The organism is Acinetobacter nosocomialis NIPH 2119 (assembly GCF_000368085.1).
Lineage (GTDB): Bacteria > Pseudomonadota > Gammaproteobacteria > Pseudomonadales > Moraxellaceae > Acinetobacter > Acinetobacter nosocomialis.
The window spans coordinates 3772832-3830502 of the sequence record NZ_KB849239.1 but is presented as its reverse complement, the minus strand read 5'-3'; the positions used below and the strand labels follow the sequence as shown (position 1 = coordinate 3830502).

The following is a 57671-nucleotide window of genomic DNA, read 5'->3' as shown; positions in this document are numbered from 1 at the left end:
ATTTTGATGGCTGAAGTGCTTGAGGAAACATCTTATGTTGCCCATCATCCACAAAAAATAGCGCTAATTTTTAGTGCAATGCGGCACTTTGCAAAAGAATTAAAAGCACAGGGCTGGAAAATCCGTTATCACACATTTAAGCGCGAAAGTCATATAAAAAAGTTAGTCGACTTTATTGCTTTGCAGCAGCAACACTTCTTCGCGAATGCTCTCGTCATTACCCAATGTGGTGAATATCGTTTGCAGCATGAAATCGAAAGTTCATGGGCTAACTCACTAAAACTATCTGTTATTTGTTTAGAAGATGATCGCTTCTTTTGTACCGTAGAACAATTCAAGCAATGGGCAAAGAAATATGAAACGCTAAGAATGGAATACTTTTACCGAGAAATGCGCAAGCAAACTCAATATTTAATACATGACCAACAACCCATAGGCGGGCAATGGAACTTTGATCAAGCCAATCGAAAAGCATGGTCAGGCGATCCACCTTTGCCACCAAAATTAGCCTTTGAGCATGATCAAATTGATATAGATGTTATTCGACTGGTCAAGAAAGAATTTTCTCAACATATCGGCAATATCGATTCCTTTCAATGGGCAACTACCCGTCAAAATGCCTTGCTTGCTTTAGATGATTTTATTTCTAACAACCTACCCCACTTTGGCGATTATCAAGATGCCATGGTTTATGGTTCAGATTTTATGTTTCATAGTCTGCTCTCGCCTTATTTAAATTGTGGATTGTTATTGCCACAAGAAGTGTGTGACGCTGCTCAAACAGCTTATTACAACGGACAGGCTCCCTTAAATGCAGTAGAAGGATTTATTCGTCAGATTTTAGGGTGGCGGGAATATGTGCGTGGAATCTATTGGTTGTCTATGCCTGACTATAGCGATCAAAATACCCTTCATGCCACCACGCCGCTGCCACAATATTACTGGACAGGTGATACAAAAATGGCATGTATGGCCGAGTGTTTCAGAACTACCTTTGAACATGGCTATGCTCACCATATTCAGCGTTTAATGATTACAGGCAACTTTGCGCTTTTAGCAGGTGTAAATCCATCAGAAATTTGCGAATGGTATTTAGCTGTCTATGTAGATGCTTATGAATGGGTCGAATTACCGAATACTTTAGGCATGGCGATGTATGCAGATGGCGGCATCATGGCAAGTAAACCCTATGCTGCATCAGGTAATTACATACATAAAATGTCAAATTATTGTCAGCACTGTACATATAACGTCAAAACCAAAACTGAACTAGACAGTTGTCCATTTAACAGCTTGTATTGGTATTTTATGAGCCAGCATGAAGCCATATTTCGTCAGAATCCCAGAATGTCGATGATCTACAAAAACCTTGATCGTATGAAAGATAAAGCTTCTGTCATGAAGCATGCAAAGTTACTTATTCATCAACTTGATGAGCTTTAACATCATGAAAAAACAGCATCTACCCCAGAAAATATGTGTTTCTTGTCAACGCTCTTTTAACTGGCGAAAGAAATGGGAGCGTTGCTGGGAAGAAGTAAAATATTGCTCTGAAAGATGTAAACGACACGCCCGCTCGAATAAGTAAATATTTCACCGGGTTGTTTTCACTGATTCAACACTACTCTTCATTGTTGAATCAGTTGTATTTCAATTGATTATATTTGATGGTCTTAAGCATATTTATACTGACGAGAACAGTAAGCTCTTTCAACTTCTGGTGAACGTAATTGCTGATGCTTGGTTTTACGCCCTGCCATACGCTTACGCCAGAGTTTAAAACTGCTCGATTTTAAGTTATATCTCATTAAACGAATAACTTCACTTTCACGTAAGCCATACTCTCGCTCAATTGCTTCAAATGGGGTTCGATCTTCCCATGCCATTTCAATAATTCTAGATAGGTCCTGTTCATCAATTTTTTTCATGTTATGCCCTTTTAAATTATGTTGTAGCCAAATCTGATTCTTTAACAAACAACCTTCCGAAAATAGCTTCACTTACCCGATCGCTTGCCTTGAATGTTTTCGTGTTTTGCTTCAGATCATAGAAAGGCAAACATGAATTTTTTGTGATTTTTTAGCTTTATAAACTCTATTTTTTATATAAGACATGAATAATTATAAAACCTTTGAATGATCTAACTTTTTATTAACCACTATGGCAAAATTTTTAATACCTAAAACATGAAAAAAGCCATTGCCTTAGCAATAGCTTTTTTGTTTATAATCATGAAATTATGCGCCCTTAGCTTAACTGGATAGAGCAGTTGCCTCCTAAGCGACCGACGTGGGTTCGAGTCCCGCAGGGCGCACCAAATTAAATTACACCTTAGTCCGAAATAGTACGGGAACCCTTTATCTATAATTGATTATTAAATTTTTATAGTCTTTAATAGTCCGACATAGACCGAGATAATTCTTGTTTTTTTACGGTACTTAATACAGTACCCCATTAAATACCGCAAAAATGGTACCGCAAAAATGCCTAAAACCGTTGTCCCACTTACTGATACAAAGATAAAGAAAGCAAAATCAGAAAATGGAAAAACCCTGAAACTATCTGACGGTTCGGGTCTCTATTTGCTTATAGATAAAAACCAAAATAAATTTTGGCGCTTTGATTATTCACGCCCATATACAAAAAAAAGAAATACTATTGGTTTTGGTTCTTATCCAGAGGTAAGTCTTGCAGATGCTCGATCTAAACGAGATGAGGCTAGAACATTACTGGCGCAAAATATAGACCCGCATGTTGAGCGTAAAAGGGTTGAACAAGAACACGTAAACTCCGAAAAAAATACTTTTGGAGCTGTCGCTGCAGAATGGGAAAGCAAACAAGATTTTGCAGAATCAACTATCCGTGGTCATAAAAGATTACTTCAAGTCATAAACGCGAATATTGGAAAAAAACCTATTGATAAAGTTACGCCAGTAGAAGTTTTAAATATCTGCCGCATTTATGAGAAACAAGGAAAATTAGAAACAGCGAAAAAGGTTAAAGTTAAATGTGGTCAAATCATGAGATATGGTGTTGCCACTGGTAGATGCGAGAGAGACGTAACCCAAGATTTAAGAGGCGCTTTAAAAACACCTAAGGTAAAACATTTATCAGCTCTAACTGAGTCGAATGAATTTGCTCAATTACTTTATGACATCGATTTTTATGAAGGCACATTCATAACCCAAATTGCTTTAAAAATTGCTCCTTATGTATTTGTTCGCCCTGGTGAGTTACGTTATGCAAAGTGGCCAGATATTGACTTAGAAATTGATCTTTGGAGATATACGCCACCTAAAACAAAAAATAAAACTGGCGTTCAACACCTTGTACCTATTCCAAGACAAGTTAAAGAGCTGTTGCTGAAAATAAAAGAACTGACTTATGATCCAGATGGAGAAAGTGAGTACGTCTTTCCATCAATGACTAGCAAACTTAAGCCAATGTCAGAGAATACAATTAACCAAGCATTACGTAGACTAGGCTACACATCTGAGCAAGTGTGTGGGCATGGCTTCCGTGCATCTGCCAGAACCATTTTAGAGGAAGTACTCAACTATCCTATTGAAATTATAGAGCAACAATTAGCACACAAAGTTAAAGATATGCACGGTCGAGCATATAACAGAACTAAGCATTTAGAGAAAAGAAGAGAGATGATGCAAAGTTGGGCAGATTATTGCGATAAAATAAAAGAAGATTATGCCAAGACTTTACCATCTAGGTAGGCGATTGTACCTTCGTGAACTGCCACCAAGTTTTATTGAAATAAACTTCATTATTTGAGAAATTAATTTTTAACTCATTTCCATTGAAGTCATAAAGTTTTGTGACTTCACCATTCTTATTTAATTCGGCAAGAAGGTTGCATGTATGCTCCATCTTGCCTGCTTCTGAAACCATGATCATGACTTGCATCACAAAGCCTTTACACAAATTGAGACATTCACATTACTATTAATTGTGTGAGCTGTGCAACCTGAGAAAAGGACGCACAGCATTGTAATGATCGATGCAAATTTAGTACGTTTGCACATAATAACTTTATGTGATCCGGTTGCTAATCCAACCATAAAAGAACTGCTCTTGCGTGGGGTTGCGTTCACAAATTTCAATGTAACGTTGGCCTTGCATAATATTGAGAACTCGCAACAAGACTTTCTCGCCCTCTTTGCCACGTTTAGCCAGATATGTTTTAAGAGCACCTAAGGTATTAGAGCCATACACGCCATCCACTTTCAAATCTGCATACCCTGCTTTGCCCTGATTATTCAATAGATTCAAAGCACGCTGTAAAAGTGGTTTTGCAAAGTTAATACCACAGTTCACACCAGTATCTAAAAGTTCTTCAGCTACTGCTGAGCTAATAGTATTTACTTGATCGAATCTCGGAGCCGTCCAGTACTGTTTCTTATAAATTGATTTAGCCACATCAAGCGGCAAATCTTTCATATTGCCTTTGTAGCCATTTTCACGTGCAACAGCTTCAGTAATACCGTATTTAGTTGCACCACCACGATCAGCAGGGTTATTTACATAACCACCTTCGCGCTTAATTAACTCATCAAGATATTGATCAATGTTCATTAGTTACCACCTTTGCCGCCAATAATAGAAACAAATGCTGCTTTTACTTCTGCAATTACTTCAGACATGCTTTTTCCTTTGAGTAATGCAATTGATTGATAAATAATGCCAATTACTAGTAAGCCAAATACCGCAAATATCAACATAATGAAGCCTTGAAACATTGTTGAGTGATCAAGATATTCAAAATGCTCTATGAATGCTGACCCCCCATATAGGCTTACTGTCACGCTACATGTGAATTTAGTAACAACCCCCATAGAAACTTTGATTTTCCCTTCTTTATCAATATCCCCACTTAAAACAAGTGCAAGAATTGCCCCTATAACTGCTGGAAATATTTTTAAAACCCATGGAATTGCATTTTCTTGCATATGAACCTCTAAAATTATTGGCAATAAAAAAGCCCTAAGCTATTAAAAGCTAGAGCTAGCAATTGTTTGTTGGGTAAACTAGGTGAAAGTCCAGTTGCCATAAGAGCCAAACACTTCTGTATTACCGTTTAAATTGTTTTGAAAATCCAACCATGCGCCAATAAATTGCGTGTGTGCTTCAGTGTAATAAGAGCCATCTGCTTTACGTATACGAAGACCAGAGATGTTACATCCTTGCCCTACGATGGTTGTCGTATTTGCAAGTCCGATTTTCAAACGTCGATAGTCATTGTTTGTAGCGATATAGATTGCAGAAGTGCCAGATGTATCAATAGAAGGATCTTGCCAGATATAGTTAGCCATGTTCCGGCTTGAAGCAGTCCAACCAGTATGCAAAGTAATGATATTGGATAGAAAGTCTTTACCAAAAAAATGTGTGATAAAATCAAAATCAAGATATGCACGATTTGGATCTTCGAACATGTAAGATGAGTTATCTTCATAGTTCTGCACTGAAGTTGGAACGTAATAACCAATTTTTCCATTAGGGTCGTTATTAATGATTTTACGAATATCAAAATGACCAAGTTTACCAGTGCTAAAAGCCCCATTCATTTTCATGACAATTGGTAGTGATTTGTCAGTAACCAACTCTTTAACAGTACAACGGAAACCACCGCTTTTATGCCAAGCATTTTGAAGTAATGTGTTTCCCTTTAAATCAGATAGAACTATCTTATTAATATCAATGTAACCTTGATTATTTGCTCCACCTGCACAAAGCACCAGAGGCTGTTCACAACTCTTAATAGTTGTGACACCTGAAATCTCCAATTCATATGTAGAATCATTTGGAAAAAAATATCCAACCAAGCCAATTTTGCAATTTTCGATAGTTGGTGAGGAAATAATACAGTCTTTCAGATGTGATTTTGGCAATCCTTCAGCGGCTTCTGGTTCAATATCTATACCCGCTTCAGGTGCTTTACCCTTCACCCCGAAAACATAAGGCATCAAAATGTTTACTCTCGTGCCTGCACTAAGTGAGATACCGTTTCGTCCCGCATTTAAGACAGTGGGTTCTGAAATAGTAATATCTGTCGGAGTATCATCGGTTATCAATCCCCAGCGACGGCCGACATATATCCCATCTCCCCAAGTATTCATAACCTTAGGTCGATAAATATAGCCCTTCTTAGATTGATAGTTAGCAATCCCGTATCCCCATTCGCCCTCAGTCCCTAAATGCTGATCTCTATCACCAGTAATTTGCGGGAACAAAACTTTATAGTTCTCAATGTTTTCAATATGTAGGATTGAATATGTTGTAAAATCATTTGGTATGATTTTAAAGTTGCCCTTAGGCGTGAAAGTAATGTCATTATTGCTTCGAACGTAAAAGCAAATGTTGTGGTCGGACTCAACAGGAGCAACCATAAATTCATCATCTACAATAAAGGGGACATTAAAGCTAACTGATAAATCATTAACCTTTTGTAGTTTTATAGATTGACTCAACTCAGACTGAACTGAAGTTAAACAAAAGTCAGATGCAAAAAGGTTTACTGGCTTTTGCAATATCCAACGGCCAATATCATTTGCCGGTAAAATAGAGTAAATGTCATCAATTGCATTTTCAGCTTCTGATTTATATTCATAAACATATCTATTGTTAACTAGAACTCTTTGACCGTTTCTACGGACAATAAGTAGTTTCAAAGTTTGGATATCAGGTACATTTTGCGTGGTCTTATCATTGATGGTTTTTTGGTTTTCATCACCATCTTTTACAATGTCCGATGTGACACCATCAATTCCCACCAAACTGGTTACTGATGGGTTATCCTCAACTAAAACTCCATACTTGTCTTCGATCCGAAAGCGGTATTTTCCAGAAAAGAAAATTAAGGCTGTTCCCTCATTATCAAGAAGTACAGGGTTAGTGTTTTGAACAGTCAGCGCCTCATCTGACCATGTAACTTTCGGATTTGTTGAGTTTGCCTCATAGGTATACACCTTCCCACCAGCAAGAGGCTTGTTGCTTTTGTCAAAAAAGCGGGTTCGTACGGCAGAAAGTAGTGATGCCATATTTCTTTCTCGCAATAAAAAAGCCACCTTTTTAGGTGGCTATGTATTGATGTTTAGTTTATTGAGTTGCAGCAGATGCCCCGCTAATTAATCCAGCCTGTACAAGCCGATCAATTAGCGATTGCTGTTGTGGTGAAGGTTGTATAGGTGCAGATGGAGCCCCAGAGATATCTGGTTGGAAAGCCTTATTTACAGACCTAGTGCTTCCATAGTTGGCAACTGGATCAACTACATAATCTTTTAGATAAGGTATATTCAAAACCGCTTTCACTTTAGGGTTACTAAAAAAGTTCATTAAACTATTGATTGAAGCTGAAGCAGTATTTGAATTATTCACATAAGAATGAGCTGGTTGTGAAACAAGATATTCACCTGCTTTGCCAATATTCTTGATGTTTTTAAGTTCATCTGGTTCAAATAATGTTGAAAGTCTACGATCACCAATACCATCAAGTGCACGCTTCATCCCAGCTGGACTAAATTGTCCATTTTGTTTAATTGCTTTATTGGCAATGAACTCTAAAACTTGTTGCTTAATATCTGAAACGGCTTGTGGGTTGATATTGTTGAGCAAATCAACAGTGCGAGCCAATTCATTAACATTTCCATTTAAGATATGTTGATTAAACAATTTGTCAGGCTCAACACCTTTTCTAGCATCTTGTAATAGCGGCATGCCTTCAATTTGACTAGCATTAAATTGGTTTGCTTGGCGCGCAAACTGGTATGCTTTTGCCGCGTCATTACCGTTAGATAAAAGTCCTTGCATTGCTTCAGCTTGGCGACCATTTAAGGCATCACGTACCAAACCAATTGAATATGTTGAGCTGGTAGGCTGTCCCATTTGAAGTGAAGAGTTGTATTCTCTATTGAGAATTTTTACTAATTCTTCCGACTTTCCTAAAGTAAATTTATCAGGGTTATCAGCTATGTCTTTTAAGATTTTCTGTACACTTGGTGGCAAACTAGAAGCTGCATAGTTATTTTCAAGAGCAGTAAATGCATCATTCGCAAATCCTCGTCCATCAATAACTACATCATTACCAGGTGCTTTCCTAGCGGCATCATAAGCTGCATTGATAAACTGCTTGTTCTGAGCAAGTTGCGAATTAACAGAAGATAACGCATTTTGCATTGCCCCGTATTGATCAGTTGCTTTGCCACCCGTTCTTGCATTAGCACTATCCAACAAGCTTGCAAGCTGTTTATTATCATCAATAAACTTCTCTCGTAATGGTGCGCCAACATTTTGAAGTTTTGCCAACTCAGCTTCTTTTTGCCATTGCTGTGCGTTCCCACTTACCTGACCCTTGGTCCCTTTAATCCCAACTTGATCTAAAACAGCCTTACGAGCTACAGCTTCTGGATTAAGGTTTTTCCCAGATTTCAATGCATCAGTGGCTTCTTTACGCAAGCCATTAGCAACATCATCTGATAATTCACCAAGTGACATACCTTGTTGACGCAGTGCATCATCAAGACTTTTATCAATTGCTTGTGCTGTGCGTTGTGCTGCTTGTGGACCTGTATTTCGAACCGCATTCACAGCTTTTGAAACACCTTGCCCAACCTTTTCGCCAAGTGCTGCACCGGCAGCGCCTCCAATACCACCTAAGACCGCATTATCTAGACGTTGGTTGGCATCACCAGCAAACCCTGCACCACCGATAGCTGCACCAACAGCCGCATTCTGTGCTGCTACTCCTGCGCCTGCTCTTGACAATACGTTTGCACCTTGATAGCTACGACCCAATGCCCCAAGTGGCGCAGTGGCAGCAACTTGACCACCTAAGCGAGCCCAGTCATAACCCTGTCCATTTTGCTGTCTACGAGCTTGTTGGAAATCTTCAATATCTTGGCGTTGATTGGTAAATCGCTTATAAGCGTTGGTGTCAAAATTTGTCCCAAGAACTGAGTTAAGGCCTTGTCCTAACTTATCGCCAGCATACGCAAAACCTTGCATAATGCCCGCCCCTAGATCTGATGCTCCAAGTAGTGCAGACTCCCACATCTGTGTAGGGCCTGCTTTCTTAGCTTGATCTTGCATAGACTTTTGCTGCGCTGCTTTCCAGTCAAAAGGTTGTCGAGTGGCTGATATCTTAATGGGTTGCTGCATCCCAAGGTCTTTTTGAACTTTCAAGCCAAGTGTTTGTGCAATTTGCTCATCACTAAAGCCTTCCTTCTTTGCCATAGAGATACGTGAGCTAAATCCTTGATTGCTAGCTAATGTTGAGTAAATATCATCATCACTAAATCCAGCTTTCCTTGCTGCATCAATACGTGCAGAAATATCGTTTTGACTAGCCATATTATCCACCAATACCAACTGACTTTAGATCAATAAATTCAGGCTGAAATTCTGTTTTATGCCCGATTCCTACACTTGCAAGATCAACCATTTCTGGTTGGAAGTTTTGGCCTATTCCAACTTTTTTTAAATCTATAAACTCTGGTTCAAATGATTGCGGTCTGATTGTAGTTGAACCAAGTTGCTTATCAATAAAGTCCCAAGAACGCTTATTCTGCGCATATGGCGATGTTGGCAGAGATGCCCACGTACTACCTGATTTCTTAATTGCAGTATTGAAATCTCCCTTTAGCACATAAGGTAATGCGCCATTCTGAGCGAGTAGTGCTAAGGCACCAAGATCCTGTGATTGTGGCGAAAAATCTTTGAGTCCATACTGTCTAGCCACACCATCCCATGTATCTTTAAGGAATTGATAGCGACCTGCAGCAGTTGTGTATTTCACTTGCCCGTCAGTTTGTGTAAATGGCTTTTTTACGTTTGGGTGCCAAGAAAGGTCATCTATTCGTTGATTGCCAAAGAGAGTGTTATAGCCATATTTCACACCTTCTGTGGCCGCAATTAAGTCCAGCATTTTTCTTGCATTTGGATTATTCATTAATTGCATTAGCTGTTGTCTTGTTGCCATACCTTTTCCTCAGGCAATAAAAAACCGACCATTTTTAGGTCGGCATTAGGTTTTAATCGCTGAAATAATTTCAGGAAGTTTCCAGATTAAAATTGGGATAGAGAATAATATTAAAAAGGCAAAAACTGTTTGCCATAACCCATATTTTTCAATAGACACTTTCATAAGCTCCACTATTGGTTTAAAATGCTCCATATAGATTTATTTTTCCTCTTGCTTTAGTCGGTTGGTGGAAATGCAAAAACCCCGATGCGTCAACATCGGGGTTTTGTTTTGGGTATTAAAAAAGCACCCTAGGGTGCTTTAATTAAATCAATTAATTCTATATTTCTGTTTAAGCTTTTGATTTATGAAATTGGTATCAAAGATATTTTGAGATGGATCGGCTTCTGCATTAATGCAGCGCGCATCTAATGTTGTTTTTGCTCTATGCACACTTTGCAAGCCACCACCATAAGTGGTGGTGGTTGCATTGGCTGTGGCGTAATTACCATAGGCATATACATTTGCATTAGTAGAGGTTGTACGTGGCAAATCAACATAAGAAGTATTCACTGTATCTTTACCATTTAAAACCTGAAAGCTTTTACATCCTCTTGATAACATTAAGTCTGATGCTCTTAATAAAGCAAACTCATTCACTTTTTCTCTGGATGTAACACCGTTGCCACGGAAAGTTATACGATAATACCCTGGAGATAACTCGGTATCTTCAAAACCGCCAGTTAAACCATTACTTTGATAACTAGTAGCACAAGCTGATAATAAAATTATTGGTATTAAACAAAAAAACTTCATAATAAATCCCCCACCTTGATGAGGGATTTTATAGCATATTTAACGACCAAACAGAATGTTATTCAACTTTGCTTTATCTGCATTTGATTGCACAGCTTGTGGTGTTTTAGGTTGTGGTCGTGAAACCCCATAGTTGTCGTAAATACTATTCATATTCTGATTAAGAGCTGCAATAGTATTTTGCTGTACAGCTGCAAGTCTTTGGAGAACTTGTAAAGCTGCTGCATTATCTCGTGGTGGGTTTGCGGCAATGACTTGTGCAGCACGCTGTGCATCACCTTCTGTTTGTGTACCTTTCGCCATCATTAAAACATCATTAACAGCCTGATTAAGTGCTGTCTGGAAGTTTTCAACTCCGTGGCTATTTTCATCAGACAAACCAACAAGATTTTTTGTCTTTGCAACTAACTGATTTGCTGCACTCAAATTCAGCTTACCATTTTGAACATCTGAAATAAGACTATTAATCTTCTGAGCATTTTGTGTTGCAGTTGAAAGATTAGTATTGATCTCATTAACCGATTTTAATGCTTGGTCACTGATTTGGGGTTTGCCATCTCGTTTAGACTGAGGTTGGATTGGATTACCTTTTTGATCCGAAATCCTAACGCCTTTACCACCCGGATAGATGGCATATAAATAACCATCATTACCAACTTGGGTATCAATAGGCTTATTCTTTGCCAACCATTCTTGCAACTGCTGTTCACGACTGAACTGTTGCGACTGTTGTTCACGATTTTTATCAGCTGTTGATGCTGCTGTATCAGTTGCATAACGCGATGCATCAGTTGTTCTGATATTATTGGCAATTGCAGTTTGGTTGTCTGCTTCATTGTTCTTAGTTTGGAAAAGATATGGTGCAAGCTCTTTATTCAACAAGCCACTATTCAATCCATATTGCTTAACCTCTTCAGGTTTCATTACGCTAACAATACTGGCGTTGTGATCGTAATCCTCAGGTGAAATCATTCCTGTTCTTTTCATAGCATCTAGTGCCAATAAAACTTGTCCTTTATCTCCATTTAATGCTCCTTGTTGGAATGCTCCTTGAATAGCGCCATATTTCTTTTGGGAGTTATCTAAAGTAAATCCATCTGCTTGAGCATTATTTTTAGTTGCTTCACTGTTGGTTTTGCCAATTTCTGCTTGGGCCTTTAAAAGGTCAATTGCATTTTTTTGCGCTGTAAGTTGGTTGGCCTTATAGACACGGTTTAGATATGGCGCAAAAATGGAATTATTGGCAAAGGCCTGCTGTTCTTGTGGAGTAGCTAGCTGGCTCATTTGTTGAGCTTTGCGACCAAGCACCAATTGCCCAAGTGCACCTGTTAGCCCTGCAAGTTTATTGCCTATTTCATTTTGCTGCGCTTGCTGTTGTAGTGTTGCATTCGTAATGATGCTTGGATCAATAGCCATAACAATTCCTTAAATAAACATGCCTGCTACAGCAGTACCAATACCCAGTAAGTTGTTAAAGTTATTTGCTGTTTTATTGCCGGCAGCAATTGTTCCAGCTGCTTGAGCATTTGCACCAGCCATAGTGTTGTTAGCAATAGCTTGCCCTGTTTGCATACCAGCATTACCAACACCAGCAGCCGCGCTTTGCCCTAATCCTACGAGATTAGATAACCGGTTATATTGGTTAGTCTGATCAGCGTTATATCGGTTGTAAGCGTTTTGATACTCTTGACTAGCAAAGTTTTGAGCGTAGTCATTAAGTGCTTTTTGTGTTGCCCCACTCAGCAAACCACCTTGAGCAGCAGCACCTCCTTGTACAGCATTCAAGCCTTGATTTAAGCGGAATTTATAACTTGGGTCGTTATAAATATCTTGGCCATTGTAAGCTTGCATGAATTGCCCATTCTGGCCCATTCCACCCATAAGCTGTTTGAGTGCATCATAGCCAGCTTGCATATAGGGTTGCTGATCTTTACGCACTTCATCAAACATTTGCTTTTGTTGGTCAGTAGCGTATTTAGTAGCCTCATACTGCTGATTTGCTGCTTGCTGTGCAGCTTTTGCCTGTTTGTTTGATCCGGTGATTGCACCGATAACACCACTCATGTCATCACCTTTATAAAAATAGTTTCTGCTTTCTTAAAACCTTTGCGTTCCCACAAAAGCCCACGATATTCAGGATCAAGTGTTGCAATTGCCCATGTTGTGCAACCATGGTCTTTTGCATATTTCTCGCTAAACTCAATTAACTTCATTGAGTGTTGTCGATGCTCAGGATGTACAAATATTGCATCTGTTCCAGCCTGTTTTTTGCCTTTGAATCTAGCGAGCTGATACATCACCATCCAATGAAACCCAATAGGACGCCCATTTTCACGCATCACCAGACAGTGAAATTCATCGAAATCTTCTGATTGTTGGTATAGCGTTGCATCAAAGTCTAAGGGAATACCATAAATATCTTTTTCAACAAGTTCATGAACCATCTGGCAAAGCGGCATAATCTGATCTATACAATCAATCCACTTTTCACGCCTTACTGTGATCATGTGACCTGCTCCATTACAGATATATAAGCATTCAGCCCTTCACCATTGATATAGAGCTTGTCGCCTGCTTTAAGCACATGGTTAATGATTTCAGGATTTAAATAGCTGCTAGTTGCTGGGATATTTTTCTGCGTAACTTGATGTTGAGCACCTAGCGTGGCACCACTCGGAACAACTGAAACTTTAAGTGTGATAGGCGCTGCTGACTTGTTATAGAACGTTGAAGCTCGGACCTGCGCTACTGTGTTTGCAGGCACCGTATAAGCAAGGAAATCACCAGCAGGAAGAGTTTGAGGAATTACTGCTTGAGTGTAGTTAATTAGTGCCATTTATAATTACCTGCATATCATTAGTGATCTGTACAGTTGGCAAGGGATAAGGCTTGTCATCACAACAGATGTTTGTTGTTGTAAAGATATTGTCTGCCTCAAAATGAAAAACCGATGCAGTTGGCATCGGTTGAATATCTTCACATTGAGCGGTTGGACTTATAGGGAAGTTCCGCTGCAAATTATCAAGATCAGAAAGTACCTCATTTGGTACTGTCACAGCGGGTAACTGACTTGAAAGTTGAAGAAGTTGACCAGTATCAATTTCCTCTCCTTTGCTAGCATTTTGGCTTAATGCATAGAAAAACATATACCATGCTTGATCCATAACACCATTCTTGAACATTTGAGTGTTTGGAATTTGAATCGATCTGGTAATATCCATTGTTATCTCACTCTAGCCTGAGCGCCCGTAATAACAAGCCGACTTAAATCAGTTACTCTCAAACGGAAAACTCTATTAAATGATTGACCTAGACGCCTAAAGATAATTCTCTTTTTCCATTCCCCAACCTTACCTAGAGTCACTTGCTGATCAAATGACCATGTTTGACCTTGGTCATCTGACCAATCAAGCATCACTATCGGCTCACGATTAACTTTTTGTCCTGCTTGAACAAAAATTTCAAGTGCATCAAAGATGAGGCGTTGCCCTTTTGGGTTTATTACTGGTGTAGTTCTCTCACGCATGATCATGCGACCATTATCTGTTTCAGCATCCAAGCTTAGTTCGTAGATAATCCCATTAGTGTGATCGCCTACATAATGCTTTCCTTTGTGGAAACAGTGAACTTGTGATCTATGACGCTCATGTTGTGAACTGGAGTTATAGTAACTACGCTCATGCCACATTCCAGTCGAACCATCGAAACACCATGTTTTATTTGCAGTTGGGAAAGACAATACGTAGAAAGAATGCCCTTCCTGCTGGTAAGAGTATGCAACTGCATCATCCAATCGCGAGTAACTTGCAAACTCCTGCTCCATGGCATGGTTAGAAATCCGCTTAACCTGATATCCCTCTGTAAGTACTATCTGACCATCACCTACATCGGTCTGTGAAAGCCAAATTAGACCCATACCAAATTGCGCAAGTGAGTTCTTCGCAATACATCCACAATTAATATATGCACCAGATACTCTTAAGAAAGGTTGATCAGCATTACCTGTACTGTGCCATATTTCGGTAGTCTTCTCTCCAATTAGCCATAGTTGGCCATTTTGGGTAAAGATTCTTACTAATTTATCCGAGCTAGCTTCCGCTGTTGCATAACCTAGTGCCGAAAACTTTGTATTAAGCAGTCCGGACCACTGAATCTGGTCTGAATTAGGATTTAAAACAATAAAACGAGAATCCAAGAATGTGACATCTTCGGCCCCCAATATAGTCACCGTACGACTTTATTTAGAAGGGAGTGTTTCTGATGATCAATTTTTGGAAATTATGGACTCATCGGACTTATCAAAATGGAATCCTCTAGCACCTCATGGCTTTTTCTTAATTGAGATCGGTTTTACTGAAGATGGTGCAGAAGCGTTGTTTGCAAAAGAAGTTAAAGCGGAAAGTAAGGAGGGGTGATGTCAGAAAAGCAAAGTCGTTTGCTTGACTTGAAGGCGGTTGAATTAAAAACCAGCCTTCCAAAGTCAACTATCTATGACTGGATTCGAACCGGTTATTTCCCTCCTTCAATCCTATTTGGTGAGGGCAAAAGAAAAATTGCGAGATGGCTTGAATCTGATATAGACTGTTGGATAGAAAAGCACAGAATGGCATCCTAAAAAGGATGCCTTATTTGTTTGAGGGTTTTACTTTTTACGGTACGAGTTACGGTATCAAAAATAATTAAAAATAAAATAACTAAATAAAACATAATTTTAACTATTAAATTCGAGTCCCGCAGGGCGCACATATTGAATAACTTAATCCTTCACTTCAGCCAACAATGTTTCAGCTGCAAGCTTGCCCAAATTATTAGAAGCAAGCGGACTATCGCCTGTTAGCAATTTACGATCTCTATGACATTGTCCGGTAATACCAGTGTTCAAAATCTTCACACCGAGCTTTTCAAGGTTTTCACCGACTAACCATGGTAAAGCTCCCGGCATATAACCGATATCAATATTTGCCCCCTTATCTAATGAATCAGGGAATACACAAATTTGATAATCTTTAAAAATATAATTCTCAGGTTGTTCCTCTACTGCCGCAGCCAATAACGAAGCTGGACCATGACATAAAGTAATAATAAATTTGTCTTGTTCAACTGCCCATTTCAGAACTTTTTTGACATCCAAGCTATGTGGAATCTTAGCTAAAACACCATGCCCACCTGGAATAAATACAGCTGCATATGGTGAGTTTTCCCCTACTGCATTTTCTAAAATGTCAGCAAGTTTTAGTGGATTTTTTAGTTTATCTGCATATTTATGGAAAGTATCTAATACAACTTGTTCTTGCTTTGGCATTGCCCACATTTCAAGTTTGGCTGGATTACCGGAAAGTGTCGCGACATCAATTTCGAAGCCCGCATTATCTAAATGAAACATCGGCAAAAGCATTTCTACTGGATGGTTTCCTGTAGAAAAGAACTTACCGTTTTGCATCTGGATATAACGCTCATCAGTTGCAATCATTAAGACTTTTTTATTGCCCGTATACGGCGTTGGATAGGTTGTGCCATCGTAATCTGTTTTAGGAGAAGTATATTGACTCAGTGAATATGGTGATGGGAAGAACGCATTATCTTCAGCCAAATCTGGAGTTGGATTTTTATCATTTGATGCTGGGGTATTCATTGTTACCATCCTTTAGAATTGAAGAACGAAATAACAGCTTTAAGCCAATTATTATTTCTTAGTAAATGTATATTCAGATCAAGAAACTGATGCAACACGCCAATAGAATTTGGCAATTTTTATATAGAAATAGGCACAATTAATAATTATAAATTTCAGTTTAGGCAAACATGCCGTTCACCTAAACTGTCACAGATTAAATTAAGTATTGATTTCTAAAACGATCTTTCCAATATGGTCACCTTGCTCCATACATGCATGGGCACTTTGTACATCTGAAAAATCATAGGTTTTATAGATTTGCGGTAAACACTTGCCTTGAGCTAAGAGCGGCCATACATGTTCATGTAAGGACTGAGCAATCCGGGCTTTTTCTTGGCTATTACGTGCTCGCATGGTTGAGCCAGTAATCGTTGCACGTTTTAAAATCAGTTTTTGTAAATCAAATTCTTTTGCAATTCGCCCTCCCATAAAACCAATAATGACCAGTCGACCATCACGCTTTAATAGATTTAAGTTTTTCGAGAAATACGAACCACCCACAATATCCAAAATCACATCAACACCTTGGTCTTGAGTGTGTTTCAAAATTTCTTGCTCAAAATCTTGGGTTTTATAGTTAATTGCAGTAGTTAAATTAGAGAGTGCTTCAACTTTATCTTCACTTCCAACTGTAGCAAAAGTTTTAATCCCTAAAGCATGGCAAATCGCTAAAGCGGTGGTCCCAATACCACTTGCCCCACCATGAATCAGTGCTGTTTCATTTTCTTTTAAACGGCCGATATCAAACAGATTTGCCCAAACTGTAAAGAATGTTTCCGGAATTGCAGCAGCTTGAGTAAATGATAAATTCTCAGGTATTGGCAATACTTGAGTTGCAGTGACAGTACAATACTCTGCATAACCACCACCGTTGGTTAAAGCACAAACCTTGTCTCCAACTTTGAAGTGTTGCACTTGATCACCTACAGCAACTACGACCCCAGCGACTTCAAGACCCGGAATTTGCGTAACACCTTTTGGCATTGGGTATAAGCCCATACGCTGCAATACGTCTGGGCGGTTAATTCCAGCAGCTTTTACCTCAATTAACACTTCATCTGCTTGAGGAACTGGAACATCTGAATCTTGAAGTTTTAAGACCTCAGGTCCGCCAGGAACCGTAATTTCAACAATTTTCATGGTTGTTGGAAGACTCATTGATATGCTCCATGTTTGGTTTATATTTTAAATGTATTGATTTACTTTAATTCATTGAAGATTTAGGGGGAACTCCAAACAGCCGTTTGAACTCTCGACTAAACTGTGAGGCACTTACATAACCTACCTGATAGGCAGCTTCCGCAACACCCATTTGATTATTTAGGATTAAATCACGTGCTTTATGTAATCGAGTAATCTTAATGTACTGTAATGGAGAATAGTTCGTGACTTTCTTAAACGCTTGATGAAAAAGAGAGACACTCATTCCTGCTTGTTTAGCAAGTTCCTGAACCGTTAAATTATGATAGTAATCTCTTTGAATAATTTCACAAATTGTATAAATCACACTATTTCGACTTATCATAGCCGAAAGATTTTCGATTAAATCACGGCTACCCGCCTGCAAAACCCGATAAATGAGTTCTCGTTTTATCTGCTCTCCTAATATTGCGGTGTCTTGTTTAGAACGAAGTAAATGCAACAAACGTAAAGCAACTTCAGATATAACAGAGTTCATTTCTATAATATTTAAACCACAACTGAGCTTTATATCTCTTTTTTCAAGTTCATCTATAGATGACTGCTGCTCTTTATTCATTTTAGTAGCTAAATCAGCCATCATTTGCGCTTCAAACTTAATCGCAATTGCCAGCATCGGTTCATTTTCAACCCATGTATCGCAGTCAAAAGGAATAGCAATCGAGATGAGTAAACACTGGCCTTGTTGAAACTGAAAAGTTTCTTTTCCGATATAACCACGCTTTACGCCTTGTATGACTAAAACAATTGAAGGCTCTTGTAATACAGCAACAGGCTGTGTGGAATGATCAACCCTCATCAGGGTGATATTTGAAATATAGGTGGGATATAGCCCTTCTTGAGGAGCTAAATATAAAAAAGCCTCTACCAAACTTTTCATCAGATCATTCTGTTGCATTGCTTTATTTTTTACGGGCTATTTAAGATTTACTATATCAATCAAACTAAAAGGAAAAAGCGTTTCTTGGTAGTACTTTGTATAAATAAGCAAGTTAAAGCTATTTTTAGGCATAAAAAAACCTAGAAGATTCTAGGTTTTTTCACTTAGTCTGACTATTAAGCAGATAAGTTAAAGAACATTGCTGCAATCAAAATAATGACACCGAGCACAATACGGTACCAAGCAAATACGCGTAGAGTGTGACGTTCAACAAAAAGTACCAGTGCCTTTACTACAAATAAAGCTGCAATAAATGCTGCAACAAAACCAACACCAATATTAATCATATTGTCTGAGGTCAACACATCAGCATTTTTAATTAAGTCAAATGTCGCTGCACCTAACATGGTCGGCATTGCAAGGAAGAACGAAAATTCTGTTGCGGCTTTACGTGATAAACCTGCAAACATCCCGCCTACAATTGTCGCACCTGAACGAGAAGTTCCCGGAATCATCGCAACACATTGAGCAAGACCGACTAAAAGTGCCTGCTTAAACGTGATTTTTGTCGCATCTAGTGTTTTATGCTCAAACTGTCTAGATTCAACCCAGAAAATAATCAGTGCACCAACAATGAGGGCAATCGCAACCACAATTGGGCTAAACAAAACGCTTTTAATAAAATCGACGGCTAAAACACCAATAATCACTGCTGGGAAAAAAGCAATTAATACACTAAAAGCAAAATGACGCGACTCTACATCGCCACTAAAGAAGCCTTTAATCAAGTTAATAATTTTTTGTCGATATAACCAGCATACTGCCAAAATAGCACCTAACTGGATCACTACTTCGAATACACGACCACCATCTGAATGGAAATCGATAATATGACCAAATAAAATCAAATGGCCAGTACTGGAAATTGGTAAAAATTCAGTTAAACCTTCAACAAACCCTAGAAATAGTGCTTTTATAACTTCAAAATTTTCCATCACTTGCTCAAAAAGTTAATCACTAGAAAGGTCTAAAAATTTGTTTTATATCATGAACGAACCAACATTTTGGCTAAGTTCATGTTCAATATCAGATCATTTCTAGCATTTTGGTTATTGCCTTTAATTAAAGACCGATTATTTAAAGTGCAATAATGTATCACATCATTATGACAAACTTAGGTTAACTATCGTAAAAAGATAAAATTTAATCAAAAACAAATCGTCTTCTAGTTATAAATAAAAGCTCTTAAACTTAAGCAAGCCAAGAAACCATCTTAAAACATCAAACAAACATGATATTATTTCAAGCATATGTCATTTATATTTAAAATTTAAACAGAATGAAAAATACTAAAATCAACGCACGTCATCTGATTATCGATCTCTTTCTTTCCTCTGCTTACCCTCAACTTACGATTAAACAAATTTTGGTGGCTGCCAAACTGTTTAACTTAAGTGAAAACGGTATTCGAGTTGCGACAACCCGTCTATTAAATGAAGGCATGATTGAAAGCGTAGAACGCGGAATTTATCAACTTTCACCTTCTACGAAAGATTGGGCAAAAGTAATACTCAATCGTAAAAATGGTATTAAACAAACTAAAGAATGGCAGCAACATTATCTTGCTGTATTTACAGGCACACTGGGCCGTATAGACCGAACTGCTCTTAAAAAGCGTGAACGTGTACTGCGTCAATTTGGTTTTAAAGAATTAGAAACTGGTATTTACATCCGCCCAGACAATTTAGCTTATAGTTTTGAAAAAACCTGTGAGGAGCTCGTTTTAGCTGGGCTAGAGAAAGAAGCAAAAATTTGTATTATTCAGCATTTCGCCCCCTCAACGCTTAAGCAAATTTTTTCTTTGTGGGATACCAAACAACTCGAAAAAAATTATGAAATGTATAGTCGAGATATCACGCACTGGCTTGAAAACTATACTCACCTCTCCTTAAATGATGCTGCAGTTAAAGCCCTTCTTTTAGGTAGGGAAACGATTGCTTTACTCATGAATGATCCCCTATTACCAGCACCATTTGTAAATGAGTCTGCGCGTAATCAATTTGCTCAAGATGTACAGCAGTTAGACGCGATCGGCCAAAAACTTTGGAAAAAAATATATGAACAAGAACTAAATCTATAATCATCTGATTTATTTTTTTACAAACAAATATTTCATTTTTTAATTTTTTATGACTATATTTGTAATATAAAAATATAGATACCGAACTCTAATTTGGGAGAATAACAATGAATACGCAGGTAAGTGTTACGGACCTATTTAGCAGAGAAGAAATACAAGAGCTTACAGAACCTTCAGATGCATATGGAGCTTGGGCGGTTGCCAGCACATGGGCTGTTATTGGTGGAACATTCGCTAGTTTAATAATGATGTGGGACTACTTGCCAAGTTGGGGTAAATTATTAGCATGTATGCTTGCCTTAGCCATCTTGGCGGGTCGTCAGTTATGTCTCGCAATTTTAATGCACGACGCATCTCACAAAAGTTTATTCAAAAATAAAAAAATAAATGATTTCGTAGGTGAATGGCTATGCGCCCGCCCCATCTGGAATGATCTTCAAAAATATCGTGTACATCATGTTCGTCACCATGCAAAAACATCTACCCCAGATGACCCAGATCTTTCTTTAGTTGCCGGTTTTCCTATCAGTAAAAAGTCTCTGACTCGTAAATTCTTACGCGACTTAACAGGTATGACTGGCTTAAAGTTTAGCTTAGGTCGAGTTTTAATGGATCTGGATGTTATGAAATGGACTGTTGCCAATGATCAAATTTGGTTAGACCGCAGTCATAAAAATTTCGTTGACTATGCAAAGAGTATTGCAAAAAACAGTTCAGGTGCTATTGCAACGAATTTAGCACTTTATGGCGTTTTAAAAGCATTTGGTCAACAACGTTTTTATTGGTTATGGCCTCTAGCTTACTTAACCCCATTCCCACTTTTTTTACGTATTCGCTCTATGGCAGAACACGCTGGTATGCAAACCAGCAATACTGCTTTAACCAATACTCGAACAACACGAGCTGGATGGATTGCGAGAAGTTTTGTTGCACCAATCCACGTAAACTACCATATGGAACACCATTTAATGGCTTCTGTACCATATTTTAAATTACCGCGTATGCACCAAGTATTAAGAGAACGGGGTCATGTTCCAGTCCCACCTAGCTATTTTGAAGTGATTCACTCACTTTCATCGAAACCATAATCATCAATTTAAGGCATATTAGAAGATCACTTTCAATTTTGTGGTCTTCTTGATTATTCACTTATATCTAAATTTTTTAGTTTTAACTGAGTTCGATAATAGTTAGGTGTCACTCCCATCCAGCGTTTAAAAGCGCGAGTGAAATGGGATGTATCTGCATAACCTAAACTTAAAGCCACAGTTTCAATTGATGTAGAACTATTTTCTAAAAGATGATGTGCATATTGCTTTCGAGTTAAATCAACTAATGCTGAGAAACTTGTATTATCGGTTGCCAAGTACTGCTGTAAGCTACGTTCTGACATATTCATCATTTGAGCGACTTGCTTAACTTTTAATATTTCTCGCTGATTATTGATCAATAATTTTTTTATGACTTGGCTAACTTCTGCTTTCCATCCGCTGCGTAACTTCAATTTATCGAGATCTTTTTTACACTGTGCTTTCAGTAAAGGTGCAAGCATCGGGTCGGCCGTTAGGATAGGCTGCAATAAATATTCTTTTGGAAAAATCCAGACATTCTGTTTTTCATTAAATAAACAATCTACACACAATTCGTTTTTTAGTTTTGAAAACCCGACAGGTTCAGACATATTTAACTTAACTGTACCTAAAGAAGATAATCCTGTGAGATGCTTCGCGATTTGAACGAAACCTAATAACAAAAAAATAGTCGCATCTGGACTCAACTGAAAAGCTTTCAAAGGTTGGTGTATAGACCAGTAAATATAATCTTGTTCTTGTTTTAACTCAGGTTTAAAGGCATCACAACGGGCCCCTATAAATTGCTCAAGTATTTTTAAGGCCTCTCCCAAATTTGTACTGACCATGGCCGCCATACCCACTGAACCATAACAAGACGCTTTCATTTCCAAAGCCAAATAACCCGCCAATGCTGGCTCATAAGTGAGTTGAATCGCATGCTCAAGTAAGTTATTTAAGGAATTAAATTCAACATACCAATACGGTTTGTTTAATTGTTCTAATGTTATGCCACTTCCATCTAAAAACTGCTCAGCAGAGATATTCAAGCGCTTAACCATATCGACTAATAAATTAATATAAGTTCCGGGTAATTCTGGGTTCAGGTTTGGTCCACTAGAAATCATAAATATGGCGTCAAATGGTAAAAACTGTCAGTTCATGAACTATGCCATGCTTTTAAATTGATGCATAGTTGTTCAAAACGAAACCCGCTAAATTGCACTAGACAACACAATTTCTGAAAAGAATACAGGTCACCTTATGAATATTCTGATCGTTCATGCTCATCCAGAGCCACTATCTTTTACAACATCATTAAAAACCACAGCCCAGCAAACTTTTAAAAAGTTGGGTCATCGTGTAGAAGTTTCTGACTTATATGCAATGCAATTCAACCCTGTAGCTTCCAAAGAGGATTTTTTAGAACTCAATCAACCCGACTATTTCAATTACGCATTAGAACAACGTAATGCCGCCAAGCAAAACCTTTTAGCACCTGATATCCAAGGGGAAATTGAAAAAGTAAAACGAGCAGATTTGATCATTTTAAACTTCCCTCTTTACTGGACTTCTGTCCCGGCAATTTTAAAAGGATGGATTGATCGCGTATTCGTTTCAGGACTTTTTTTATGGCGGAAAGCGTTTTTATAACCACGGTGGTATGGCGGGTAAAAAAGCGATGCTCTGTTTAACACTGGGCGGTAGAACACATATGTTTGGTGAGAGCTCCATTCACGGACCAATTGAACATTATCTATCACCTATTCAACGCGGCACCTTGGCTTATACTGGTTTTGAGGTTCTTCCACCATTCATTGCCTACCATGTACCTTATATTAGCCAAGAGGCACGAGAAACCATTCTTGAAGACTATATAACGTACCTTACTCATCTCGACCAGCTCGAACCTTTAAAGTTTCCCAAACTTGAAGAATTTGATGAGAAGTTATATCCCCTTTAATGGTATGTTTTAGCTCTAAAAGCAGACTAGCCAGACCTATTTCTCATTTTTTGGTTATTCTTTGGAATATAAAAGATCTTAACTAGTCTTTAAACCCTCCCAAAAATTGATCAATTGGTAAAAAAATTTGCTCAATTTCCACCCAATAATTAAGAATATAAAACTTAATCAATAATATACACATGTAGAGAAACTAGACTTATCCAGTAAAAATGATAACTAATACTCAATTCATAACCAATCAATTCATATTTTTACAAAAAAATCTTTGGCCATTTTTTTTGGATTTATGACAAAAATGTCATAAATATAAAGCTTATCAATAATAGATAAAAAATATAAATATCAAATATTTAAAATAATTTAATAATGTAAATATTTCTCCATATTTCATTCATTATTGACATTTTTTGTATAAAAAATGAGTACTCCCCAGTTCATATAACAGATTTACTCTTAGTGTAATTATGCTATTTTTGTTACATGGAGTTATCAAAGCTTTGAAACTTGTAATTAAAAGCTTTGAAGGCAACACAGTTTAAACGGTTTAACTCTGTTACTTTTAAAAAAATGTCTTGAAGTTCAAGGAAAGATTAAAATGAAATTAAAACATCTGAGCACTGCAATGATTTTAGCAACGCTGCCTGCAACTGGGGTTTTTGCAGCAGCTTTGGATCGCTCTGGACAGTCAATGTCCGCATTCTTACAACCAAATAACTACTTCGAAGCAGGTATTTCTGTTTTAGATCCAACAGTAGAGGGTAAAGAAGCTGGGGTAAGTGCAACACGCCGTAATATTAGTGATATGGGAAATGACTACTACTTTCCTAATGCCGCACTAAAACTACAACTTTCTGATAAGTTCTCTTTTGGCTTACTTTACGATCAACCTTTTGGAGCTGACGCTGAATATAGTGGTCAAAACGTATTTGTTTCTGACCCATCTAATACTATTTTAGCTCCAGCAGCCCTAGATAGTATCCGCACAAACACTATTAATACAACTTTTAATAATTTGACTGCAGACCAGCGTGTAGGCGCACTTCTTAAAGCTCAAGGAGTAGACTTAACATCACAAGTAGGTCAGCAACAATATATAGCAACTCTAAATGCCTACAATAATGATCCAACAAAAAAAGCAGTTATTGATGCCGCTGTTAAACAAGGTGTTGCAACACAAGTAGATGCAGGAATAAAACAAATTAATGGTCTACTTGGAACTGGTAATACAAAAGTTAAAGTTGATACTCAAAACTTATCTTTTGTGTTTGGTTTCCAACCAAATCAAAACTGGAATATCTACGCGGGTGGTGTATATCAAACAGTAAAAGGAAATGTAAGTCTCCGCGGACAAGCGTATAGTATTTATAATGGTTACGATGCTGATATTAAAGAAACAGGTGGCGCAGGTTGGTTAGCTGGTGTTGCTTATCAAATACCTGAAATTGCGCTTAAAGCTTCCTTAACATATCGTTCTGAAATTGATCATGACGTAAATATTCGCGAAAAAATCCCTACACTTTCAGCTTTATCACTTTTAGGACAAGATGCGGCGGCAGCGGCAATTGCTAATAGTTCAGCAGATACAACAATCACGACTCCTCAATCAGTAAACTTTGATTTCCAGACTGGTATCATGGCTAATACGGTTGCGTTTGCCAATGTACGCTGGGTGAACTGGAAAGACTTCTCAATTCAACCATATAAATTCGGTCAACTTTCAAAAGTAGTTGGACCATTAGCAGATCCAAGTCGTCCAAATGGCTTTAACCTAGTTGAATATTCAGACGATCAATGGACAGTGAATGCTGGTGTGGGTCGTAAGCTTAATGATAAATGGGCAGGTAATGTCTCTGTCGGTTGGGATTCTGGCGCAGGTAACCCGGTGACTACATTAGGCCCAACAGAAGGTTACTGGAACGTAGGTGTAGGCGTTCAATATAGCCCTACTCCACAAACATTTATTGCTGGTGGTGTGAAATACTTCTGGTTGGGTGATGCTAAAGCACAAACTGGTGCACAAGCGGGTAGCGATCAATATGTTGCAGAATTCTCTGATAACAATGCGATCGCCTATGGTTTAAAACTTGGCTATAAATTCTAAGTTTCAAACTCATTCATATAAAAAAGGCGCTTTAAGCGCCTTTTTTATTGTCCATTCTTAAGCAGGAATATTACGCTGCGAAACTGAACGAATTGCTTCTTTTAGGGCATCATATCCATTAATTGCTGGGAACTGTGGGAATTCCGCAATGACATTGGCAGGTGCATCAAATAAGAAGCCATGATCAGCTTCACCAAGCATGGTTGTGTCGTTATATGAATCTCCTGCCGCGATTACACGGAAATTTAAACCGTGAAGCGCTTTAACTGACTCGCGTTTTTGGTCTGGTTGACGAAGTTTATAAGCTGTAATCATCCCATTTTCATCAGTTTCTAATTTGTGACAGAAAATTGTTGGCCAGCCCAATTGCTTCATTAGAGGATGAGCAAACTCATAGAAAGTATCGGACAAAATGACCAGTTGGAAATGATTGCTCACCCATTCAACAAACTCTTTGGCACCTGGTAATGGCCCCATCTCGGCAATAACTTCTTGAATATCATTTAGGCCTAGACCATGTTGTTTTAAAATATTCAGACGCTGAGTCATTAAAACATCATAATCCGGAATATCACGAGTTGTTGCTTCTAATTCTTTAATCCCTGTTTTTTTTGCGAAATTGATCCAGATTTCAGGAACTAAAACTCCTTCAAGATCTAGGCATACGATTTCCATGAATGCTTCCAACGTTGGTTAAAAATTGCTGTATCATACCATTAAGATTTTCAGATTTGCGTTGTTATTGATCAAATCAATTTTATTCATAAGGATCGAAATTAAAGTGCTAAGCAATTTATTTACTATCCTTTAGAATATTTTTCATAACACAATGCGCCCAAGCCTTTTGCCAGGAACACCCATGACCGTTATTCCGACTATTGATATCGTTGAAGCTCTCGCGGCTGAATATGCAGCTAAAAGCCCACGTGAGATTTTAGAGCTTGCATTAAGCCAACAAGGTGAAATCGCAATTTCGTTCTCTGGAGCAGAAGATGTAGTCTTAATTGATATGGCTTCACGTTTAGGTAAACCCTTCCGTGTTTTTAGTCTTGATACTGGGCGGCTGCATCCTGAAACTTATCAATTTATTGAAACTGTTCGTAAACACTACAATATTAATATCGAGATTTGCTTCCCTGAACCTGAAGCTGTGCAAAGCATGGTGAATGAAAAAGGCTTATTTAGCTTCTTTAAAGATGGACACCAAGAGTGCTGTGGTATTCGAAAAGTTCAGCCTTTACGTAAGAAACTTGCGACTTTAGATGGTTGGATTACAGGCCAGCGTAAAGATCAAAGTCCGGGTACACGTACTGAAATTCCGGTGGTACAAGCAGATGCTGGTTTCTCTGGTCCGGGTAAGCAACTCATTAAATATAACCCGCTTGCGAACTGGTCTAGTGCCGATGTGTGGAGTTACATCCGCATGATGGAAATTCCATACAACCCTCTACACGAGCGTGGTTTTGTTTCTATTGGCTGTGAGCCATGTACACGTCCAGTACTTCCAAACCAGCATGAACGTGAAGGCCGTTGGTGGTGGGAAGAAGCAACACAAAAAGAATGTGGCTTACATGCAGGCAACTTAAAAAAATAGTCTGGTATAAAAAAAACCACTGATGAATCAGTGGTTTTTTTTACAGTTATATCTCGTACACAAAGTCATATTTAATCTGTAATAAACTCTATATACTAAATTTTACGGTTCTATAATTCTAATAAGAGCTCAGTTAAGGGCTTCTTAGAAAAAAGCATGAGGCACAACGAGTTATGCGTCCATTACACCCTATTGATTTTATTTTTCTATCGTTAGAAAAAAGACAACAACCGATGCATGTTGGCGGATTGTTTTTATTTGAAATTCCTGAAAATGCCCCTGAAACTTTTGTTCGTGATTTAGTAGAAGAAATTCGCCAATCAAAAAGTATTCCTGTCCCTCCCTTTAATAACCGTTTAAATGGCTTATTTTGGGATGAAGATGAAGAATTCGATATCGATCATCATTTCCGCCATATTGCCTTGCCTCATCCTGGCCGAATTCGTGAATTACTCGTGTATATTTCGCAGCAGCACAGCTCTTTAATTGACCGTGCAAAACCTCTGTGGACCTGTGACATTATTGAAGGGATCGAAGGTAATCGTTTCGCGATGTACTTTAAGATACATCATGCCATGGTAGATGGCGTTGCGGGTATGCGCTTAATTGAGAAGTCTCTATCAAAAACACCACAAGAAAAACATGTGGTTCCACTTTGGTGTGTAGAAAGTAAAAGAACAAAACGCTTAAAAGTACCAAAACCAAGTACTAGTAAAATCAAAAGTATTTTAGGAGGCATCAAGTCACAGCTTGAAGTTACTCCGAAGGTCATGCATGAGTTATCACAAACCATCTTTAAAGAAATGGGGAAAAATCCTGATTATGTATCGACTTTTCAGGCGCCAGTTTCAATTTTGAATCAACGCGTAAGTGCTTCACGTCGCTTTGCAGCCCAATCTTTTGAATTAAGTCGCTTTAGAAAGATTTCTAAAGCGCTTGGTGTGACCATTAATGACGTCGTACTTGCTGTATGTTCTGGGGCATTACGTGAATACCTGATTAGCCATAATAGCTTGCCTAAAAAGCCTCTTATTGCAATGGTACCCGCTTCACTGCGTACAGATGACTCTGACGTAAGTAATCGCATTACGATGATTCTAGCGAATTTGGGGACCCATAAAGACCAGCCTCTAGAACGACTCGAAATTATTCGTCGTAGTATGCAAAATTCAAAGCAACGCTTTAGCCGAATGACTGCAAATGAGATTTTAAACTATAGCGCTGTAGTTTATGGCCCAGCAGGTCTAAACATCATGTCTGGAATGCTCCCTAAGCGTCAGGCATTCAATTTAGTCATTTCTAATGTACCTGGCCCACGTGAGCCACTTTATTGGAATGGTGCGAAATTAGATGCGCTCTACCCTGCTTCTATAGTCATGGATGGGCAAGCGCTTAATATTACGATGACAAGCTATCTGGATAAGCTTGAAGTAGGTTTAACAGCATGTCGAAACGCTTTACCTAAGATGCAAAACCTTTTAACCCATCTTGAAGATGAAATTCAACGGTTTGAAGAAATTATTGAGGAAAAACAGCTGAAACATCATTCAGCAAGTTAAGAAAAATTAAGGGGCTTTGAAATGGCCCCTTATTTTTTAATTGCGCGGCACTGGTTAAGCAACTGATGACATACTGAACGGATCATCGCAGTTGTAATCGGTACTTCTTTACCTTGGTCATTCAACATATAGCAGCTATTTACTGGCGTGCTTTCTAAAACATGTTTAAGACCGTTGCTAATTAGGTTTTCACTTACATTCATGGGTTATACCTCTTATTGTTTGCTAAGACGTTTTAAACAGGGAGAACGTCTACGGCTACTGTATGCAAGTAGTATTTAAAATTCATGAATGAAAGTAAAATTTCAGTTGTAACAAGGATTAAGCGATATCTTGTTACAACTTTAACTTAAAATGATATCGTATTGCTCTTGCGTATATAAATTTTCGACCTGAAATTTAATAACTCTGTTGATAAAGTGCTCTAAATCAGCCACTGCAGGGGCTTCTGCCGTTAATAATCGGTCAATTACAGAAGGATGAGCAACGACAGTAAAGCCACTCGTAGACTCAAATGCACGTGTATATCGTAATATCTCTCGAAATATTTCGTAACACACTGTCTCTGCCGTTTTGACAAAACCACGTCCCTGACACGTTGGACACGACTCACATAACAAGTGTTCTAATGATTCACGTGTTCTTTTACGTGTCATTTCGACTAAGCCAAGTTCAGACACCTGTGTGATTTTTGTTTTGGCGTGATCACGTTCAAGCATTTTTTCAAATTGACGCATCACCTCTTCACGATGAATGGCTTCTTGCATGTCAATAAAATCAATAATGATAATACCGCCCAGATTTCTTAGTCTGAGCTGACGTGCGATCACCTGAGTCGCTTCCATATTGGTCTTAAAGACTGTATCTTCGAGACTACGACCACCGACATATGACCCTGTATTGACATCAATGGTAGTCATGGCTTCAGTCTGGTCAATCATTAGATAACCACCAGACTTTAGAGCAACGCGTGTTTGTAGAGCTTTTTGAATATCTTCTTCGACGTTATAGAGATCGAATAATGGACGTTCACCCGGATAATGAATCAGGCGACTTTGCATATTCGGCACAAATTCATCTACAAACTCACGCAATTTGCCGTGAATTTCTCTCGAATCGACATAAATCTTTGCTGTTTCTTCGCTTGCCAAATCACGAATAATTCGTTGTGGTAGTGGTAGTTCTTCAAAAATTAAAGAAGGAACTGCAACATCCACTTGTTTACGCTGGATATATTCCCATAGCTTGCTGAGGTAACACATATCTTGTGCAATCTCAGCATCATCTACGCCTTCAGCAGCAGTACGGACAATTACACTACCGGGTAGATTATGCTCTGCCTGAATACCTTCGATGATATTACGTAAGCGTTCGCGCTCTTCTTCTGACTCAATACGCTGTGAAACACCAATATGATTACCATATGGCATAAGAACTAAATAGCGAGAAGGAATAGAAAGATCTGTACTTAGACGAGCACCTTTAGTACCGAGCATGTCTTTCATCACCTGAACGGTCAGAATTTGCCCTGGATGAAGTAATTCAAAAACATTGGGAGTTGGCTGTGAACGAGGCCAAACCATATCATTAATATGCAAAAAGGCTGTTCTAGATAATCCGATATCAACAAAAGCCGCTTGCATGCCCGGAAGCACGCGGACAACTTTACCTTTGTAGATATTGCCGACAAGTCCTCGCTTCACTGTACGTTCAACATACAGCTCATTAACAGTTCCATTTTCGATTAATGCCACCCGACACTCCATAGGTGTGACATTAATAAGTAGTTCTTCTGACATACATAAACTCAAAGCATTATAAAATTTTTATTAAAGAGTCAGAGGGACTGTTAATGTCGCTTTGTCCACTATTCATCGACAATGCAATTCAATCAAGAATTATCAACAACCCCTTATGTCTTCACTCTTTTGAATAACTGTGAAAATTCGTACAAAGGAAGCCCTACCACATTACTATAACTTCCTTGAATTTTGGGAATATATTGCGAAGCAATTCCTTGAATTGCATATGCACCGGCCTTCCCTACAGGTTCACCTGTGGCCCAATAATCTTCCATATCTTGCGCAGTCATTGGTGCAAACTCAACTTGAGTTTGCACCACTTGACTCAAGATTTGCTGTTGTGTCGCAATACAAATTCCGGAAAACACATCATGCCAACGGCCAGATAATTGTTTCCAGATTTCAAAGGCATGCTGTTTTGAGTCAGGTTTACCAATAATCTGACCATCAAGCCCAAGACTTGTATCGGCAGCAATAACCACGGCATCTGGAAAAATATTTAATACAGCTTGCGCTTTTTCTCTTGCTAAACGTTCAACATATTGATGAACCAGCTCGCCATCATGAATAGATTCATCAATATCAGGGCTATAAATTTCAAAATTTAAGCCCAACTGTTGCAACAATTCTCTACGACGCGGAGAACTGGAAGCTAAAACTAAATGCGCCATTTTGCTAAACAATAATAAACAACAGGCCAAGTTAAGATGCTTGTTATTAATGGTTGCCAATGACGAGCAATCGAAAAATGAATGCCCCCCATCGTTTGGGTTACCCACATAAATGCCAAGTGAGCAATAATCACTAAAATGGCAATCGTCCATAAATTAACGAAAGTTAAAATCCGACGTTCACGTATTAAAAAGCGGGTAACAAAGGTAACAATAACAAAACTTAAGGCATTTAAGCCCAAAGGTGCATCAAGCAAAAGGTCTGTAAAAATTCCCATGCCAAATGCAAACCACACCCCACACCATGTTGGTTGGCAAACGACCCAAAACAACATGATCATAAGCATGAACAATGGACGCCAGCCAGAAATATCGTAGGAAAGTGGGTAAACCATGAGCACAGAACCCACGATAACGGAGAGAATAATTCCCCATAGTGGATCTTTACGCTTCTCACGTTTCAGTTTAGCGATCGGCATAAGGTTGCTCCTTCGCTAATGAGTCAGAGAAAAGCACAACCACGTGATGTCCTGTTGCAAGCTGAGCAGCTGGAGTAATATCAATTTCAGCAAACTCACCTGAATTATGACGACGGATTTTAGCCACCGTACCCACTGCATAACCTGCCGGGAAATGCTCACCTAAGCCAGAACTCAATACTTTATCGCCGACTTGAATATTTGCACTAGTCGGAACATATTCCATTTTCAAACGACCTAAATCACCAGTTCCCGAAACAATCGCACGCATACCTGTACGCTCTAAACGAACAGAGAGTGAATGCTCTTTGTCTGAAAGTAGCATCACACGTGAACTATGAGGATATACATTGATGATTTGCCCCATAATCCCTTTATCATCTAGAACCGTTTGACCCACCTTAAGGTGATCCATTGAACCGCGGTTAATAATGATAATGTGACGTAGCGGATCGGCATCTGTTCCAATCACTTCGGCAATTTCCATACGACCATCAATAATTAATGGCGTATCAAGTAAACCGCGTAATCGGGTATTTTCAGCAGATAATTCAGATAGTTTCTGCAAACGAACCTGAGCCTGTAACAACTCAGCCTGCATTGCAGTGTTTTCACGGCGCAGTTGTGTTTCAGATTTAGTTTGTTGATTCAGCCATTCTCTCGACAGTACCGGATAGCTTGCAAGCGCATAAATTGGATTATATGCAGCGTACAAGACATCCCTTGCTGGCTGAATTACATAAGGCATGCGCCAATCAAAGAACAGCACAACCAAGCATGTAATGACCGCAATAATGAACGAGCGGAAAGATGGCGGCTGTCTTGAAAAAATATTCGGTTGCACCGCCTAATCCTTAAACTTAACCGACGAAAAGCATGTCATGGTTCGGGTTGTCGAAGAATTCCAATACCTTACCACCACCACGGGTCACGCAAGTAAGAGGATCTTCAGCAACAACAACTGGTAAACCAGTTTCTTGCGCTAACAATTTGTCGAGGTTACGAAGTAACGCACCACCACCTGTCAACACAATACCGCGCTCAGCAATATCAGAAGAAAGTTCAGGAGGAGTTTGTTCAAGAGCAGATTTCACCGCACTTACAATGCTTTGTAATGGGTCAGAAATCGCTTGAGTAATTTCATCAGAAGTTACAGTAATCGCACGAGGTACACCTTCTGCAAGGTTGCGGCCACGTACTTCAATTTCTAATGTCGTACCATCAGAAACAGCCATACCTACTTCTTTCTTAATAATTTCAGCTGTGGTTTCACCAATTACGCAACCGTGAGCTTTACGAACATAATTAATGATTTGCTCATCAAATACATCGCCACCAATACGTAAAGAATCGGCATAGACACAACCTTGCAATGAAATAATTGCAATTTCAGTTGTACCACCACCAACATCCACAACCATAGAACCACATGCTTGTTCAACTGGCATGCCAGCACCAATTGCAGCAGCCATTGGCTCTTCAATTAAGCGTACATCACGGGCACCAGCATTAAATACGGCTTCACGAATTGCGCGACGCTCGACCAAAGTTGATTTACATGGTACACATACAACTACACGAGGTGCAGGTGGGAACAAACGTTTTTCGTGAACTTTACCAATGAACTGATTCAACATGGTTTCAGTCACTTCAAAATCTGCAATTACACCGTCTTTCATTGGACGAATTGCAGAAATATTCGCAGGTGTACGGCCTAACATTTGCTTAGCATCTAGCCCTACAGCAGCAACAATTTTTTGTGAACCACTGTGACGAATTGCCACAACTGTTGGTTCATTTAATATAATGCCGCGGCCTGGTGCATAAATAAGTGTATTTGCAGTACCTAAATCAATGGCTAGATCCGGCGAAAACAAGCCAATTAGTCGTTTTAGAATCACGGTTCGTTCTCAGTTAAACTTTCATGTGGATGCAAGGTGGCAACTTTAAACTAAATGTGATGATTTGAACAAGTCAATCGCTTATTATAACGCACGATATTTTGAAAATTTTTAATACTGATTAGGTGATGTTATGTCTACATCGGATGCACAGCATTCAGCAGATTTAAATGCACAAACAGTTTCAGCAATCGCCAATCTTGCTCGATTGTCGCTCAATGATACGCAATCTGCTGAATATGCTCAAAGTCTAAATAAAATTTTAGGCATGATGGAAACCTTAAAAGGCATTGATACGGAAGGCGTAGAACCTTTAAAGAGTCCTTTTGACAATCCTCAACCTTTACGTGCTGATGTGGTAACTGAAAGCAATCATCGAGATGAATACCAAGCAGTTGCGCCTGCAACTCAAGATGGTTTGTATCTTGTTCCTCGCGTGATTGAATAACTTTTACTCAATTAACCCATCTTCCCTATTTTGAATGTAAAGAAATTTTACTCATGACTGATTTACATCGCTTATCAATTCGCGAACTTGCTGAAGGCTTAAGCCAAGCGAAGTTTTCGTCTCGCGAACTGACTGAACACTATTTAAAACGTATTGCTAAAATTGACCCACTGGTAAAAAGCTATGTGACGGTTACACCTGAGCAAGCACTTGCTGAAGCTGACGCAGCCGATGTAGCTTTAAAAGCAGGTAATGCAACTGCTTTAACGGGTATTCCACTTGCTCACAAAGATATCTTTTGTACCAAAGGCATTAAAACCACTGCTGGTTCAAAAATATTAGATAATTTTATTTCTCCTTACGATGCAACTGTTGTTGAAAAAACTAAAGCAGCTGGTCTTGTCACTTTAGGTAAAGTGAACATGGATGAGTTTGCGATGGGTTCAACTTCTGAAAGCTCATATGTAGGCGCAACAAGCAATCCTTGGGCACTTGACCATGTACCTGGTGGTTCATCAGGTGGCTCGGCTGCGGCTGTAGCTGCTGATTTAGCACCATTTGCTACAGGTACCGATACAGGTGGCTCAATTCGTCAACCTGCGTCTTTCTGTGGCTTAACAGGCTTAAAACCAACCTATGGTCGTGTTTCTCGCTTCGGTATCATTGCTTATGCATCATCTTTAGACCAAGCGGGTCCAATGGCACGCTCTGCTGAAGACTGTGCTTACCTCATGAATGTAATTGCAGGTCATGATGCAAAAGACTCAACTTCGGTTAAAAAAGAAGTTGATGACTACGTTGCAAACTTAAATGGCACATCCGTAAAAGGTTTACGTATTGGTATTCCTAAACAGTACTTTAACGTTGCAGGTTTAGATGCCGACGTAAAAGCACGTGTTGAAGAGTCTTTGAAAAAGCTTGAAGAAATGGGTGCAACGCTTGTTGAGATTGACCTCAACATGACCGAAGCTTATGTACCAACGTATTATCTCATCGCGCCAGCGGAAGCATCTTCTAACTTGTCACGTTATGACGGTGTTCGCTACGGTTACCGCTGTGAAAATCCAGCAGACTTGATGGATCTTTATAAACGTTCTCGTTCAGAAGGCTTTGGTCCAGAAGTTCAACGTCGTATCCTTATTGGTACATACGCGCTTTCTGCAGGTTATTACGATGCTTATTATGTGAAAGCACAGAAAGTACGTCGTTTAATTCAACAAGACTTTTTAAAAGCCTTTGAAAATGTAGATGTGATTGCAGCTCCTTCTGCGCCAACAACTGCATATAAAATCGGTGCGAACTTAAGTCCAACTGAAATGTATTTAGGCGATATCTATACACTTGCAGTGAACTTAGCAGGCTTACCAGCCATTAATGCTCCTGTTGGTTTTGATAAAGACAGCTTACCTGTAGGTTTACAATTAATTGGTAACTACTGGTCAGAATCACAACTGTTGTCAATTATTCATCAATATCAACAAAACACTGACTGGCACACCAAACGTGCGGCAATTGCTGAGGAGAATGCATAATGGCTGAAGCTCAAAAGTTGAAATTGATTGACGGTTGGGAAGTCGTTATTGGTATTGAGATTCACACTCAGCTTGCAACCAATTCTAAAATTTTCTCTGGTTCATCGACTGAATTTGGTCAAGACCCAAATACACAAGCGAGCCTGGTAGACTTAGCAATGCCGGGTGTACTTCCAGTTTTGAATGAAAAAGTGGTTGATCTTGCAATTCGTTTTGGTTTAGGTATTGATGCTTACATCGACCAAGCATCTGTGTTTGCACGTAAGAACTACTTCTACCCTGACTCACCAAAAGGCTATCAAATTAGCCAAATGGATAACCCGATTGTGGGCTTGGGTCACATCGACATTCAACTTGAAGATGGTACGACTAAACGTATTGGCGTAACTCGTGCTCACCTTGAAGAAGATGCGGGTAAGTCTGTACACGACCAATTTGAAGGTATGTCTGGCATTGACTTAAACCGTGCTGGTACGCCTTTGCTTGAAATCGTTTCTGAACCAGACATGCGTTCGGTTGAAGAAGCTGTTGCTTATATCAAAGCGATTCACACATTAGTACGTTGGTTAGGTATTTCTGACGGTAACATGGCTGAAGGCTCATTCCGTGCGGACTGTAACGTGTCTTTACGTCGTCCGGGACAACCGTTTGGCACACGCTGTGAGCTTAAAAACCTCAACTCATTCCGTTTCATTGAGCAAGCGATCAATGTGGAAATTGAACGCCAAATGGAAATTTTGGAATGGGGCGGCGAAATTGATCAAGAAACTCGTTTGTTCGATCCAAATAAAATGGAAACGCGTTCTATGCGTTCTAAAGAAGAAGCGAATGACTACCGCTACTTCCCTGATCCAGACTTGTTACCAGTAATTATTCCAGATGAGCAAATTGAGGCCATCAAAGCAACTATGCCTGAGTTGCCAGCAGCACGCCGTGCACGCTTTATTGCAGACTTTGGTGTAACTGAATACGATGCACACGTACTTACGCTCTCACGCGAAATGGCGGACTTCTATGAAGCTGTTGTTGCTGCGGCTGGTGGTGCGAAGCAAGGTAAAATTGCTGCAAACTGGGTAATGGGTGAATTCTCTGGTGCTTTAAACAAAGCAGGCCTAGATTTGGCTGACTCACCTGTTTCTGCTGAACAGCTTGGCGGCATGATTGCACGTATTGTTGACAATACCATTAGCGGTAAGATTGCTAAACAAGTCTTTGGTTTTATGTGGGAATCGGAAGGTAAATCTGCCGATGACATTATTGCGGAAAAAGGCTTAAAGCAAGAAACCGATACTGGTGCAATTGAAGCAATCATTAAAGAAGTACTTGCAGCCAATGAAAAAATGGTTGAAGAATACAAGTCTGGTAAAGAAAAAGCCTTTAACGGTCTTGTTGGTCAAGTCATGAAAGCATCTAAAGGGAAAGCTAACCCTGCGCAAGTAAATGAATTAATGAAAAAATTGATTGGTTGATTTATTGGCTAGTTAATTGATTTAATGATATAAAATCCCCACTTCATGTGGGGTTTTTATATGAAACTTGAAAAATTAAATTTACAAAATCAAAGACATTTAGACGAAGTATTTAAAAAATTAGATTCTTGCACTTTTGATCATACAGAATATGGAAAAAAAGATGGTCGTCTAATCTTAGGAAAGACTGCGTATGTATTTAGTCTAGAAGCCGAAGAATATTGGAATTGTTTTTTATTAAAAATTTTAACTTTAAAAGGGTTAAATAATTTTGTTTCCCTAAAGACGATTGAGAAAGAAATTAGACCGATCTATGAAGATTTCTTAATTACAAAAACACCTGTAAATGTTGATGATTTTAATTCCATCCTAGTCAAGCTAGAAAAACTTAAAGTTAGAAATACAACTTACTATTTCAAAGTTTATGGATTACATGTACATAATAAAGTCAAAGTTGATAATATTTGTATATCTCAATTCAACAATTATTTTAAAGAAAAAATAGAAAACCACTTATTTAAAATTACCGAACAAATCAAAATCCAAGAAAATGGACTAAATGAAAATAGATCATATTATTTAGACAAAATAACCGATAAAATCAAAGAATATAATAATTTTTCAGTAATTGAGGTATCAAACTTAGGTGATGATGATTTAAGCTATGCTCAAAGTATTCAAGATGCTCAAAATTTTCTTAATGAGATTATTTTTGCTATCAGCATAAGCTCTAACTTGAATCATAAAATAGGTTTTGAAAAAACTAATCAAGATGAAATTCAAATAAGAGTTAATTACACTGAAGATAGTATCGGTCTGACTTCTCAAAAGTTACTGCATGGCGCATCTTTTAGCTTAGAAAATAATGAATTTAGTAATGTTGATAAAATTTATAAAAACTATAGCTTCCCCCTTTATAGTAAAAAATATCACTTCGATTTAATTAATAATTTACAAAACGCTATTAATTGGTTTGCTGATGCTGCTAACTCTAAAGAAAATCGTAAAAGTTTTTTATTTTATGCTATAGGTCTAGAGGCTTTATTCACCCTGGATCATCGTGAAAATATAACAAAAAATTTAGCAGAAAGTTGCGCTTTTTTACTGTCAACTAATTTACAGAGTAGAAAAAATATTTTTAAAAATATTACATATTTATATCAACAGCGAAGTGGTATCGCTCATGGTGGAAATAAAAATATAGAAACCGCTGACTTACGAATGATCAAGAAATACTTAGCATATTCGATTCTTAGTATTATTACATTAATTCAAGAAGGAAAATTATATTCTATTCAAGACTTCAAAGATTTTTTACTTAATGAGAAGTTTAAATAAAAATATATTATACAATCAACACAATAGTCTTCGTCATTAGGAAATACGAAGACTTAAGATATATTTATATTTCATGGTTATCATTTAAAAACCTATTCGGTAATTATTCCAAAAACTATTCCAAACGACTGATGTTAAAAACATTGTTACCAATTTATTTAAATCAATATAGAGCAAGACTCAATATAAAAATTTGATATTTAATAATATTTCCAAAAAAATTGTGACTAACTATTGAAAATCGCCTCCAAGTACCTTATCCCCTTGAGCCTGAATCACACCTTTGGTCAAACAAAATTGATTGGTTAATTTCATTAGCTAACTCAACGAAAAAGCCTCGATTTATCGGGGCTTTTTTATATGACCTACAAGATACACTTCGACTAAAGAATATTCTTTTTTCTAAAAAAACACATAGCGGCTGTGCTAATTTAAATTAAAAATTGAAATCACTTATATTTTAAAAAGAGAGATAAATCATGTCTAAAAAGATTTTAATGTTAGTCGGTGACTATGCTGAAGACTATGAAACTATGGTTCCATTTCAGTTCTTAACAGGTTTAGGTTATACCGTGCATGCTGTTTGCCCGAATAAAAAGAACGGCGACCATATTGCGACGGCTATTCATGATTTTGAAGGTGAACAAACTTATAGCGAAAAACGTGGCCACAACTTTGCAATTAACTATGATTTTGATGCCGTTAATACTAAAGACTATGTAGGTCTAGTTATTCCGGGTGGTCGAGCGCCAGAGTACTTACGTATGAATGAACGTGTTGTCGAAATTGTACGTGAATTTGATAGAGTGAAAAAACCAATTGCAGCCGTATGCCACGGCGCTCAGTTACTCGCTGCGGCAGACATTTTAAAAGACCGTCTCTGCTCGGCTTATCCAGCATGTGCAGCCGAAGTAAAATTAGCAGGTGGGCAATATGCAGACATTGCTGTAACTGATGCCGTTACCGATGGGCATTTGGTGACTGCTCCAGCTTGGCCTGCACATCCAGCTTGGTTAGCACAATTTGTGAAAGTTTTAGGCGCTAAGATTAGTATCTAATAAGATTCTTCATCTCAAATACAATAAAGCCTGCACTTAGATAGCAGGCTTTATTATTAAAATAGAAAACTAGATTTTTTATCTTGTAATTCCTAATTTATTCCAAATTTCTGGTGTTAAAAACGTTGTCACCAATTTATTTAAATCAATATAGCGTAATGTGCCCTGCAACTGCTGTTTAACGGCTGGGTCTTTAACAATATCTTCACCAGCACTTTGACCTAACTGCTGGAAAGCTTCTCCAACTGCCTTCACACCTTCTGCTTTAATCACGGCCTTTGTTTGAGCAGAACATTGCTCTACAATTATCCGCTGTAAAACTTGAGCCAGTTTTTGGTCTAACTGATCTTTTTGCTCAGGCGTTACATTACTAAATGCTTTTAAATCTGGATGAGCCGCTAAAGCGGTAAATGTCCATTGAAGCACCGTGGTTTTATCTGAAGCTGTCGTTGCTTTAACTAAACAATCACTGAGCTGATCGACCGTTGGACCAGCCATTGCAATTTGTGTTGTGCCTAGTACAGCCGCCGCCACACATATTGAACGGCTCAGGTGTGAAAACTTACGGCGAGCAATAGCGTAAAGATGACGTGACATAGGTCTAGCTCCAATAAATAATCTGTTCTTTTTATCACAGAGTCACTAACGTTACCTGTTATGACTCTGTAACCACAAAATACTTATTTCACCACAGACTCTATTCGATCAAGCTCCCACACTCCACCTGCTGCCAAGCCTTTACACATGCCTGTCCACATATCTTTCGTGTGTACAAAACTCTTACCATCCCATACCCACTCTTCACTTGCCCAGCAATCTCCAATGCCTCTTCCCTTTTGAGCACTACTAATCAAACCGCTATCAAAATCTGAAGCTGTCTCAGTCACAAAAGTCGCTTTACCGTTTAAAGACTCATCTAGTACCCAAGCACCATACCCTTCGTTATAAGCACCTCTCCAACACAAGGTAGTCGCCAAAACTTTCTTATTGGTTAATTTATATAGTTCAATTTCTTGTGGTTCAGCTCCATCACTATTCCCACCATAAACGCCTTCACAAAAGCCGTCTTCTTTCGGATTCGGCTTAGCTGCCATCAAACTACGGTATATTGCTTGGTACTGTTTACTTTTTGGCTGTAAAGTTAAGTAAGGTTTGGTTGAAGTACGAATACGCTTCACAACTAGTTTTGGCTCAGGCATAAGCACTTGATTTTCATTGGTACTGCCCTTTTTGACTAAAGCCCCAACCGTTCCGATACGCTTCTGAAAATCATCCATCTTTAATAATACGGCAGTCATTCCAGCATCGGAAATTTTCCATTTATGCTGCGCATTTTTAAATACTATTTCAGTCTTCTGTTTGGACTGCTGTAGTAGAGCATTGACTTGCGAACCGTTTAGCTTACCCATAATTGGCAACTCAGTGCCATCTACAGACACAAGCCCTAAATCTTTGCCATTGATATAAAAATGGATATTTTTAAGCTGCTTTACAGGTATGCTTTGTTCATAGTCAGACAAAGCAAACTCAACTTGCACAGGTTGTTTTGGCCCTGCTTTACGCGTTACTAAAATTGAAGCTGGATTATCACCATTGTCTTCATTTTGATAGCCAGCAGCCTTACAAGTACCTGTATTACTACAATAAATTTCCCATTCTTGATGAGAAAATGAAATGCCTTTAATGTCTTGAGCAAAACTATAAGAACTTATTGCCGCTAAGCAGCAAATTGAAAGTATATTTTTCATTTTCCATATCTCTATAAGTCTGTTTTTATTATGAAGTTAAAAACAGTATTCAATTTTGAATTACCTTATAGTTTAAAAGAATATGTTAGATTTATATAAGATTTTAAATTGATTACTTTCTAAAAATGAAAAAATTAAATTCTTTTTTATGGGCATCATTAGTCAGCCTAAATTCAACTGTTTATGCAGAAGTAAAAAACTTTACTCCTCATTTCCCCCAATTTTATAGCTCTGCTGCAACCCGCAAAGCAGATAATCAGTTCTACAAGCTTGGAGAAGCAAATTTTTTAAACGGCGTTGCAGTCCCTTTTTATGGCGTTACGGCACAGAACCCAATAGAAGATGGTTTACTTAAAAATTTTGAAAAATGCACGCTTAAAAGCTGCAGCTTTAATTTTAAACTTGATGCTCAACATGCCAAGCAACTCAAGCTTCTTGCATTACCTGAAACAGGTTTAGTACTGGTTCCAAGAAATTGGCAAGATGTACAAGCAAATGCAGGTGCAAATGGAACTGGTTTTGCTTTAGCAATGAGTCCAGATCAAAAACAAGCGATAGAACTTTATGACTCTTCTTTTTGCGTTGGTTGTGGATTACCAAATGCAACGCTTTATTTTCCTGAACTGTTAAAAGAAAGTGTTGAAAATGAATTTGGCGGATTCAAAGACCCTAAAAAACTCATTAATATTGTTCATCCTTCTAAAAAAGTAGCTTTTTTTAGCTACCAAATTCCTCAATTGAACAATAAAACGCATGGTATTGCCAAATATGATGATGAGGACACTTTTAACTATAAAGAGATTCAAGTCACCTTAGATAAGTCGCAGCAGTCTTTGGTTGGCCCTATCCTTAATTTTTATAATGCAACCCATTAAATCAATAGCCATAAAAAAACCCGCTTTCGCGGGTTTTCTTTTATTTATGCAATATAGACTCAAAAGCTTTTAAACGCTTATAAATCGAAAGTAACTCAATAATGGTTTTCCATGAACTAATTAAATATTGGAATGATTCACGAACCTTATCAAATACACCACCAATTTGGTTAATTAAGCCTAACGTCATCTTCCCACTCGCAATTGCAGGGAATAAGACAACTAGACTATATAAAATGTCTAATTGCTTATACCAAGTTGCTACCAAGTTAAAGTAAGCATAATGAAAATAAAGACGGAAATAGTTTGTACGGACTCGACTAAAAAGCTCTTTTAAAGTAGCCGGTTTTGCACGTTCAATATGATCTTCACCATAAACTAGTTCTTTACGATAAGCTGCTTCTACTTTTTGATTGTTAAATTGTAGACCAGGCAATTTAATACCAACAACCATTAATAAAATGGTACCAAAAGCTGCCCATACAATTGCGGCCCATACCAAAGAGTGATCTAACTCACCAACAATAGGTAAAACAGGAACGTGTTTAGAGAGCTGAAATAAAATAGGTAAAAATGCAATTAAAATCATCACAGCTTTTACCAGTTCAACCCCCAAGTCCTCCATAATAGTTGCAAAACGCATGGTGTCTTCTTGTACACGCTGCGAAGCACCTTCAATATGGCGAAGCTTTTCCCAATGTTCTGTGTAGTATTCATTCATTGCCGTACGCCAACGGAATACATAATGACTGGTGAAAAAAGCATTAATTACGGCCAAGGTCACAGCAACCATTGCAATATAAAGAAAAACTAGAGTTTCACTGTATAATGCTGAGAGGTCTCCACCTCCATCAGAAAGCATTTTTTGAATTAAGTCCCAAAATGGTACATACCATGCATTAATGGCAACACTGACCTGAACACCAAACCAGATATTAAATAAAATAAATGCCGATCCCCAGATAGACCAACGCTGCCACGGATTATTAGAAACAATTTTCCAAAAACCGGCAAACAATGCTGTGGAGACTAAAAACCAGACATAAAACCATAAGAAAGTTGGAGACCAAAAACGGCTAACGCCAACAGGTAATTGAGCCTGATGATAGCCTTGAGCAAAGCCGATAAAAGTTCCCCATGTGTTTCCACCTGTGTACCAGAGCACCATATTTAGTGCGATCCAAATAACCGCCGATATAAAAAAATACCGTGGTGACGGAAAAAAAGATTTGAACATTGAGCGTTGTTATCCCTATATTTCTTCAAATTTGCAATGAGGAGAATACTAAAACCTAAACCTTAAAATTGTGAAGGGCAAAGTTTAGAGAATTGTCAGTTTTTCCCGTTTCATTGAAGGATTTGATCGTTTTTTTGTAAATTCATCCTTGTTGCAATTTAATCCGTTTAAATTGCTTTGCATATGACTCCCTTAAGAGCCATATACAGCTTTTATATCATAGCAATATGGGTGTTTAAATCTCTTCTTTACGAACAATATAGCCTTCAAGCTGCATAGCCTGAATTAAAGGTTCCAGATCTGGAGCACTTTTTAACTCAACATCGACACTTACCGCACTTTCTTTTGCACGGCTTGTAGCGGCAAAGCGTTCATGGCGCAGTTCATAAATATTACCGCCTTGCTCAGCAATAATTGCTGTTAAACGCGCTAAAGCCCCCGGATTATCTGGTAATTCAACACGAATACGAACCATACGCCCCGTACGCGTTAAGTGACGCTGCAATACAGAAACCATTACACGTGTATCAATATTGCCCCCAGATAACACCACGCCGACTTTATGACCTAAAAATAGATCTGGTCGAGACATAATTGCAGCGATACCTGTCGCCCCTGCTCCCTCGCACACTGTTTTTTCAATGTTAAGCAACAGCGCAATCGCTTCTTCAATCATGTCTTCAGTGACTACCACAATATCATCAACATATTCTTTAGCCACTTGGGTCGTAAGCTCACCCGGAGTTTTAACCGCAATACCTTCAGCTACGGTTGAACCTAATGAAACCGCAATTTGATAGTTACAAAGCAATTTCGCCATGCTTGGGTAAACAACCGACTGAACCCCGATTATCTTAATTTTAGGATTTATCGATTTTGCCGCAATCGCAATACCTGAAATGAGACCACCACCGCCAATAGGGACCACCAATATGTCCAAGTCAGGTACGGCACCTAGCATTTCAAGTGCAATGGTGCCTTGACCAGCAATAATTTCAGCATCGTCAAAAGGATGAATAATAGTTAATGATTCTTCTTGGGCAACACGGTGCATTTCAGCAGCAGCTTCTGAAAAGTCTTGTCCATGCAAAATAACCCGTGCACCGTATTCACGTACACGTTGTACCTTTACATTCGGTGTTGATTTAGGCATGACAATGGTTGCAGTTACACCCGTACGCTGAGCATGATAAGCAACGCCTTGTGCATGGTTACCGGCTGAAGCAGCGATTACACCATGTTGCTTTTCTTGCTCAGATAAACTTAAAAGCTTATTTAATGCGCCCCGTTCTTTAAAAGAAGCCGTAAATTGTAGATTTTCAAATTTCAGCCACATTTCTGCCCCTAAAGTTTTAGAAATGGTTTCTGAAAAAACAAAAGGCGTTTTAACCACTAAACCATCTAAACGCTCTGCAGCGGCATGTATATCTTCTAATGTTGGAAACTCATGTTTTACCTGTTGCTGAATCATCTAATTAATCGGCCTCAATATGTTACAAATCAATTATTTTTTTGAAAATAGCATGAATTTCTCATATCTGTCATGAGTAGTTTTCAGCATAACTCCACTATACAAAAATTTTTGTCAGTACATACAAATCTTTTATTTTTCAACAAAAAAGCCCTTCTCGGGCTTTTATTTAATTTTCATATACTTGCTTTTAATTTATTTTGACTGAGCGCTTAATCCATCGGTAGAGAGATTCTGTTCAGCTATTTTTTCATCAATCGCAAACTGAATATCCGACAGTTTTGCATTTGCTGCCTCAACACCAGCTCGCATAGTAGCTTCACGGCCTTTCACATCAAAAATATGCGCTTTTTCTCTTAAATCCGGTTGAATCACGACATCTGCATATTGAAGCTCTTCAGCAGCTAAACGCCCTTGCATAATATTAATATTCTGGTTAAACAGCCCCCATACATTCGAGGTTTCCGTATAAATCGGTTGAGCCAGAATATCTACAGCAATAATGACATCTGCACCTAAGTCTCGTGCTACTTCAACAGGAACCGGACTCACTAAACCGCCATCTACATATTCAGATTTACCAATTTTAGTGGGGACAAACATACTTGGTATTGAGGCTGAGGCTCTTACAGCTTGCCCAGTATTGCCGTAGTTAAATACTGTTTTGGTACCATGCTTAAGCTCTGTTGCGACCACATACATTGGAATTTTCATTTTTTCGAGTGGTAAATTATTTACTTGCTGATTTACATAGTCTTCAACTTTTTTCCCGTCAAAAAAACCTTTTAAACCAATACTGATATCACGAACGTCACCCGCTTTCATTTTTAATGCGGTATCACGCAGTTCATCAGGTGTTTTTCCACTGGCATAAATTGCCCCAACAATACTACCTGCACTAGTTCCTACGATAAAATCAGGGCGAATACCATGTTGCTCTAAGACTTCAATAACACCAATATGTGCATAACCTCGAGCACCTCCACTACCTAACACCAATGCGACAACTGGTTTTTTATGCTGCTTCTTAAGCTGTGCAAAAGGCTGGTCAACAAAACGTGAATATGCCTCTGCCGTTTGTGGTTTTAAGGCAGATAAGTGTGAGGTGGTCTGGCACCCAGCCAACACCATAGAAAGTCCGAGAACCCACAATTTAAGCTGTTTCATGGCCCATCTTTGCACTATGACATTAATTTCGGAATTGCAATTTTAGTTGCTCATTTTGTGAAAAGCTGTAGTGAATTTATTTAATTTGTCATGTTTAAATTTTATACTCAAGTGTTTTTATGCTCCATAAAAAAAGCCCCTTATTTCTAAGAGGCTTTTTTGAAAATTACCAAATATCTGAATCGACTTTTTTCTTCAACTCTGGATATTTATTAATTTTAAATTCTGGTTCTTTAATACCTTGTTTTAATTGCTCACGGTAGTCTTTCAATAAAGTACGAGCTACAGGTGTTAATAGTAAAATTGCGACTAAGTTAATAGTAGCCATGATACCCATAAACAAGTCAGCCATTGACCAAACTAATGGAACACTACCAATTGCACCGAAATACACCATCACCAATACAAAAATACGGAAGATGAACATAATTTTCGGGTTGTTATTAATGAACTGCACATTACTTTCTGCATAAGCATAGTTCCCTAATACAGCAGAATAACAGAACAAGAATAATAGAACTGCTAGGAAGTCAGAACCCCAGTGTCCAACTTGAGTCTCTAATGCGCGTTGAGTTAATTCAACACCAACAAAGCCTGCATCATGATAAACACCAGAAACCAAAATGATGATTGCTGTACTTGTACATACAATGAAGGTATCTACGAATACACCCAGCATTTGCACTAAGCCTTGGTTTACAGGATGTTTTACATCCGAAGCAGCGGCAGCATTCGGAGCAGAACCCATACCAGCTTCGTTTGAGAACAAACCACGCTTAATACCCTGCATCATTGCCATTGATATGGCAGCACCGAAGAAACCACCTGCCGCAGCATTGAAATGGAAAGCTTCAGTTACAATGAGTTTTAAAACATCAGGTAAAATTGCATAGTTGCTTAATGCAATATACAACGCAACAGATAGGTAAAGACCCGCTTTTAAAGGTACAAACATTTCTGCAAATTTAGCGATACGTTTAATACCACCAAAAATTGCCAATGCAACCATCACAACAAGAGCAAGACCAACCCAAGAAATTTCTAAATCAACACCACCTAAATGAGCAATAAGATTGGCTTTGTCCCAACCCCATGCATGTGAAGATGCATTTGCAATCGCATTGATTTGAACTGAGTTAAATACGAAACCATAGGTAAAGATTAATGCCAGTGCGAAAACTACACCAAAGGTTTTACTACGTAAACCTTGAGTAATATAGTAAGCCGGTCCACCACGGAACTGTTTGCTCTTGTTGTCTCTCACTTTAAATAGCTGAGCAAGTGTAGACTCAATGAAAGCCGAGCTCATACCAAGAACAGCGGTTACCCACATCCAGAACACTGCACCAGGACCACCAATTGCGATAGCGATTGCTACACCAGCAATGTTACCTACCCCAACACGGCTCGCAAGGCCTGTTACGAACGCCTGAAAAGGAGTAAGACCATGCTCGTCTTCGCCTTCAGTACGACTGCTTTTCATAACACGAATACTTTGCAAGAACATGCGAATTTGCACTGCTCCTGTTAAGACCGTATAAAAAATACCGACAGCCAGCAAGAAAATAACCAGAAAATCCCATAAAGGGTCATTAAAAAATTTTACCCACGACATCAGTGTGGCATTGAGTTGTTCATTCATACTCGGTCCGCTTACGTTCTTGCTAAAGTGCTATTAGCACAAGCCAAAATCTGCAATAAACAAAAAAGCCCCTAGCAATAGGGACTTTTTCAGTACATTTAAGAAAAAACTTTTAATGTCAATTGAATAGCAATTATCGTCACAAGTTTAAGCAACATGATGCCCAGCACTAAGCCTTTGAAGGTCGCATGAGAGAAAGCATCCTTCAAATAAAATGAATTCATCGCATTACTGAACATATTCCCATTTGGGTGAACAGTATGCATCGACTCGGCTACAAACTTGGAAACTAACAAATGACCACCGCTAAATCAGCTCGATTAATGATTCCCATCAATTAATCGAGTTATAAAAACTGGATTTAAGCCAATAAGCATATTTACATATACTTTTGGGCGAATGTCTAAACTGGATTTAAATTTCAAAGACTGTAACAAGCCATCGCTATGACGCGACTATCTGCGCCCCTTTCTTTGTTATTCAAGAAGAGTGCGTTGAGATGTGTACCAAGCTGTTGTATTTTTTGTGGCTTAGTCGTTGCGTGAGTTAAGTTCATTTTCATGGTCGCAATGGTAATCGCCAATCCTTGTTTCATGAACTGCTTGTTGATGAGCGGTAAACTCATGTAAAGCTCCTTATACCTCGTGTATTTCTCCATTCCTGCACAAAATCCTTTTTGTAAAAGTATTTTGTTATGCAGCCACTACTTTTTCCTAACGTGAGTATGGAGAAATCATACCTGCGTAAAAAAGTCGGTATTATGCAGAAATTTAAAATTTTGTGTATGTTTTTCATTAAAAGATTATGCTCTTTAAGGTTATTTTTCATACAAAACCATCTGTTTTGTACTGTTTTTAAACATATTCTACCTTTTTTCTAATTGAATATTTTTTACTCAAACTTTATTTTCATTTTAATTTAATGACCAAACAAGTCACAATATTTTGTCTATTTAAATCTAAAATGACACTTTCAAACTCTCATTGATTAGACATTTGTCTAAACGAATCGAGTCATCATACATATAAGGAAATCACTTTTCTAATATTTTTTGTTTATAAATGCATCAATTTTGGCGCACAAAATTAGACTTTTATAAACATTAAACATTGAGAATAAGATCAGGAGTCCTCATGAATCTGGAACAAATCCGCCTTGTTGACGAGGCCATTACCTCTCGACACTCTGTCCGTGCTTTTTTAAACACACCCATTGAGCCCGAAATCATTAAGGATATCTTAAAAGTCGCGAGCCGAGCACCTTCAGGAACCAATACTCAACCGTGGAAAGTCTATGTCGTGACAGGACAAAAACGTGATGAAATGGTAGAGCGTGTTTGTACAGCACAGATTGAGATTTCTAAAAATCCAGAACTTGCAGAACAATATAAAGAAACTTTTGCCTATTATCCTGAAAAATGGATTTCACCTTTTATTGACCGTCGCCGAGAAAATGGCTGGGGACTTTATGGTCTATTAGAAATTAAAAAGGGCGAAAAAGAAAAAATGGCTGCACAGCAGTTACGTAACTTCAAACTGTTTGATGCACCAGTCGGAATTTTCTTTACAGTCAATAAAGCAATGGGAATTGGTTCCAAAATGGATATCGCCATGATGATTCAAAATGTCATGGTCGCGGCCAAGGCTCGGGGATTAGACACCTGCCCTCAAGCCGCTTGGAACCATTTCCATCCGTTAGTGTTAGATATTTTAGGCGCAGCAGATGACGAAGAGTTGGTATGTGCAATTGCGCTAGGTCATGCCGACCCTGCACACATTGTGAATACTTTTATTACGCCTAGAGAGCCTGTAGAGAATTTTGCAGTTTTTCTTGATTAAAGACTCAAGCAAACCACTCTCTTAAAATCAAGAGAGTGCTTGGCTTTTTGCTTGTCGCGTCGCTTTTAAAACAACAATAAAACCACTTAATGTAAATAACACCATCATCACTCCCATATTGAGTGATGCAGACCAAATAAGGAAGTTAAGAAGTACGCCACCCAATAAACCGCAAGCAAATTGCATACTGCCCATAATTGCACTAGCGGTTCCTGCACGAGCACCTTGCTTTGACATGGCTAGAGCCATGGCATTTGGTCCAGTTAAACCAATTCCTGAAATCGCTAAAAACAGTCCTAACATTACTAGCCATAAAGGTGCTGCAGAAATTAAACCAGCAATCAACACAATACTTGCACCTGTCACCTGTACCATTGAACCGGCTTTTAAACGCTTAGTAATTTCAACACGTGTAGTTAAGTGCTTATTTAAAGATGACATTAACATAATGCCAAAAGCATTCAGTCCAAATACATAAGCAAACTCTTGTTGATTTAGCCCATACTGATCCATAAAAACGGCGGGAGCTGAGCTGATATAACAAAATAGCGCTGCACCTGTTAAACATCCTGCAAACATAGACAAACGGAAGCTCGCATCTTTGAAAATAGCACCATATAAGGTAGCCACTTGATATAGAGTTAATTTGAGCCTCTTATCAGTTGCCAAAGTTTCTTTAAAAAAGAAATGTACACATAGCCAACAAATTGCGCCCACAATTGAAAGCGCAATAAAAATCGCTTGCCACGGAAACCAGATTAAAATCCAAGCTCCAATCATAGGTGCCAAAATAGGCGCTAAACCCATTACAATCATCATGCTAGAAAAAGCTTGTGCCGAACCTTGCACATCTAACCGATCGCGTATAGCAGCACGAGCCATAACCACACCTACACAACCACCTAAAGCTTGTAAAATACGGGCAGCAATTAGGCTCCATTCATTTGTAGCGAGCACGCAAAACAAGCTTGCGACTGCATAAAGCGCAAGCCCAAAATAAAGAGGCTTTTTTCGACCGATACGGTCGCTTAAAGGACCATATACCAGTTGTCCAATGGCTAAACCAAAAAAATAAGCTGGCAATGTATTTGCTACCATTTGCGTACTCACCCCAAAATCATGGGCCATTTGAGGCAACGCAGGTAAGTACATATCAATGGATAATGGCCCTAAAGCCGTGAGTAAAGCGAGCAACATAATCCAGCCAATAGAATATTGACGCTGGGCTGTTTGTTCAGACATAACGATATTTCATTTTTCAATCATTTGCATACAGACAAGCTTACACTGTCTATCGTATGATTTGTGCAACATTGGTGTAGAAATACGCAAATCCTTTATCACTCAGGTTGATCAGCAAGGACTTCATTTGAAATCTTGGTTTAAACGCCTAAAAAGAGCGACTTATAACACATCATTTATGTATAACGTGCGGATGCTGATTGCCTTTTCAGGAACTGCGTTCGTGCCTTATTTTCTAGGCCATCAATTAGCAACAATTCCCCTCACTTTAGGTGTGGTCGCAGCTGGTTTAAGTGATATTGATGATCGCTTTTCAGTGCGAATCATGAATTTGATTTACACCTATATTGGTTTCTTCATTACTGCCGCTTCCGTGCAATTACTTTTCCCTTATCCAATGCTTTTTGCACTAGGGTTGATTGCCTCTTGTATTGGTTGGATTCTACTCGGGTCACTAGGCCGCCGTTACGCGACAATCTCTTATGGATGTCTGGTTGTTTCGGTTTATACCATGTTGGGGGTTCATTTATTTGACCAATGGTATATTCAGCCAGCGCTTTTAGTTGCGGGAGCAGCATGGTACGGACTTATTGCAACCATTAGCTTTTTATTATTTCCTGTTCGCCAACTTCAAGACAAACTAGCAGCCTCTTATGGTTCGTTAGGTGACTTCCTATTTGCCAAATCCAATTTATTTGATGTTGATATGACTCCTGCCAGTTATCAGCAAAGCATGATTGATCTTTCATTAGAAAATGGCAAATTGATTACTATTTTTAATGATCTTAAAACCGCCCTTTTAACCCGCTTAAAAGGTGACCGAGGACAAAAAGACACTCGCCGTAGCCTACATTATTATTTTGTCGCACAAGATATTCATGAACGTGCAGACTCTGCTCATATCGACTATCAAAAGTTAGCAAAGATTTTTCAGCACAGTGATATTTTATTCAGATTTCAGCGTATTTTGGCGGTTCAGGGTAAAGCCTGCCAGGAGTTGAATGAATGTATTTTACAACGCAAACCATATATCCATAACAAACGTTTTAAACAGAGTTTTGAGAACTTACGCTTATCTTTAGAAAAATTAAGAAAAGATCAACAGTATGACTTGTTATGGGTAAATGCTCTTTTTGCCTTATACCGAAATTTAAAATCTATTGACTCACAATTACTCAACTTAGAAACGGAACAGCATATTCAGTCAGACAAAGTAAAGCAGGCTGAAAACCAACTCAAAGATGATGATTTAAAAGGTTGGAATGATATTGTTGTTCGAATAAAACAAAATTTAACACCTGAATCTGTACTGTTTCGTCATGCCATTCGAGTTTCGATTGTTCTTTTTATTGGATATGTATTTATTCAAACCACCCGAATCGAATATGGCTACTGGATTATGTTGACAGCGTTATTTGTTAGTCAACCTAACTTTAACGCGACCAAACGTCGTTTACGTTTACGTATAGTTGGGACATTAGTCGGAATTATTGTCGGACTAAGCGTGGTATTCCTCGTACCTTCCGTAGAAGGACAATTAGTCATGCTGGTCTTAAGCGGCGTACTATTTTTCGAGTTACGCAGTAAGCAATATGCTCAAGCAACCGCTTTCATCACAATTTTGGCATTAATTAACTTTAACTTAGATGGCTCGGCAGTCGCTGCGGCTATTCCTAGATTTGTAGATACCCTAATTGGATGTGCTTTAGCGTGGTTTGGTGTCACCTTTATTTGGCCTGACTGGAAATTCCGTCGTCTACCGCGCAGCATTCGACGCTCTTTACAAGCACAATGTAATTATTTAGCTGAAGTGGTAAAACAATATCACGAAGGACATAATCATGCCCTCAATTATCGTATTGTTCGCCGCGCTGCTCATAATACCGATGCTGAAGTCGCCTCGCTTATTTCAACATTAGCGACAGAGCCTGACTTTGACCCTACTCGCAAGTCAGATATATTTGAATTTTTATGCCTTAATCATACATTTTTAAGTTATATCGCGGCACTTGGAGCACATAGAGAAAAGATTCAGGATCAAGCTGTTCTTAACGTTTTAGATCAAGCATTAGACGATATACAAGGTGCGCTGTTAAGAGATGAAATGCCTGATTTGACAGCACAAAATATGCTTAAGACGATACGTCAGCGTTTAAGCCAAAATGATGAAGATGACCAGAAATCACTGATTATTTTACAGCAGTTATCACTGATGCTAAGTGTTTTGAATCGATTTAGTATGTTGAAACAACGCCTAAGTCATGATCTAGATAATGATGCCAGCGAACTTGCATCATTATAAATTTGAGTCGGAATTTAGTATGAAATTGGCATAATATCCTTTCCTGAGTTATGCCAATTAATGCTAAACTTAAAACAGTTTACAATTTGTTATTTGCACTATGACCGCGAAAACTTTATATGCTTATACGCTTCAGCCAGTTCCTTACGAGGTTACAGAAGCTGAACAACGTAATGCACAACTTCTTATCTGGCGCAGCACCAATAAAATCAGCACAAAAATCTGGGCAATTATGGGCGTAATTTTAGCCCTTGCGATTTTAGGTCTTATTTTTATTAAGAACTATTCTACAGTGATTTGCTGGGTAGCCATTGTTGGTGTAGTACTTTATTACCTTGGCCGCACATATGGTTTGGAATGGTACGTTAAGCGTAAGATGAATGAGTTTCCTGTACAGGAAATCAAAGGTATTCGCTTAGGTGTACAACCTCACGGTATCGTAATGCGCCAGCAAATGGGATTACAAGAAGGCGTTGGGACCATTGGATGGAAAAACATCTATGAATGGTACAACACCCCTGACTTTATTTTAGTTAACTTTAAAGTAAAAGATCCTAAGGGCCAAGAACAGCAAGGTGCGTATATCTTGCCTAAACGCATGGACTCTAAAAACTTTTCTTTCAATACAATTCGTAAGCATTTGAAAGAAACTGTAGGTGAACCGAAAACTTTATAATTTCACCCCATTAAAAAGCCTCCGTTATAGGAGGTTTTTTATTAAGCTAAAAATAAATGATAATGAAAATTAATATTATCTCCAAAATCCATATTATCTACGCAATCTTCGGCTATACTTCGTTACAAGATCTCCATCATATTTACATTTTCGACCATGTTTAAAAAGTTTTTATTTCAAATTCATTGGTTTCTGGGTATTAGTGCTGGCCTCATCTTATCTATTATGGGTGTTACAGGCGCAATTTATTCTTATGATCAACAAATTTTAAAATGGGTAAATACAGATAGTTATGTTGTTCAAGCAGAAAGCACTCCTAAGCTTACCCCCGCTCAACTTTACCAACATTTCGCAACAACCCAGCCAGAAATTAAAATTAATAGCATTACGATTGCCAAAGACCCTACCGCCTCCTCTGTTGTCAATATTGAAAAAGAAGGCGAACGACGTGGCTACAATATGATGGTCAACCCTTACACAGCACAGGTATTGCCTGATGTTAAAGGTCGCGAGTTACTTTTATTAATTCAACAAATTCACCGAAACTTAACTGCTGGAGAGTTCGGTAAACAAATTACTGGTGCTTGTGCCTTAATGCTCATCTATTTTGTTTTGAGCGGATTATATTTACGTTGGCCAAAGAAGCACTCTGCACGTCAATGGCTTGCTGTTAAACCCAAACTTAAAGGTCGAAATTTTATTTGGGATTTACACGCTGTCGTAGGTACTTGGGTTATTGTTTTTTATCTTCTTTTTGCATGTACAGGTCTATACTGGTCATATGACTGGTGGCGTAGCGGTATGTTCAAAGTATTAGGTGTAGAACAACCTAAAATACAAGGACATGGCGGAGCTGGACGCAATAAAGACAAATCTTCTGAAACTAAATTAGATAGCACTCAGCTGATTACTGCCCTCAACCAAACCTGGAGCGGTTTTAATAATCAAGTTGGACGTGACTATTCAACTTTAACAGTAAACTTACCGAAAAAAGACGATGGAAAAGTTGAATTAAGTTTTGTAGATGCAACGCCACAACACGAGCGTGCACGTAACCAAGCTGTCTATAACTATAAAACTGCCAATATTGAAAAGATGGAGCTTTATGGAGATAAAAAGCTTAATCAAAAAATCATGAGCAGCATGTTACCTGTACATCGTGGCAGCTTTTTTGGACCAGTCTATCAATTTGTAGCAATGCTTGCGTCTTTAGCCATGCCATTATTCTTTGTTACCGGTTGGATGCTTTATCTAAAACGCCGTAAACAGAAAAAATTGACACAGGCAGCTCGTCAGTCTTTAGCTGGTCACTACATTGATGAAAATGCGAAACCTTGGTTAATTACTTATGCCACCCAAACAGGAGTTGCAGAGCAACTTGCGTGGAGTACCGCAACCAGCTTACAAGAAGCACATCAGCCTGTTCAGGTTAAATCTATACAACAGTTAACTGAAGCGGATTTACGGGAACATGAACAAATTCTTTTTGTGATCAGTACCTATGGTACTGGAGAGGCACCAGACTTAGCTTCTAATTTTGCAAAAAAGCTATTAAAAACAAAATTAGAACTTCAGCATCTCAGATATGCCATATTAGCCTTAGGTTCAAAAGAATACCCAGATACATATTGTAGTTTTGGTCACACTGTAGATGGATGGCTTAAAAACAATGGTGCAAAAGCTTACTTCGATACTATCGAGGTAGATAATGCAAATCCAACACATATTCAAAACTGGAATCAAGCTCTTGTAAAAGCAACTAAACTAGAGCTGCATGCTGTTAATATTGAAAAAGTGTTTGATAATTGGATATTACAACAACGTGACTTGCTCAACCCAAATAGTCTAGGGCAACCAGCTTACAATATTGAACTTACAGCAAATCATGAAGCTATATGGCAAGCTGGAGACATTGCTGAAATACAACCGGGCAATAGCCCTGAACGTATTAATGAGTTTTTACAGCACCATCATATTCTTAGAAATGCAGTGGTAGACTCGCTACAAATCTCCATTGAAAAAGCACTTTGGAATAAAAATTTAACGGGTGAGATTGAACCGTTTGCTAATCTGGACCACTTATTAGAACAACTCCCTACTCTACCAACACGAGAATATTCAATTGCTAGTATCCCTTCTCAGCAAGTACTTCGTTTGGTTGTTCGCCAGCAAACCGATGAATCTGGTCATTTAGGGTTAGGATCTGGCTGGCTGACTCAATACACAGAAATTAATCAGAGTATTGCATTACGTATTCGCACCAATGAGTCTTTTCACTTGATCGATGATAATCGTCCAATTATCTGTATTGGTAATGGAACTGGAATCGCGGGTTTAATGAGTTTACTTCATACGCGAACTCGTCATAACTATACTGAAAACTGGCTAATTTTCGGTGAACGCCAACGCGCTCATGATTTCTTCTATGCATCAACCATTGAAGCTTGGCAAACAATGGGAATGTTAAAACGACTTGATTTGGCATTCTCACGGGATCAAGAGCAACGTGTTTATGTTCAAGATATCATTCAACAAAATGCAGTTGAATTGGCCAACTGGATTGAACGCGGCGCAGTTCTTTATGTTTGCGGAAGCATTGAAGGAATGGCTAGCGGAGTAGATCAAGCACTGATTGATATTTTAGGTGAAGAACAAGTTGATGAGCTAAGACAACAAGGTCGTTATCGCCGTGATGTTTATTAAACATCAATAAATAATAAAGCCGAGTAATAGCCGAAAAGCTTTACTCGGCTTTTTATTGCGATCAGCATTGAATTTGGAATGATTTTGCATACACTGTCTGCAATTTAAATTGCAACTCTAAACACAATGCAAGTCACTAAGTGGATTCGGATTTTCTTGGCCATCATTGGTTCAATTTTATTTTTAGACGGCTTATTTCTAGCTTTCCTAAATAAAATTCATGTAGGCACAATTGTTCCTTTAATCTTAGGGGCATTTTTCTGCCTCTATGCCTTATTTTATTATCATCTGGAACGTTTTTTCTTTTATCACTATCGCCTGCATTCAGTTTGGCGTTTCGGATGGTTATGTTTCTGGATCTGGTTGATTAGCTTAGGCTATTTTTTTAGTTTTATTAAAGATAATAAAGATACAGGCCAAAATATTCCCGCGGTGAAAGCAATCATTGTTTTAGGTAGTGGTGTCGAAAATGGACAGCCTTCAGCCATTCTTGCAAAACGCCTCGATACAGCAGCTCCAGTTGCCCTTTCACAACCTCACGCAAAAGTTGTTTTAACAGGTGGTTTAGACTTTTCAGAGAAAGAATCCGAAGCATTAGTTATGTCTCGTTACCTTGAACAGCACTTTCACATTGCCAAAGAAAGAATGATTCTTGAGGACAAAAGTACAAGTACAGAACTTAACCTTAAAAACAGTAAACCATTACTTGAGCAAGCTCATATTAGTATTGATCAACCTATTGCAATTGTTACAAGTGACTTTCATACCCCAAGAGCTGCAGCTATTGCAAAGAAACAAGGCTATACCCATATTTATACAGTTGCTGCCGAAACTCCTTTAGTCAGTCGCTATAACGCTTGGCTGCGTGAATACTTTGCGTACGCGAGTGGCTGGATTCTAAACGAGTATTAATCTTGGTTCAGAAAGCTGCTATTGCTTTACGGTATGGCAGCTTTTATTAAACGAGAGAGCAATCACAATTTAAAGTAATAAATCTGAACTTAAAAATTAAGAAAGAGAAAGAGAAAGAGAAAGAGAAAGAGAAAGAGAAAGAGAAAGAGAAAGAGAAAGAGAAAGAGAAAGAGAAAGAGAAAGAGAAAGAGAA

The 57671-nt window shown here is 38.4% G+C and carries 56 protein-coding genes, 1 tRNA gene and 1 pseudogene (1 of these 58 cut by a window edge); 23 read left to right on the top strand and 35 right to left on the bottom strand.

The window, feature by feature from the left end; genetic code table 11:
• Together F984_RS21860 and F984_RS22710 are read left to right on the top strand one after the other, a co-directional pair.
• Positions 1 to 1443, top strand: partial view of a cryptochrome/photolyase family protein gene (locus F984_RS21860; RefSeq protein ID WP_004712178.1) — the 3' portion only. The gene continues 81 nt to the left of window position 1, outside the view; only the last 1443 of its 1524 coding nucleotides appear in the window; its start codon lies off the left edge, out of view; the stop codon is at positions 1441 to 1443.
• Entirely contained in the window at positions 1406 to 1588 is a 183-nt protein-coding gene (locus tag F984_RS22710) for a DUF2256 domain-containing protein (RefSeq protein WP_410548964.1), read from the top strand. The genes F984_RS21860 and F984_RS22710 overlap by 38 nt, the downstream gene beginning before the upstream one ends.
• Positions 1589 to 1673: 85 nt before the next feature.
• Here F984_RS22710 and F984_RS21855 read toward each other — a convergent pair whose 3' ends face one another.
• Complete coding sequence (locus F984_RS21855; RefSeq protein WP_004705831.1) at positions 1674 to 1928, bottom strand: TIGR03643 family protein; 255 nt, start codon at positions 1926 to 1928, stop codon at positions 1674 to 1676.
• Between the two features lie 313 nt (positions 1929 to 2241).
• Here F984_RS21855 and F984_RS21850 point away from each other — a divergent pair.
• Both F984_RS21850 and F984_RS21845 read left to right on the top strand, forming a co-directional pair.
• Positions 2242 to 2317: transfer RNA gene (locus F984_RS21850), tRNA-Arg, on the top strand.
• A gap of 166 nt (positions 2318 to 2483) precedes the next feature.
• Positions 2484 to 3728 (top strand): tyrosine-type recombinase/integrase, encoded by a 1245-nt coding sequence (locus F984_RS21845; protein ID WP_004712177.1) that lies wholly within the window; start codon positions 2484 to 2486, stop codon positions 3726 to 3728.
• Here the strand turns inward: F984_RS21845 and F984_RS21840 are convergent.
• From F984_RS21840 to F984_RS21785, 13 genes are all read right to left on the bottom strand, one after another.
• Complete coding sequence (locus F984_RS21840) at positions 3721 to 3918, bottom strand: hypothetical protein (RefSeq protein WP_004712176.1); 198 nt, start codon at positions 3916 to 3918, stop codon at positions 3721 to 3723. The genes F984_RS21845 and F984_RS21840 overlap by 8 nt on opposite strands.
• A gap of 126 nt (positions 3919 to 4044) precedes the next feature.
• Entirely contained in the window at positions 4045 to 4587 is a 543-nt protein-coding gene (locus F984_RS21835; protein ID WP_004712175.1) for a glycoside hydrolase family 108 protein, read from the bottom strand.
• Positions 4587 to 4961, bottom strand: coding sequence for a hypothetical protein (locus tag F984_RS21830; protein ID WP_004712174.1), 375 nt, complete (start codon positions 4959 to 4961; stop codon positions 4587 to 4589). Before F984_RS21830 ends, F984_RS21835 begins: the two co-directional genes overlap by 1 nt.
• A 78-nt stretch (positions 4962 to 5039) precedes the next feature.
• Positions 5040 to 7049: a hypothetical protein gene (locus tag F984_RS21825; protein ID WP_004712173.1), complete on the bottom strand. Its 2010-nt coding sequence runs from the start codon at positions 7047 to 7049 to the stop codon at positions 5040 to 5042.
• A 58-nt stretch (positions 7050 to 7107) separates the two neighbouring features.
• Positions 7108 to 9357 (bottom strand): calponin homology domain-containing protein, encoded by a 2250-nt coding sequence (locus F984_RS21820; RefSeq protein ID WP_004712172.1) that lies wholly within the window; start codon positions 9355 to 9357, stop codon positions 7108 to 7110.
• A 1-nt stretch (position 9358) separates the two neighbouring features.
• Complete coding sequence (locus F984_RS21815) at positions 9359 to 9985, bottom strand: glycoside hydrolase family 24 protein (RefSeq protein WP_004712171.1); 627 nt, start codon at positions 9983 to 9985, stop codon at positions 9359 to 9361.
• A 312-nt stretch (positions 9986 to 10297) separates the two neighbouring features.
• The gene (locus tag F984_RS21810) at positions 10298 to 10783 is read right to left on the bottom strand and encodes a CC0125/CC1285 family lipoprotein (RefSeq protein ID WP_004712169.1); all 486 of its coding nucleotides are present in this window, start codon (positions 10781 to 10783) and stop codon (positions 10298 to 10300) included.
• Between the two features lie 39 nt (positions 10784 to 10822).
• Positions 10823 to 12199, bottom strand: a complete 1377-nt coding sequence (locus tag F984_RS0104160; protein WP_004712166.1) for a hypothetical protein — start codon at positions 12197 to 12199, stop codon at positions 10823 to 10825.
• Positions 12200 to 12208: 9 nt separating this feature from the next.
• Positions 12209 to 12847, bottom strand: coding sequence for a hypothetical protein (locus F984_RS21805; protein ID WP_004712164.1), 639 nt, complete (start codon positions 12845 to 12847; stop codon positions 12209 to 12211).
• Positions 12844 to 13290 carry a GNAT family N-acetyltransferase gene (locus F984_RS21800; protein ID WP_004712162.1) on the bottom strand — a complete coding sequence of 149 codons (447 nt, stop codon included), beginning with the start codon at positions 13288 to 13290 and terminating at the stop codon, positions 12844 to 12846. Before F984_RS21800 ends, F984_RS21805 begins: the two co-directional genes overlap by 4 nt.
• Positions 13287 to 13619 carry a hypothetical protein gene (locus F984_RS21795; RefSeq protein WP_004712160.1) on the bottom strand — a complete coding sequence of 111 codons (333 nt, stop codon included), beginning with the start codon at positions 13617 to 13619 and terminating at the stop codon, positions 13287 to 13289. Before F984_RS21795 ends, F984_RS21800 begins: the two co-directional genes overlap by 4 nt.
• Positions 13606 to 14004, bottom strand: a complete 399-nt coding sequence (locus F984_RS21790) for a hypothetical protein (protein WP_004712158.1) — start codon at positions 14002 to 14004, stop codon at positions 13606 to 13608. The genes F984_RS21795 and F984_RS21790 overlap by 14 nt, the downstream gene beginning before the upstream one ends.
• Positions 14005 to 14006: 2 nt before the next feature.
• Complete coding sequence (locus F984_RS21785; protein WP_228128013.1) at positions 14007 to 14978, bottom strand: packaged DNA stabilization protein; 972 nt, start codon at positions 14976 to 14978, stop codon at positions 14007 to 14009.
• 4 nt (positions 14979 to 14982) lie between these two features.
• Here F984_RS21785 and F984_RS0104150 point away from each other — a divergent pair, with 4 nt between their 5' ends.
• Both F984_RS0104150 and F984_RS21780 read left to right on the top strand, forming a co-directional pair.
• Positions 14983 to 15198: a hypothetical protein gene (locus tag F984_RS0104150; RefSeq protein ID WP_025469385.1), complete on the top strand. Its 216-nt coding sequence runs from the start codon at positions 14983 to 14985 to the stop codon at positions 15196 to 15198.
• Positions 15198 to 15398, top strand: a complete 201-nt coding sequence (locus tag F984_RS21780) for a helix-turn-helix transcriptional regulator (RefSeq protein WP_004712152.1) — start codon at positions 15198 to 15200, stop codon at positions 15396 to 15398. Before F984_RS0104150 ends, F984_RS21780 begins: the two co-directional genes overlap by 1 nt.
• Positions 15399 to 15539: 141 nt before the next feature.
• On the opposite strand, the gene hchA is transcribed toward F984_RS21780, so the two are convergent.
• The 4 genes from hchA to F984_RS21760 all read right to left on the bottom strand — a co-directional run bounded on the left by hchA (position 15540) and on the right by F984_RS21760 (position 19532).
• A complete protein-coding gene (gene hchA / locus F984_RS21775; RefSeq protein WP_004712151.1) occupies positions 15540 to 16415 on the bottom strand; it encodes a glyoxalase III HchA in 876 nt (291 codons plus the stop codon).
• Positions 16416 to 16616: 201 nt separating this feature from the next.
• Complete coding sequence (locus F984_RS21770) at positions 16617 to 17615, bottom strand: NAD(P)H-quinone oxidoreductase (protein WP_004712149.1); 999 nt, start codon at positions 17613 to 17615, stop codon at positions 16617 to 16619.
• 46 nt (positions 17616 to 17661) lie between these two features.
• Positions 17662 to 18555, bottom strand: coding sequence for an AraC family transcriptional regulator (locus tag F984_RS21765; RefSeq protein WP_004712147.1), 894 nt, complete (start codon positions 18553 to 18555; stop codon positions 17662 to 17664).
• 158 nt (positions 18556 to 18713) lie between these two features.
• Positions 18714 to 19532, bottom strand: coding sequence for an undecaprenyl-diphosphate phosphatase (locus F984_RS21760; protein WP_002051555.1), 819 nt, complete (start codon positions 19530 to 19532; stop codon positions 18714 to 18716).
• 344 nt (positions 19533 to 19876) lie between these two features.
• Here F984_RS21760 and F984_RS21755 point away from each other — a divergent pair, with 344 nt between their 5' ends.
• Positions 19877 to 20677, top strand: a complete 801-nt coding sequence (locus F984_RS21755) for a PaaX family transcriptional regulator C-terminal domain-containing protein (protein WP_004712145.1) — start codon at positions 19877 to 19879, stop codon at positions 20675 to 20677.
• 107 nt (positions 20678 to 20784) lie between these two features.
• On the top strand, positions 20785 to 21765 hold the full coding sequence (locus tag F984_RS21750) for a fatty acid desaturase family protein (protein WP_004712143.1): 981 nt from the start codon (positions 20785 to 20787) through the stop codon (positions 21763 to 21765).
• 53 nt (positions 21766 to 21818) lie between these two features.
• Here the strand turns inward: F984_RS21750 and F984_RS21745 are convergent, their stop codons facing one another.
• Positions 21819 to 22853: an AraC family transcriptional regulator gene (locus tag F984_RS21745; protein ID WP_025469384.1), complete on the bottom strand. Its 1035-nt coding sequence runs from the start codon at positions 22851 to 22853 to the stop codon at positions 21819 to 21821.
• A 157-nt stretch (positions 22854 to 23010) separates the two neighbouring features.
• Here F984_RS21745 and F984_RS0104145 point away from each other — a divergent pair.
• Together F984_RS0104145 and F984_RS21740 are read left to right on the top strand one after the other, a co-directional pair.
• Positions 23011 to 23710 (top strand): annotated as a pseudogene (locus tag F984_RS0104145) (NAD(P)H-dependent oxidoreductase).
• 598 nt (positions 23711 to 24308) lie between these two features.
• Positions 24309 to 25814: an outer membrane protein transport protein gene (locus tag F984_RS21740; RefSeq protein ID WP_004712137.1), complete on the top strand. Its 1506-nt coding sequence runs from the start codon at positions 24309 to 24311 to the stop codon at positions 25812 to 25814.
• Positions 25815 to 25871: 57 nt separating this feature from the next.
• On the opposite strand, the gene thrH is transcribed toward F984_RS21740, so the two are convergent.
• Positions 25872 to 26489, bottom strand: a complete 618-nt coding sequence (thrH, locus tag F984_RS21735; RefSeq protein WP_002051289.1) for a bifunctional phosphoserine phosphatase/homoserine phosphotransferase ThrH — start codon at positions 26487 to 26489, stop codon at positions 25872 to 25874.
• A 184-nt stretch (positions 26490 to 26673) separates the two neighbouring features.
• Between thrH and F984_RS21730 the strand changes: the two genes are divergently transcribed.
• Together F984_RS21730 and F984_RS21725 are read left to right on the top strand one after the other, a co-directional pair.
• Positions 26674 to 27408, top strand: coding sequence for a phosphoadenylyl-sulfate reductase (locus tag F984_RS21730; protein WP_004712135.1), 735 nt, complete (start codon positions 26674 to 26676; stop codon positions 27406 to 27408).
• A 173-nt stretch (positions 27409 to 27581) separates the two neighbouring features.
• Positions 27582 to 28967: a WS/DGAT/MGAT family O-acyltransferase gene (locus F984_RS21725; protein ID WP_004712133.1), complete on the top strand. Its 1386-nt coding sequence runs from the start codon at positions 27582 to 27584 to the stop codon at positions 28965 to 28967.
• Between the two features lie 29 nt (positions 28968 to 28996).
• Here the strand turns inward: F984_RS21725 and F984_RS21720 are convergent, their stop codons facing one another.
• The 6 genes from F984_RS21720 to F984_RS21695 all read right to left on the bottom strand — a co-directional run bounded on the left by F984_RS21720 (position 28997) and on the right by F984_RS21695 (position 33820).
• Entirely contained in the window at positions 28997 to 29170 is a 174-nt protein-coding gene (locus F984_RS21720) for a PA1571 family protein (RefSeq protein WP_001103036.1), read from the bottom strand.
• Positions 29171 to 29311: 141 nt separating this feature from the next.
• On the bottom strand, positions 29312 to 30766 hold the full coding sequence (rng, locus tag F984_RS21715) for a ribonuclease G (protein ID WP_004712131.1): 1455 nt from the start codon (positions 30764 to 30766) through the stop codon (positions 29312 to 29314).
• A gap of 113 nt (positions 30767 to 30879) precedes the next feature.
• The gene (locus F984_RS21710; protein WP_004712129.1) at positions 30880 to 31440 is read right to left on the bottom strand and encodes a Maf-like protein; all 561 of its coding nucleotides are present in this window, start codon (positions 31438 to 31440) and stop codon (positions 30880 to 30882) included.
• Entirely contained in the window at positions 31428 to 31919 is a 492-nt protein-coding gene (gene mreD / locus F984_RS21705; protein ID WP_002051447.1) for a rod shape-determining protein MreD, read from the bottom strand. The genes F984_RS21710 and mreD overlap by 13 nt, the downstream gene beginning before the upstream one ends.
• The gene (gene mreC, locus F984_RS21700; protein ID WP_002051136.1) at positions 31906 to 32763 is read right to left on the bottom strand and encodes a rod shape-determining protein MreC; all 858 of its coding nucleotides are present in this window, start codon (positions 32761 to 32763) and stop codon (positions 31906 to 31908) included. The genes mreD and mreC overlap by 14 nt, the downstream gene beginning before the upstream one ends.
• Positions 32764 to 32779: 16 nt before the next feature.
• The gene (locus tag F984_RS21695; protein ID WP_000601379.1) at positions 32780 to 33820 is read right to left on the bottom strand and encodes a rod shape-determining protein; all 1041 of its coding nucleotides are present in this window, start codon (positions 33818 to 33820) and stop codon (positions 32780 to 32782) included.
• A 133-nt stretch (positions 33821 to 33953) separates the two neighbouring features.
• On the opposite strand from F984_RS21695, the gene gatC reads away from it, so the two are divergent.
• From gatC to F984_RS21670, 5 genes are all read left to right on the top strand, one after another.
• Positions 33954 to 34268: an Asp-tRNA(Asn)/Glu-tRNA(Gln) amidotransferase subunit GatC gene (gene gatC / locus F984_RS21690; RefSeq protein ID WP_000107699.1), complete on the top strand. Its 315-nt coding sequence runs from the start codon at positions 33954 to 33956 to the stop codon at positions 34266 to 34268.
• Positions 34269 to 34321: 53 nt separating this feature from the next.
• On the top strand, positions 34322 to 35800 hold the full coding sequence (gene gatA, locus F984_RS21685) for an Asp-tRNA(Asn)/Glu-tRNA(Gln) amidotransferase subunit GatA (protein WP_004712125.1): 1479 nt from the start codon (positions 34322 to 34324) through the stop codon (positions 35798 to 35800).
• The gene (gatB, locus tag F984_RS21680) at positions 35800 to 37269 is read left to right on the top strand and encodes an Asp-tRNA(Asn)/Glu-tRNA(Gln) amidotransferase subunit GatB (protein WP_004712122.1); all 1470 of its coding nucleotides are present in this window, start codon (positions 35800 to 35802) and stop codon (positions 37267 to 37269) included. The genes gatA and gatB overlap by 1 nt, the downstream gene beginning before the upstream one ends.
• 60 nt (positions 37270 to 37329) lie before the next feature.
• Entirely contained in the window at positions 37330 to 38607 is a 1278-nt protein-coding gene (locus F984_RS21675) for a HEPN domain-containing protein (RefSeq protein ID WP_025469383.1), read from the top strand.
• Positions 38608 to 39086: 479 nt separating this feature from the next.
• On the top strand, positions 39087 to 39665 hold the full coding sequence (locus tag F984_RS21670) for a DJ-1/PfpI family protein (RefSeq protein ID WP_004712115.1): 579 nt from the start codon (positions 39087 to 39089) through the stop codon (positions 39663 to 39665).
• A 78-nt stretch (positions 39666 to 39743) separates the two neighbouring features.
• Here the strand turns inward: F984_RS21670 and F984_RS21665 are convergent, their stop codons facing one another.
• Complete coding sequence (locus F984_RS21665; protein ID WP_002051323.1) at positions 39744 to 40262, bottom strand: hypothetical protein; 519 nt, start codon at positions 40260 to 40262, stop codon at positions 39744 to 39746.
• Positions 40263 to 40345: 83 nt separating this feature from the next.
• Positions 40346 to 41413 carry a DUF1176 domain-containing protein gene (locus tag F984_RS21660; RefSeq protein ID WP_004712113.1) on the bottom strand — a complete coding sequence of 356 codons (1068 nt, stop codon included), beginning with the start codon at positions 41411 to 41413 and terminating at the stop codon, positions 40346 to 40348.
• A gap of 125 nt (positions 41414 to 41538) precedes the next feature.
• Here F984_RS21660 and F984_RS21655 point away from each other — a divergent pair, with 125 nt between their 5' ends.
• Complete coding sequence (locus F984_RS21655; RefSeq protein ID WP_004712111.1) at positions 41539 to 42288, top strand: DUF4850 domain-containing protein; 750 nt, start codon at positions 41539 to 41541, stop codon at positions 42286 to 42288.
• A 40-nt stretch (positions 42289 to 42328) separates the two neighbouring features.
• Here F984_RS21655 and sbmA read toward each other — a convergent pair whose 3' ends face one another.
• The 6 genes from sbmA to F984_RS21630 all read right to left on the bottom strand — a co-directional run bounded on the left by sbmA (position 42329) and on the right by F984_RS21630 (position 48430).
• The gene (sbmA, locus tag F984_RS21650; protein WP_022575713.1) at positions 42329 to 43525 is read right to left on the bottom strand and encodes a peptide antibiotic transporter SbmA; all 1197 of its coding nucleotides are present in this window, start codon (positions 43523 to 43525) and stop codon (positions 42329 to 42331) included.
• Between the two features lie 235 nt (positions 43526 to 43760).
• Positions 43761 to 44996 (bottom strand): threonine ammonia-lyase, encoded by a 1236-nt coding sequence (locus F984_RS21645; RefSeq protein ID WP_004712107.1) that lies wholly within the window; start codon positions 44994 to 44996, stop codon positions 43761 to 43763.
• Positions 44997 to 45191: 195 nt separating this feature from the next.
• Positions 45192 to 46163, bottom strand: coding sequence for a patatin-like phospholipase family protein (locus tag F984_RS21640; protein WP_002051248.1), 972 nt, complete (start codon positions 46161 to 46163; stop codon positions 45192 to 45194).
• A gap of 166 nt (positions 46164 to 46329) precedes the next feature.
• A complete protein-coding gene (locus tag F984_RS21635) occupies positions 46330 to 47805 on the bottom strand; it encodes an alanine/glycine:cation symporter family protein (RefSeq protein ID WP_002051404.1) in 1476 nt (491 codons plus the stop codon).
• Between the two features lie 98 nt (positions 47806 to 47903).
• On the bottom strand, positions 47904 to 48044 hold the full coding sequence (locus tag F984_RS22705) for a hypothetical protein (protein WP_079377098.1): 141 nt from the start codon (positions 48042 to 48044) through the stop codon (positions 47904 to 47906).
• Between the two features lie 182 nt (positions 48045 to 48226).
• On the bottom strand, positions 48227 to 48430 hold the full coding sequence (locus F984_RS21630; protein WP_002051146.1) for a hypothetical protein: 204 nt from the start codon (positions 48428 to 48430) through the stop codon (positions 48227 to 48229).
• A 508-nt stretch (positions 48431 to 48938) separates the two neighbouring features.
• Here F984_RS21630 and F984_RS21625 point away from each other — a divergent pair.
• Positions 48939 to 49643, top strand: a complete 705-nt coding sequence (locus F984_RS21625; protein ID WP_001047584.1) for a nitroreductase — start codon at positions 48939 to 48941, stop codon at positions 49641 to 49643.
• Between the two features lie 27 nt (positions 49644 to 49670).
• Here the strand turns inward: F984_RS21625 and F984_RS21620 are convergent, their stop codons facing one another.
• A complete protein-coding gene (locus F984_RS21620) occupies positions 49671 to 50885 on the bottom strand; it encodes a multidrug effflux MFS transporter (RefSeq protein ID WP_004712101.1) in 1215 nt (404 codons plus the stop codon).
• 127 nt (positions 50886 to 51012) lie between these two features.
• Here F984_RS21620 and yccS point away from each other — a divergent pair, with 127 nt between their 5' ends.
• The 4 genes from yccS (at position 51013) to F984_RS21600 (ending at position 57478) form a co-directional block, all read left to right on the top strand.
• Positions 51013 to 53187, top strand: a complete 2175-nt coding sequence (yccS, locus tag F984_RS21615; RefSeq protein WP_001982073.1) for a YccS family putative transporter — start codon at positions 51013 to 51015, stop codon at positions 53185 to 53187.
• Positions 53188 to 53287: 100 nt separating this feature from the next.
• Complete coding sequence (locus tag F984_RS21610) at positions 53288 to 53863, top strand: SdpI family protein (protein WP_002051565.1); 576 nt, start codon at positions 53288 to 53290, stop codon at positions 53861 to 53863.
• A gap of 156 nt (positions 53864 to 54019) precedes the next feature.
• Positions 54020 to 56566 carry a PepSY domain-containing protein gene (locus tag F984_RS21605; protein ID WP_004712099.1) on the top strand — a complete coding sequence of 849 codons (2547 nt, stop codon included), beginning with the start codon at positions 54020 to 54022 and terminating at the stop codon, positions 56564 to 56566.
• A 126-nt stretch (positions 56567 to 56692) separates the two neighbouring features.
• A complete protein-coding gene (locus tag F984_RS21600) occupies positions 56693 to 57478 on the top strand; it encodes a YdcF family protein (RefSeq protein WP_004712098.1) in 786 nt (261 codons plus the stop codon).
• Positions 57479 to 57671 lie beyond the last annotated feature (193 nt).

Bases quoted from the DNA above. Each gene is read 5' to 3' on its own strand.
- F984_RS21635 (WP_002051404.1), bottom strand. From the start codon at position 47,805: ATGAATGAACAACTCAATGCCACACTGATGTCGTGGGTAAAATTTTTT.
- F984_RS21730 (WP_004712135.1), top strand. From the start codon at position 26,674: ATGACCGTTATTCCGACTATTGATATCGTTGAAGCTCTCGCGGCTGAA.
- F984_RS21620 (WP_004712101.1), bottom strand. From the start codon at position 50,885: ATGTCTGAACAAACAGCCCAGCGTCAATATTCTATTGGCTGGATTATG.
- thrH (WP_002051289.1), bottom strand. From the start codon at position 26,489: ATGGAAATCGTATGCCTAGATCTTGAAGGAGTTTTAGTTCCTGAAATC.
- F984_RS21645 (WP_004712107.1), bottom strand. From the start codon at position 44,996: ATGATTCAGCAACAGGTAAAACATGAGTTTCCAACATTAGAAGATATA.
- F984_RS21655 (WP_004712111.1), top strand. From the start codon at position 41,539: ATGAAAAAATTAAATTCTTTTTTATGGGCATCATTAGTCAGCCTAAAT.
- F984_RS21795 (WP_004712160.1), bottom strand. From the start codon at position 13,619: ATGGCACTAATTAACTACACTCAAGCAGTAATTCCTCAAACTCTTCCT.
- mreD (WP_002051447.1), bottom strand. From the start codon at position 31,919: ATGCCGATCGCTAAACTGAAACGTGAGAAGCGTAAAGATCCACTATGG.
- F984_RS21755 (WP_004712145.1), top strand. From the start codon at position 19,877: ATGAAAAATACTAAAATCAACGCACGTCATCTGATTATCGATCTCTTT.
- F984_RS21765 (WP_004712147.1), bottom strand. From the start codon at position 18,555: ATGCAACAGAATGATCTGATGAAAAGTTTGGTAGAGGCTTTTTTATAT.
- F984_RS22705 (WP_079377098.1), bottom strand. From the start codon at position 48,044: ATGTTCAGTAATGCGATGAATTCATTTTATTTGAAGGATGCTTTCTCT.
- F984_RS21640 (WP_002051248.1), bottom strand. From the start codon at position 46,163: ATGAAACAGCTTAAATTGTGGGTTCTCGGACTTTCTATGGTGTTGGCT.
- gatB (WP_004712122.1), top strand. From the start codon at position 35,800: ATGGCTGAAGCTCAAAAGTTGAAATTGATTGACGGTTGGGAAGTCGTT.
- F984_RS21815 (WP_004712171.1), bottom strand. From the start codon at position 9,985: ATGGCAACAAGACAACAGCTAATGCAATTAATGAATAATCCAAATGCA.
- F984_RS21630 (WP_002051146.1), bottom strand. From the start codon at position 48,430: ATGAGTTTACCGCTCATCAACAAGCAGTTCATGAAACAAGGATTGGCG.
- F984_RS21845 (WP_004712177.1), top strand. From the start codon at position 2,484: ATGCCTAAAACCGTTGTCCCACTTACTGATACAAAGATAAAGAAAGCA.
- F984_RS21710 (WP_004712129.1), bottom strand. From the start codon at position 31,440: ATGGCGCATTTAGTTTTAGCTTCCAGTTCTCCGCGTCGTAGAGAATTG.
- F984_RS21855 (WP_004705831.1), bottom strand. From the start codon at position 1,928: ATGAAAAAAATTGATGAACAGGACCTATCTAGAATTATTGAAATGGCA.
- rng (WP_004712131.1), bottom strand. From the start codon at position 30,766: ATGTCAGAAGAACTACTTATTAATGTCACACCTATGGAGTGTCGGGTG.
- F984_RS21665 (WP_002051323.1), bottom strand. From the start codon at position 40,262: ATGTCACGTCATCTTTACGCTATTGCTCGCCGTAAGTTTTCACACCTG.
- F984_RS21820 (WP_004712172.1), bottom strand. From the start codon at position 9,357: ATGGCTAGTCAAAACGATATTTCTGCACGTATTGATGCAGCAAGGAAA.
- F984_RS21725 (WP_004712133.1), top strand. From the start codon at position 27,582: ATGCGTCCATTACACCCTATTGATTTTATTTTTCTATCGTTAGAAAAA.
- F984_RS21740 (WP_004712137.1), top strand. From the start codon at position 24,309: ATGAAATTAAAACATCTGAGCACTGCAATGATTTTAGCAACGCTGCCT.
- F984_RS21810 (WP_004712169.1), bottom strand. From the start codon at position 10,783: ATGAAGTTTTTTTGTTTAATACCAATAATTTTATTATCAGCTTGTGCT.
- F984_RS21790 (WP_004712158.1), bottom strand. From the start codon at position 14,004: ATGGATATTACCAGATCGATTCAAATTCCAAACACTCAAATGTTCAAG.
- sbmA (WP_022575713.1), bottom strand. From the start codon at position 43,525: ATGTTCAAATCTTTTTTTCCGTCACCACGGTATTTTTTTATATCGGCG.
- F984_RS21720 (WP_001103036.1), bottom strand. From the start codon at position 29,170: ATGAATGTAAGTGAAAACCTAATTAGCAACGGTCTTAAACATGTTTTA.
- F984_RS22710 (WP_410548964.1), top strand. From the start codon at position 1,406: ATGCAAAGTTACTTATTCATCAACTTGATGAGCTTTAACATCATGAAA.
- gatC (WP_000107699.1), top strand. From the start codon at position 33,954: ATGTCTACATCGGATGCACAGCATTCAGCAGATTTAAATGCACAAACA.
- F984_RS21675 (WP_025469383.1), top strand. From the start codon at position 37,330: ATGAAACTTGAAAAATTAAATTTACAAAATCAAAGACATTTAGACGAA.
- F984_RS21805 (WP_004712164.1), bottom strand. From the start codon at position 12,847: ATGAGTGGTGTTATCGGTGCAATCACCGGATCAAACAAACAGGCAAAA.
- F984_RS21770 (WP_004712149.1), bottom strand. From the start codon at position 17,615: ATGAGTCTTCCAACAACCATGAAAATTGTTGAAATTACGGTTCCTGGC.
- F984_RS0104160 (WP_004712166.1), bottom strand. From the start codon at position 12,199: ATGGCTATTGATCCAAGCATCATTACGAATGCAACACTACAACAGCAA.
- hchA (WP_004712151.1), bottom strand. From the start codon at position 16,415: ATGAATACCCCAGCATCAAATGATAAAAATCCAACTCCAGATTTGGCT.
- F984_RS21840 (WP_004712176.1), bottom strand. From the start codon at position 3,918: ATGCAAGTCATGATCATGGTTTCAGAAGCAGGCAAGATGGAGCATACA.
- F984_RS21600 (WP_004712098.1), top strand. From the start codon at position 56,693: ATGCAAGTCACTAAGTGGATTCGGATTTTCTTGGCCATCATTGGTTCA.
- F984_RS21625 (WP_001047584.1), top strand. From the start codon at position 48,939: ATGAATCTGGAACAAATCCGCCTTGTTGACGAGGCCATTACCTCTCGA.
- F984_RS21605 (WP_004712099.1), top strand. From the start codon at position 54,020: ATGTTTAAAAAGTTTTTATTTCAAATTCATTGGTTTCTGGGTATTAGT.
- F984_RS21610 (WP_002051565.1), top strand. From the start codon at position 53,288: ATGACCGCGAAAACTTTATATGCTTATACGCTTCAGCCAGTTCCTTAC.
- F984_RS21760 (WP_002051555.1), bottom strand. From the start codon at position 19,532: ATGGAAAATTTTGAAGTTATAAAAGCACTATTTCTAGGGTTTGTTGAA.
- F984_RS21835 (WP_004712175.1), bottom strand. From the start codon at position 4,587: ATGAACATTGATCAATATCTTGATGAGTTAATTAAGCGCGAAGGTGGT.
- F984_RS21830 (WP_004712174.1), bottom strand. From the start codon at position 4,961: ATGCAAGAAAATGCAATTCCATGGGTTTTAAAAATATTTCCAGCAGTT.
- F984_RS21750 (WP_004712143.1), top strand. From the start codon at position 20,785: ATGAATACGCAGGTAAGTGTTACGGACCTATTTAGCAGAGAAGAAATA.
- F984_RS21670 (WP_004712115.1), top strand. From the start codon at position 39,087: ATGTCTAAAAAGATTTTAATGTTAGTCGGTGACTATGCTGAAGACTAT.
- F984_RS21780 (WP_004712152.1), top strand. From the start codon at position 15,198: ATGTCAGAAAAGCAAAGTCGTTTGCTTGACTTGAAGGCGGTTGAATTA.
- F984_RS21660 (WP_004712113.1), bottom strand. From the start codon at position 41,413: ATGAAAAATATACTTTCAATTTGCTGCTTAGCGGCAATAAGTTCTTAT.
- F984_RS21825 (WP_004712173.1), bottom strand. From the start codon at position 7,049: ATGGCATCACTACTTTCTGCCGTACGAACCCGCTTTTTTGACAAAAGC.
- gatA (WP_004712125.1), top strand. From the start codon at position 34,322: ATGACTGATTTACATCGCTTATCAATTCGCGAACTTGCTGAAGGCTTA.
- F984_RS21800 (WP_004712162.1), bottom strand. From the start codon at position 13,290: ATGATCACAGTAAGGCGTGAAAAGTGGATTGATTGTATAGATCAGATT.